Source organism: Puniceibacterium antarcticum (assembly GCF_002760615.1).
Classification (GTDB): Bacteria; Pseudomonadota; Alphaproteobacteria; order Rhodobacterales; family Rhodobacteraceae; genus Puniceibacterium; species Puniceibacterium antarcticum.
Genome location: NZ_AWWI01000050.1, coordinates 1 through 57,671, shown reverse-complemented (window position 1 = coordinate 57,671; position 57,671 = coordinate 1). Strand labels below are relative to the sequence as shown.

Below are 57,671 nucleotides of genomic sequence, written 5' to 3'. Positions count from 1 at the left end.
CGGGCAGAAGCCCCTGTCGCGCACTGACATCCTGAGGAAACGCAAAATGATACAGTTCAAGATCAACGGGCGAGACGTCAGCCTGGACGCAGACCCGCAAACACCGCTGCTGTGGGCCATCCGTGATGAAATCGGCCTGACAGGCACAAAATTCGGCTGTGGCATCGGCATGTGCGGTGCCTGCACCGTGCATGTGGGCGGGCGCGCGACGCGGTCCTGCATCACGCCGATATCCGACGTGGCAGGCACTGAAATCACCACGATCGAGGGGCTCGACACCGACTCGAACCATCCGGTGCAGGAAGCCTGGCGTAATCTGCGCGTGCCACAATGCGGCTACTGCCAGTCAGGCCAGATCATGCAGGCTGTCGCACTGTTGCAGGACATCCCGAACCCCAGCGACCAAGACATCGACGCCGTGATGACAGGCAATCTGTGCCGCTGCATGACCTATCCACGCATCCGTCAGGCCGTCCGCGACGCTGCAACCGCAATGAACGGAGCACAGGACAATGGGTAACAAACTTATTTCACGCATGAACAATACGACCAGAAGTGGCGACATGACACGCCGCGGCTTTCTCGTCTCCATGACCGCAACCGGTGTTGCCTTTGGTTTTCCACGCGCCTCCTCTGCCGCGATGGATCCGGCAGCCTCCAACGGCATACCGATCGAAGCGACGGGTGACCCGTTCGAACCCACCCTGTGGTACTGGATCGACAGCGATGGCCGGGTGAACGTCAACATCATCCGCGCTGAAATGGGTCAGCATGTCGGCACTGCAATCGCCCGCATCCTTGCTGATGAGCTTGAGGTCGCATGGGACAGCGTCCACATCACCCATGTCGACACGGCCGAAAAATGGGGCACCATGGTCACCGGCGGCAGCTGGTCGGTCTGGCAAAGCTGGCCGGTTTACCGCCAGGCGGGTGCCGCAGGCCGCACCGCGCTGATCGAGGCGGCTGCCAGCCAATGGGGTGTGGACCCCGCCACCTGCACCGCGCGCGACGGATCCGTGAGCGATGGCAGCAATACCATCAGCTACGGTGACCTTGTCGCCGCTGGGATCGAACGCTCTTTTACAGAGGACGAACTGCAGGCTCTGCCACTGAAGCCGCATTCCGAATTGCGGCTGGTGGGCAAGGATGTGACCGCGCTCGACATCGCAAACAAGACCAACGGCAAGGCGATCTATGGCCTTGATGCCAAGGTTGACGGCATGGTCTACGGCGTCCCCCTGTTGCCTCCGACGCGCCTCGGATCCAAGGTTTCGGCTGTGGATGACAGCGGCGCAAAGGATGTGAAGGGGTATCTGCAAACCCTCACGCTCGACGATCCGTCCGGCACCGTGCCCGGCTGGGTTGTGGTTCTGGGTGAAACTCTGATGGCCGCAAAATGGGCGTCCGCGAAGATCAAGGTAACTTGGGCGGCTGGCGAAACCGCAGGCGTGTCAGAGGCGGATATCAATGACCGCTCACGCCAGCTGATTGCCGATGGCACCACTGGCGCGATCCTGCCGACCGAAACGCCCGACACAAGCGCCGCTTTTGACGCTGCCGCCAATGTTCTTGAGGCGGAATATGTGACCCAGACCGTGTTGCATTTCCAGCTTGAGCCGGTGAATGCGACCGTCTTTCAGAATGCCGAAGGCATGTGGGAAATCCACACAGGCAACCAGTGGCAATCGCTGATCCTGCCGACACTGTCGACCGCGCTGGATACCCCGGCGGATCAGATCGTGATGCGCACTTATATGCTGGGCGGTGGCTTTGGCCGTCGCCTGAACGGGGATTACACCGTTCCGGCAGCGCTTGCCTCCAAGGCGCTGGGTGGCAAGCCGATCAAGCTGGTGTTCTTCCGCGAAGATGACGCCCAGTTCGACAGCCCCCGCTCGCCCAGCGTGCAGAAGATGCGCATGGCGTTTGACGGCGACAACAAGGTCATCGGGATGGAACACCACGCTGCGGCGGGTTGGCCAACCGGAGTGGTGGTGCCGTCCTTCATGCCCAAGGGGGTGAACGATGAACCCTATGATCCCTTTGCCATCGACGGGGCCGATCACTGGTACACCGTCGGCGCGCACAAGGTCCGGGCGATTACAAACGATCTGGCGAACAAGACGTTCCGCCCCGGCTGGCTGCGTTCGGTCGGACCCGGCTGGACCAACTTTGCGGTCGAAAGCTTTATGGACGAAGCCGCCCACAAGATCGGGACCGATCCGCTGGAGTTCCGCCTGCAACACCTCAAGGCCGAAGGGTATAACGCCGGCTCTGCGCCAAATGCCGTAGGCGGTGCGTCCCGTCAGGCGGCTGTGCTGCGCCGTGTCGCGGAAATGTCCGGCTATGGGGCAACGGACCTGCCCGCCGACACGGCCATCGGCATCGCCACCACCTTCGGTCAGTCGCGCAGCATGCCAACCTGGACGGCAGGCGCCGTGCAGCTGCATGTGGACCGCAAAACCGGCCAGATCGACGTGCAAAAGATGTGGCTCGCGTTCGATTGCGGCACGGTGGTCGACCCGGACGGCGCGCTGGCGCAGTGCGAAGGCGCAGCGCTCTGGGGTCTGTCGATGGCGCTTTACGAAGGCACCTCTTTTGAGAATGGGAATGTCAGCGATCTCAACCTCGGCAGCTATACCCCGTTGCGGATGATCGACACGCCCGAGATGGAGATTGCCTTTGTCGAAAGCACCGAGGTGCCGGTGGGCCTGGGTGAACCCGGAACCACGGTGATCGCCCCGGCCATCGCAAACGCGATCCACGCGGCGGTCGGCGCCCGTCTGCGGCATCTGCCGATCCGGCCCGACGATATCCTTGCCGCGCTCAACGCCTGACATGACAACAGGCGCCCGAAACATCGGGCGCCTGTCTGTTTTCGGAACGGGTGGCACATCTCGGGCAACTCAGACTGAGTCAAACCCCGCCGCGTTCAGTCCCGGACAACCTGTTACGTCCGCTCAGCGACGTCTGACGGAGTTTCCGCCGTCAATGATCCGGTTGATCAGGTCAGCAACGCCTTCGTGCATCTCTGCTTGCCCGTCTTCCCCAGCATCATGAGCATGTGCAGCTGCGGCATCTCGCAGGATTCCGACGATTTCGTTTTCCGGAAGGATGTTGTGATCGTTGAGTGCCAGCAAAAGCGACTCGCAAATAGACAGTGCGGCAGCTCCTGACAAATCAGGTTTGGGAAGATGCCTGCCGGAGGCTGGCTTGGGCGGTTCATAGCTGGACATATTTGAAATTCTTTCATTTATCGGCCCAATGCGGCGCGCCGTAGACAAGGGGCATCGCTATAGTCGCAGATTTCCTATAACCGTTACTGATCCACGGCAGGATTGCCGGGACGGTTACCCGATACTCGGTAATTGTCAGAAGCCACTCCACTCGGGGCAGGCAACCTAAAAGGGTTTTCTATGCATAGCGCTCAAAGCCCTCTCGCCTTGAAGTTGAGCAATTTCGTCGCTCTTACAGCTCCTGAGCTGCATGTCCTCGATGGGTTGCATCGACGAAGACGCAACTTTGTCGCCAGTCGTGATCTTGTGCATCAGGGACAGACGCATGCCGCCGCCTATATCCTCGCTGATGGTTGGGTTTGTTCCTACAAGCTGCTGCGCGACGGAACGCGGCAGATCGTCGATTTCCAGATCCCAGGCGATTTTCTGGGTCTGCGCTCGGTGCTCTTCCGCACAGCTGATCACAATATCGAACCGGTAACCCCGGTCGAGGCCTCTGAAGTGATGAAATCCGATCTCTTGCTGGCCTTTGAGGCAACCCCCCGGCTGGCCACGGCCGTTCTTTGGGCCGCCTCGCGCGACGAGGCGATGGTGGTCGAGCATCTGGTCGGCCTCGGGCGCCGCGACGCTGTCGAGCGAACGGCGCATTTCATGCTCGAACTCACGGCACGACTGATCCTTGTCGGGCGCGGCAGCCGCGCCGGATTCGCCTGTCCGCTGACGCAATACCATCTGGCCGACGCACTGGGGCTCAGTTCTGTGCATGTCAATCGAGTGCTGCGTCAACTGCGCGAGGATGGACTGCTGACCTTCCATAAGGGGCTGGTGACCATCCATAACTTCGACAAGCTGGTCGAACTGGCCGAATTCGACCAGGCTTATCTGGATCACGACGGCCCGCTTCTGCTTTAGCGGCCGGAATCATCCGCCTTTCCTCACCGATCAGGCAGGCAGAGGGCGACAGGTCAGACACACCTGTAGCCAGAGCGAATTCCTTGGCCGAAATGCCCGGCAGGACTCTTAGAAAAGCCACAAGCGCCCAGAGCTGATCATCGGTCTTGAGCGGACCAAAAGCGGCCTTTTCCGTCGCCCTGATGTCATTTTGAACGAAGCTGAATGTCTCATGCACGTCCGGCTCTCGGCCGGCACGGAACAGATCCGGCGGCGCACGGTTCAGATCGCGCGCAAGGGACGTCTGCGCCATACCCGGACGACCATGACAAATCGTGCAGTTTTCCAGAAACAGCTTGCCGCCTTTGGCGATCATTTGTGGCGTACCAAGATCATCCGGTACAGTGTCACAACCCCGACGATGGATTGCTGAATGATCCGCCGTCTGATGTGTGAGCGGTTGAAAGAGCGACGTGTCCGGCGTTATGGCAGAAACGTCGTAGAGTCCCGATTTGTCAAAGGCATATGTCCCGACCGTATTGACGATGGGCGCCGCCACGAGGGCGCTCAGCACAAGCAGTGGCGTTTTCATCGGGTGTCTCGTTTCTGCATCTGGATGCGGGGGTGGTGCTGGGGCGACAGCAGCTTCAAGTTGCGCAGGTCTTGCCGGGTTCGAAACAGACCAGAGCATTCGTCGGCCTGCGGCAGTCCGATACCGCCCGCGCGAAAGGCACCTTCGGATTTGATATCAGCATAGGGCGTGTGGCGGTTCTCCGAATGGGTGTTCTGGAAAGGCTTCAGTCCACCGACACCATACGGTCGGGGCTTAGGGCGACGTGGGCTCGGTCAAGGCTGGTAGCCGGATAGAAACCGTCGCTAATCTGCTTGAACCATGACGGGTAAAAATGTGCCGCGCACTGATCCACATTGGTGGTCTGGCATGAATTATGCGGTTTTGATCTGTCAGTGCCTTTGGCGCGGGCTCCGTTGATCGCTGACCCACAGGTCTGCAAAGATCTTTCCGCGTCCCGGTATCGCTTCTGAGATCGGCAGTTGCGGTCCCGCCCAAGACACGAGAGGCCGCGATAGCCGATACACTGTTCAATCGAAACGCTGTACGCCCAAGACAGCCGCATGGCACCGGCCTCATTCCCGCCACAGGCCCGACCCGAGGACCCCCAATGGACGCCATCGCCATCTCCCTTACATTGCTGCTGATCGTCGTGCTCAGCGGTTTTGTCGGGCGCAGCCTGATCCGGGTGCCGCTTCCGTTGGTGCAGATTGCGTTCGGCGCCATCGCAGGCCTCGCACCGCAGCTGGAAATCGATCTTAATCCAGAGGTGTTCTTTCTGCTGCTCGTGCCGCCGCTGCTGTTCATCGACGGCTGGCGCATCCCGACAGATGAGCTTGTCCGCGACCGATGGAATATCCTGCACATGGCACTTGGGTTGGTTGTTGCCACAGTGGTGCTGGTTGGTGCCTTCATCGCATGGCTTGTCCCCGGTTTCCCACTTGGCGCGGCGCTGGCACTGGCGGCGGCGCTTGCCCCGACAGACCCGATCGCGGTCACCTCCATCGCCCGTCGCGTACCCATCCCGCGCCGCGTGATGAACCTTCTCGAAGCTGAATCCCTGTTGAACGATGCAACTGGCCTCATCTGTCTGCGCTTTGCGGTGGCTTTTCTGCTGACAGGCAGCTTTTCCGCCCTGTCGGCTTCGGCCACCTTTTTCTGGGTGGCGGGCGCGGGTCTGGGCGTCGGATTTGTGATCACCTTCGCGATTGTCAAAGCCAAGACCTGGATCGCGGCTCGCATCGGCGAAGATCCCGGATCGCAGATTGTCGTCAGCCTGCTGATCCCCTTCGTGGCCTACCTCCTGGCCGAGGCGGTTTCGGCCTCCGGCCTTTTTGCCGCCGTCGCCGCCGGGGTCACCATGGCGCGGGCCGAAGCCACAGGTGCAGCCCTTGGTGCCACACGCATCCAGCGCAGCGCGGTCTGGGATTCGGTTCAGTTCGTTGCCAACGGCATTGTCTTTGTGCTGCTGGGCGAGCAGTTACCGCTGATCCTGACAAAGGCACAGTCGACGGTGGCCGATACGGGCCATCACAGCCTGTGGTGGCCGCTGATGCTGATCGTCGCGATCTACGCCGTCATGTTTGCCTTGCGGCTGGTCTGGGTCTGGGTCAGCGTGATCGTGTCGCGCCGTGGCGCGCAGCGCGACACCGCAAGAGAATGGCGCCTGATCGCCGCGACGGCGCTGGCAGGCTCGCGTGGCGCCATCACATTCGCGGGTATCCTGACCCTGCCTGTGGCCCTGTCGGACGGCGCGCCGTTTGTGCAGCGCGATCTTGTCATCCTGATCGCCATGGGGGTGATTGTGCTGTCGCTGATCACCGCAGCAATCGGCCTGCCGCTGCTGCTGAGTTCCGCTGCAGGCTTGCCGCCGCAGGACCGCTCACAAGAGCGTGCCGCAAGAACCGCAGCGGCGACAGCCGCGTTGAGCGAAATCGCCCGGATCAGCGCCCTGCACATCGCACCGGATACCGAAGCTGACGCATACGGAGCAGCGGCGAGCCTGGTCTCAAAACTCTATCTGCAACGTCTCGAAGCCCTTGGTCGCCAGACAGAGGGAGAGGCAACAGCCCGGCCGGACACGCGGGTGCTGCGCGAGGTGCAGCTTGCCGCCGTACGTGCAGAGCGCAAGTCGGTCTTTCTGATGCGCCGACAGAAATCCATCGGCGCCATAACAGCGCGCAGACTGGTGCGCGAACTCGACCTGCTTGAGGCGCATTACGAAATCTGATCGCATCCTGGCGGTCTGTCGCGCTGCGACGTTTCAGACCACCAGAACAGCAGCCCATCAACCGATCGGCTTCCCCCATCTGGCTGACGCTCAGCAGGGCGTGATGCGGTTCAGGACGGCACCACCTCGACATGCTGAAGCGATGGCTTGGTTTCGACGGGGCCGGCAAAGTCGATCACGACCCGTGAGGCAACCTTGCCATGTTCCAGCCGGTCAAAGACGTCGTTGATCGCGCTCAAGGGCTGCAATTCGATATCCGCCCGAACCTTGCCATCGGCGGCAAAGGCCAGCGCCTCGGCCATGTCCTGACGGGTGCCGACGAAAGAGCCGCGGATGGTGATGCAGTTTGCCACCACATCGAACAGCGGCACGGGAAAATCACCCTTGGGCAGGCCGACCAGCGCACAGGTGCCCCGCTTGCGGGTCATGGCAATGCCCTGATGAAAGGCCGACAACGACGGCGCCGTGATCAGCACGCCATGCGCACCGCCATCCGTGCCCTTGCGGACCGCTTCGACTGCGCCTTCGTCCTTGGCATTCACCACCAGATCCGCGCCCAGCTTCGTCGCATGCGCAAGCTTGCCTGCGTCGATGTCGACGGCACAGACCTGCAGGCCCATCGCCTTGGCATACTGGATCGCAAGATGCCCAAGCCCGCCTGCACCCGAAATGACGACCCAGTCACCGGGGCGTGCTTCGGTCACCTTGAGACCCTTGTAGGTGGTGATACCGGCGCAGATCAGCGGTGCGGCCTCCTGCGGGGTCAGACCTGCCGGGATGTGCGCGACATAATTCGGATCGGCGATGATGTATTCTGCAAAACCGCCGTTGCGGGTATAGCCGCCAAATTCGGCCTCAGCGCAGACAGTTTCCCAGGCGGACAGGCAATGTTCGCAATGCCCGCAGGCGGAATAGAGCCAGGGCACACCGACGCGGTCACCCAGTTTGACGATTGTCACGCCTGCCCCCAGGCCGACAACAAGACCGATGCCTTCATGGCCCGGAACGAAGGGCGGTGTCGGCTTGACCGGCCAGTCACCGTTTGCGGCGTGCAGGTCGGTGTGACAGACGCCGCAGGCCTCGGTCTTGACGAGGATCTGGCCCGGACCGGGGGTCGGAATGTTGACCTCGCGCAATTCAAGTGGCTTGCCAAAGGCGGTGACGAAGGCAGCTTGCATCGTTTTGGTCATGTGTTGTTTTCCTTCAGTGAAATATCTGCGCAGTTTACGCCGCAGCTTTGCCAAGGCCGCGCACGGCCTCGATCATCTGGGTCAGCACGGCAGCGGCATCGCCGTAAACCATGTTGCAATTATCCTTGTAAAACAGTTCATTGACGATCCCGGCATAGCCTTTTCCCTCGCCGCGCTTGATGACGTAGACCTGTTTCGCCATGTCCGCGTTCAGGATCGGCATGCCCCAGATCGGAGAGGATTTGTCGCTCCGCGCCGCCGGGTTGACCACGTCATTGGCCCCGATCACCAGCGCGACATCGGCGGTTTCAAACTCGGGATTGATGTCCTCAAGCTGGAAGATCAGATCGTAGGGCACGCCCGCCTCGGCCAGCAGCACATCCATCTGGCCCGGCATACGCCCCGCCACCGGGTGGATCGCGAATTTGACCGTGACTTCTGCCGCTTGCAGCAGTTTGACCAGTTCATAAAGCTTTTGCTGACCCTGCGCTGCGGCGAGACCGTAGCCAGGCACGATGATGACCTCCTTGGCATAGCGCATGAAGATCCCGGCGTCGCCCGCGCCGACCGGCTTCAGCTCGCCCTCGATCTTGCTGTGCTTGTGCTTGGGGGCAACGCCGAAATTGGTGAACAGGATGTTGGACACTGACCGGTTCATCGCGCGTGCCATCAACAGCGTCAGCATAAGGCCTGCCGCGCCGACCACCATGCCCGCGATCATCAACGCCGGGTTCTGCAGGGAATATCCCTCTAGCCCGACGGCAAGCCCGGTGAAGGCGTTGTAGACCGAGATCACAACCGGCATGTCGGCCCCGCCGATGGGCAGCGTCATCAAAACGCCAAACAGCAGCGACAGTGCAAAGAAGATCGCAATCACTGTGGGCATCGCCAACAAAGGCTCGGTGCCACTCAGCACGCAAAAGCCGATATAGCCGCCAGTGATCAACGTCACGAGGAAGGCCGCGCCGTTCACGATCTGCTGCCCCTTGAAGCGCAGCGGCTGCTTGAGCAGACCGTCAAGTTTGCCCCATGCAATCAGCGACCCGGACAGCGAGATCGACCCGATCAGCGCGCCCGCCAATGTCACCACCAGCGCCGCAGGGGCAGAAACGCCGCCCAGCAGGACGATGGCCGCAATCGCTGCCGCAGCCCCGCCGCCCGCGCCATTCAGCAGCGCCACCATCTGCGGCATGGCCGTCAGCGCCGCCTTGCTGCCACTGCGCCAGGCCAGCCCGCCGCCGATGGCAAGGGCTAGCAACGCGAGCCCGATGTTGACCCAAAGGTGCGCCTGCGCCTCGGGTCCGACGGACAGGGCGTATAGAAAGCTAGCCAGCACGGCGACAACCATGCCGATCCCGGCATAAGCAATGCCCGAAGGGGCTGTCACGGGCGACGACATCCGCTTGAGCCCGAAGAGAAACAGAAAGGCTGCGGCAAGGTCGGCCACCACGATGGCCATTGAGGGAAGGAGCGCCAGCATGATCTCAGCCCTTCCGTTTGTGTTTGCGCGCAGGTTTGGCCGGATGCGAGGTCTGGAACATCGCCAGCATCCGCGCCGTCACCACATAGCCGCCTGCCGCATTCGCAGCCCCCAGTGCCACGGCCAGAAAGCCGATCATTTGTTCGCTCAATGTGGATGCGTTCAGCAGGGCAAAGATGCCGCCGACCACGACGATGCCGTGAACAAAGTTAGATCCCGACATCAGCGGTGTGTGCAGGATCGCAGGCACATGGCCGATGATGACCCAGCCGGCAAAGCCCGCCAGAAGAAAGATGTAGAGTGCCGCAAGACCGGCGATGGAGATGTCCATGGGAAGACCTTTCAAGCCGTTGAGAGCCTTTATTACGCGTTTTCGGACGGTGAACCGGCAGCCACTTCGCCTGAAAACGCTGTTGCGGCGGGTTCTGCGGTTTTCGGTGCGGCCAGCGCGGGGGCATTCATCCGCTCGCCGTCATGGGTCAGCACGCAGGCCGACAGAATCTCATCCGTCAGATCCACGGTCAGGATATTGTCGTGCAGCATCAGGCCCAGCAGATTGGCAAGGTTCTTGGCGTAAAGCTTGCTCGCATCCTCTGCCAGCATCGACGGCACGTTGAGCGGCGCAAGGATCGTGACCGGACCCACCCGCGTGGTTTCGCCCGGAACCGTGTCGTCACAATTGCCCCCGCCCCCAGCCGCCAGATCGACAATCACCGCCCCCTGCTTCATCCCCGCAACCTGCGCCGAAGAGATCAGCTTGGGTGAAGGTTTGCCGGGAATCGCTGCGGTGGTGATGATCAGATCTGCCGCCTGAATATGTGTCGTCAGCACCTTGGCGACCTTGGCCTGTTCTTCGGCGCTCAGCGCGCGGGCATAGCCGCCCTTTCCCGTCGCATCGACGCCCGTGTCGACAAAGGTGGCCCCCAGCGACAGCGCCTGTTCGCGGGTTTCGGGGCGCACGTCATAGCCGATCGTCACAGCCCCAAGCCGATGCGCGGTGGCCAGTGCCTCGAGCCCCGCAACGCCCAGTCCCATCACCAGCACATGTGACGGGCCGATGGTTCCGGCGGCGGTGGTGACTTTGGGCAGCACGCGCGCCAGACCCATGGCGCCCAGCATGACGGCAGAATATCCCGCCAGAGCCGCCTGTGACGACAGCGCGTCCATGCTTTGCGCGCGGGTGATGCGGGGCAGTTTTTCGATGGCAAAGCAGGTGATCCTGCGGGCAATCAGCAGCTTGACGAGGGTCGGCTCTGCATCGGCATAGATATAGCTGATCAGCACCGCGCCGGGCTTCATTGCATTCACCACGGCAAGCGCGGGGGGCTGAACACACAGCACAACATCGGCATCCGCCACCAGCTCAGCGCGGTCGGCAATCACAGAAACCTCTGGAAAATCTGCTTCGCTGAGACCAAGGTTTTCGGCGGCTCCGGCTTCAAGATGCAACCGCGCCCCAAGTTTCATCAGGCCGGATATGACCCCCGGCACAAGGGCCAGACGCCTCTCCCCCAGGGTGGTTTCTTTCAGAACGGCAATATTGACGTACATGGGCAGTCTCCGGCTGAGGGGCAAAGGGGCGGCGGAGGATTTTTCGCCGCCCAAGGCTGGAACCTCAGACCGGGGCGTCAGCCTTGACGTAGCGGACCAGCTTCTTGTTCACGAACTGCTGGATGCCCATGTCGCCAAGCTCGCGGCCATAACCCGAGGCCTTGATGCCGCCAAAAGGCAGATCGGCATCCGACCAGCTGATGTTGTTGATGAACATCATGCCGGTATCGACCGCACTGGCGACGCGCTTGCCCGCCTCAAGATCAGCCGTAAAGACCGACCCGCCCAGGCCAAAGTCGCTGTCGTTGGCCAGCGCGATTGCCGCGGCCTCGTCCTTGACCCGAAAGACCATGGCCACCGGGCCAAAGAATTCGTCACGAAAGGCGGGGTTGTCCGGGGCAACATCCGTCAGGATCGTCGGCTGCATGTAGCTGCCCGCACGGTTGAGCCGCTTGCCACCCATGACAACCGTCGCGCCGTGCTTCACAGCCACATCCACCTGTTTCAGCAGATCCACCAGCGCCTGTTCGCTTGAAAGCGGGCCAAGCGTGGTCGCCTCGTCTAGCGGATCGCCAGCTTCCAAAGCGCTCAGAGCAGCCTCAAATTTGGTCAGGAACTGATCCGCAACTTTTTCGGCGATGATGAACCGTTTCGCAGCGCAACAGGTCTGCCCGGTGTTGTACATCCGGCCCCAGACCGCCCATTTCAGCGCATGCTCCATATCGGCATCTTCCAGCACGATAAAGGCATCCGCCCCGCCCAGTTCCATCGACGATGGTTTGAGTGCCGCGCCAGCGCTGGCGGCAAGGCTGCGTCCGGCCGCCACGCTGCCGGTCAGCGCAACGCCTTTGATCCGCGGGTCAGCGACGATCTTGTCGGACTGATCATGCGAAACCATGAGGTTGGTATACAGCCCCTCGGGCGCGCCGGCATCGGTCAGGATCTTCTCAAACGCAATGGCGCATTGCGGCACGCAACCGGCATGTTTGATAACCAGCGTATTGCCCGCCATCAGATGCGGACCGGCGACCCGCGCCAGCTGATAATAGGGAAAATTCCACGGCTCGACGCCAAAGACGACACCGATGGGGCTGCTTTCCATATGCCCGATGCCCTGTTCCGGGTTCAGCGGGGTGTCGGCCAGAAACTTTTCGGCGTTCTTGGCGTAATAGGCCATGATTTTGGCTGAAAACTCGACCTCACCGCGCGCCTCGTCGATGCGCTTGCCCATCTCAAGGGTCATGGTCTTGGCCAGTTCTTCAACACGTTCGTGCAGCAGCTCACCCGCCTTGGCGATGATTGCGGCACGTTCGGCAAACGATGTCTTCTTCCACTGCGCAAAGCAATCTGCGGCCTTGGCGAGTTTGGCTTCAAGCTGCGCGTCCGTAAGCTCTTCGAACTTTTTGAGCAGTTTGCCTGTGGCGGGATTGAAGCTTTGATAGGTCATGGTCTTCTCCTTGACGTCATCGTGCTGCGATGGAACTCGGCTGTGCCGAAGCTGTTTGAAACTGGCTAGGACTGTGGGCGTGCGGCACAATCCGGCCCCGCGTTGAAACGCAAGGAATCGGCTAGCGTCGCTCGGGCACAAGAGCCACCGGGTCAGTCTGGTGACTGGCTGATCAAACTATGGCCCTGTGCACAGAGGCTCATACTGATGCACATCTGTCTTAACGAAAGATTTACCACTACCGCCCGCAGCAGGTGCGCGCAGGCCCGATCTTTTCGAGACAGAAAATAAGGAGATGGAGCGGTGCCGCAAAAGCGCGGCGAGCAGGTGGAAGAGGGTCGCCGCCCCCCGCCCAGTTTCAACTACGTTGCGCGTACCCCGCACAAAGGCGGGATACGCGCGTCAAAGCGATCTGGACCTTAGGCCCTAAAGGCCTAGACCTTGTCCCAGTCCCGATCCCCGTCCGCATCCCTGACGCGTGTGGGCAGACCGATCTTGTCGAGCAGGGAAAACAGCGGCTTGGGGTCAAGTTCTTCGACGTTCATCATGGTTCCGTGGTCATATGTCCCATCGGCAATCAGCATGGCCATCGCGACCGGCGGCACACCGGCGGTGTAAGAGATGCCCTGGCTGCCGACCTCGTTATAGGCGTCCTTGTGATCCGCGATGTTGTAGACAAAGACCTCCACATCCTTGCCGTCCTTCGTGCCTTTGACCAGATCACCGATGCAGGTCTTGCCGGTATAGTTCGGCGCAAGTGTCGACGGATCGGGCAACACGGCCTTGACCAGCTTCAAGGGCACCACTTCCAGACCTTCAGCTGTCGTCACGGGCTGTTCGGACAACAGACCCAGATTTTGCAGCACCGTGAAGACGTTGATGTAATGGTCACCAAATCCCATCCAGAACCGGATATCAGCTTGCGGATAGTTCGCGGCCAGCGAATGCACTTCGTCATGCCCCGACAGATAAGCCTTTTGCATGCCGACCACGGGAAGATCCCATTCGCGGCCCACTTCGAACATCTTGTTGCTTTGCCAATCCCCTTGCTGCCAGCTGTAAACCGTGCCGGTGAATTCGCGAAAGTTGATCTCGGGGTCAAAGTTGGTCGAAAAGTATTTGCCATGTGAGCCGGCGTTGATATCGACGATGTCGATGGATGTGACCTCGTCCATAAAGGTATCGACAGCATAGCGCGCAAAGGCGTTGACCATGCCCGGGTCAAAGCCCGCACCAAGGATCGCGGTAACGCCTGCCTTGGCGCAATCCTCGCGGCGCTTCCATTCGTAATTTCCATACCAGGGCGGTGTTTCGCAAATCTTGCTCGGGTCTTCGTGAATGGCCGTGTCGATATAGGCAACACCGGTTCTGATGCAGGCCTCAAGCACGGTCATGTTCACAAAAGGCGATCCCACGTTGATCACGATCTGCGCGCCGGTCTTTTGCAGCAGCTTGACCACGGCGTCGCTGTCCATGGCATCAACCGTATGCGCCTCGAACACACCGTCCTGTTTCATGGCAGTCTTGTCATGCACGCTTTGGATGATCGCCGCACATTTCGACACTGTACGGCTGGCGATATGCAGATCCCCAAGGACGTCGTTGTTTTGCGCGCATTTATGCGCGACGACCTGCGCGACGCCACCGGCACCGATGATAAGAACGTTTCGTTTCATGTAACCAAGAGACCTCTTGTCGTCGTAAATTTCAGGAAAGGGCGGCGGCGAAATCGTCATAGTCGAAATCGCGCACCATTTTCAGGGTTCCGTCCAGTTCCCGGATCGCAATGCCGGGCATCTTCACACCGTTGAACCAGTTTTTCTTGACCATGGTGTACCCCGCAGCGTCCTGGAACGAAATCCGGTCGCCCGGCTTCAACGCAGCGTCAAAGCGGAATTCGCCAAAGATATCGCCTGCAAGGCAGGATTTTCCGCAGATCATCCAGTCATGATCGCCCGTATCGGGGCTGATTTTTGCAGGTTCGCGGTAGATCAGCAGATCCAGCATATGCGCCTCGATCGAGCTGTCGACGATGGCGAGGTTCTTGCCGTTGAACATCGTGTCCAGCACCGTCACTTCCAGAGTTGCGGCACCGGTGATGGCGGCCTCACCCGGCTCAAGATAGACCTGCACACCGAAGGTTTCGGAAAATGTCTTCAGCCGTGCGGCCAGGCGCTCCAGCGGATACCCCTCGCCTGTAAAGTGGATGCCGCCGCCCAGGCTGACCCATGTCATCTTGTGCAGGGTCGCACCAAAGGTGTCTTCGATCAGCGCCAGCATCTCATCGAACCGCGCAAAGCTGGCATTTTCGCAATTGTTGTGGAACATCAGTCCACTGAGCTGATCCGCGACCGCCGCAACCCGGTCCGGATCGCTTTCGCCCAGACGGCTGAACGGCCGCGCCGGATCAGCAAGGTCAAAGCCAGAGGTCGAAACACCCGGGTTGACCCGCAATCCCCGCACATGCCCTTCGGACTCTGCGGCAAATTTGGTCAGCTGGCCAATCGAGTTGAAGATGATCTTGTCGCAATTTGCCAGAACTTCCGCAATCTCGTGATCCGCATAAGCAACGGAATAGGCATGTGTCTCGCCTGGAAACTTGTCGCGGCCCAGCTTGACTTCGTAGAGAGAGGAGGATGTCGTGCCATCCATATACTGGGCCATGAAGTCGAACACCGACCATGTGGCAAAGCATTTGAGCGCCAGCAGTGACTTTGCCCCCGATGCATCCCGCAGCCAGGCGATCTTTTCCATGTTGGGCAAAAGACGCGACTTATCGATAAGGTAATAAGGTGTTTGCAAGGCAAAGTCCTCTTCGTGGGCCATCCGGATCATGGTCGTCCCGATTAGGTCAAATCGCCGGTCAAGGCAAACGATGAGTGGTCAGTCACAACCTTCTGGCCTTTTCGCACCAAACCTTACCGGTTGGCTCAACCCTCGTTCTGGCCTGTTCGCATGACAGCAGTGTGACCCAGCTCTGCACGTCAGCTTGCGGTACTGACCCAAAATCGGACGCAACGCTTGGCCGCCACAGGTCTGGCGCGACGAGGCTCAGGCGCCACAAGCGGCGTGCCCAGAAACACACCTCAAAGCCCGCCACAGAACGCGCTACAGAACGCGCCCCGGCTGCCCCAGAATTTGACGCGGTCACCGACGTAGTCAAACCCGATCACCTTTTCATCGGTGTGATAGCCTTTGGTGATGATCCTCAGATCCTCCATCGCGAACCCCTCGGTTCCCAATGTCTTGACCGCGTCTTCCGCAGCGGCGTGGTCGGGAAAGATGGCAATGGCGTGGCTGGTATGTTTCACAGGATCGCCCTTTGAACGAAGAAGGGCCGCGACCCCAGGTCGCGGCATTGGACCCACCCCGGCGCATCAGATGGGGTGAACCGTGGGGCGCATCACGAACTGCGGGGCTGAGCAATGGTACCCTGCCTGCACCGAACCCCACCACACCGCGCTTTTCGGGGATCGGCATCCGTCTTGAGCGGCCCTGATCTGCGTCAATACCGGACGGCACGATCCCGGCTAAGCTCCCGCAGTCGGACACAGGCCCGCAACACCGGCAGGAACGCGCTGCAACATGCGCCACATCGGGTCAGGACAGGATCTCACAATGGCGAATTCCACGACACAGCTCACCCGCGATCCGGCATTTGATCGCTTTCTCGGCGCAGCCGTCGGCGAAGACAGGCACGGCACAAACGTCACGGTCCTGTCGATGTTCGCGCGGCTTGGGATAGACCCCTGGGATGAAGCATCGGATCTGGCTGGAATGGCGGACGTCCCGGCGCGCAAAAGGCTGCAGGCCTTGTTGTCCCGGTTCAAGGACGTGCCAGCACTTGTTGCCAACAGCGGCGAGGTTGTTGCGCGCCTGCTGGCTTTCCTGCCCGAAGCATCCGCATCGCCACGGCGGGCCCCGGACGGCACCACGGCAGGATTAGCGCTGCCACGTCTGGGCGCACCGATCCACTGGATCATTGCGACCGTTCTGCTGCTTGTCTGGCTCGCTGTTATGGCGCAGGGCTGATGCAAGCTGTACAGTGCTGACACGGAAAAAGGTCGGCGGACACGCCAGGCCTGAAAGGAACTCACCATGACCACCGAAGCCACCCTCTGGGATCAGGAAGAACACTTTTGGACCCAGGGTGCCCAAAGCGCCCGCAACATGACGGCCAAGAACGCCGTCTTCGTCTTTCCCTACCCGGCTGGAATCCTGCAGGGCGATTCACTCTGGAGAGAGGCAGACGTCGCCCAGCGCTGGCGCTCGGTCGTGATGAGCGACCGCTTTCTGTCGCAACAGGGTAACGTTGCCGCTCTCGCCTATCGTGTGTCCGCAGAACGCGGCGATCTGCCGGTCTATGACGCGCTCTGCACCTCGACCTACGTGAAAGATGACGACACATGGCTGCGCCTGTCGCACCAGCAGACCCCGTCTGAGTGATCGGGGCCACGCGTGAGGGCGACTTTGTCTCGCCTCGCGCGGCCCCTCCCCCGTCGCGCCCCGCGCGGCCCCTCTCCTGTCGCGCCAGAGAATTCCGTGGCCCCCCTGATCTGCATCAGCCTGACGACAGAAAAGCGCGACTAGCATCACCTTAACCAGTCTGCGCCGCTTCATGGCCGGACAGGAAAAGGACAACGCCATGCCCCCAATCCCAGCACCGCCGGAAACCGCAAAGCGGTTCCGGTTCCCTTCGGCCTATACGATCCTCTTTGCACTGATCCTCGTCGTCGCGGCCCTGACCTGGATCATCCCGGCAGGCCAGTATGCGCGCGTCGCGTCAGAGACACTGGGCAAAGAGGTCCCCGTTGCGGGAACCTACGCGACAACCACAGCCAATCCGCAGGGCGTGTTCGACATCATTCTTGCCCCGATCGCCGGGTTCTACGATCCCTCCAGCTATGCGGCCAATGCCATCGACGTCGCATTGTTCGTATTGATGATCGGCGGGTTCATCGGTGTGGTGACGGCCACGGGTGCCATAGACGCGGGTATCAAGCGCGCAATGACGCGGCTGAAGGGGCGCGAAAAATGGATGATCCCGATCCTCATGGGCCTTTTTGCCCTTGGCGGCACGACCGAAGGCATGGCCGAAGAAACGCTCGCCTTCTATGTCCTGCTGACGCCGGTGATGATCGCCGCCGGATATGACGCGCTGACGGCTGTGGCGGTGATCTTGCTCGGCGCGGGTGTTGGCGTGCTCGGATCAACCGTAAATGCATTTTCGACCGTGATCGCGTCAGATGCCGCAGGCGTGCCGTTTACCGACGGGCTGGTCCTGCGGCTGGTCCTGCTCGGCGTGACCTTTGCCGCGACAGTGGCCTACGTCATGCGCTACGCCGAACGGGTCAAGGCGGATCCCTCCCGCTCGCTGGTCTTTGACCTCAAGGCCGCGAACGAGGCGCATTTCGGCACGGACACACAAACCAGCACAGACTTCAGCGGCCTGCACAAGATTGTCCTGCTGCTGTTCGGTGCGACCTTTGCGGTGATGATCTGGGGTGTGTCGCTGGGCGGCTGGTGGATGGCCGAGATGAGCGGGCTGTTCCTGTTTGCCGGCATCGGCATCGGTCTGGTCGGACGTCTGGGTGAAAAGGGTCTGGTGGACGCCTTTGTCGGCGGCGCGCGCGATCTGCTGGGTGTGGCGCTGATCATCGGGCTGGCGCGCGGCATCGTCGTCATAATGGACGCCGGGCACATCACCGATACGATCCTGCACTGGGCCGAAGGCACTGTCACCGGTCTGAACCGCATCCTCTTTATCAACGTCATGTACTGGATCGAGGTGGCGCTGTCCTTCTTCGTGCCCTCCACCTCGGGCCTTGCGGTGCTGTCGATGCCGATCCTCGCCCCTGTCGCTGACTTTGCCGGGGTCGCGCGCAGCCTTGTCGTCACCGCGTTCCAGTCGGCCGAGGGCGTCGTAAACCTTGTCACCCCCACATCTGCCGTCGTCATGGGCGGACTCGCCATTGCCCGTGTGCCCTATGAACGCTGGCTGCGCTTTGTCTGGCCCGTGCTTCTGGGTCTCACCCTCATCATCATGGCCGTCCTCAGTATCGGCGTCCTTCTGCAAGGAACCCCCACATGACCCTCACCTATGGCGTTCATTCCGAGGCGGGCAAACTGCGCCGCGTTCTGGTGCACAAACCCGGCGCGGCCATGGCCCGCCTGACCCCCGCCAACTGCGCCGAACTGCTGTTCGACGATGTGATCTGGGTCAAGCAGGCCCGGGTCGAGCACATGACCTTTGTCGATGCCATGCGCAATCGTGGGGTCGAGGTGGTTTACATGCGCCAGTTGCTGGCTGAGACGATGGCCAACCCCGAGGCGCGGCGCTGGCTGCTGGAGGCGCGGATCAGTGACAACACCGTCGGCGTCGGTCTTGCCGATGATCTGCTTGCACATCTGATGGAGGTGAGCGGCGATCTTCTGTCCACCATCCTCATCGGGGGCATGAGCCGTGCTGAGCTGCCGGTTGCGGCCAGTGGCGTGCTGGCCCCGATGCTGGAGCCTGCGGATTTCATCCTGCCGCCGCTGCCCAACCAAATCTTTACCCGTGACACGACCTGCTGGATCTATGGCGGCGTCACGCTGAACCCGATGCACTGGCCCGCGCGGCGGTTGGAAACCCTGAACCTCGCCGCGATCTACCGCTTTCATCCGGATTTCAAAGATGCGGGTTTTCCGATCTGGTGGGGCGACCCGATGCAGGATCACGGCCCCGCCACGGTCGAGGGCGGTGATGTCATGCCCATCGGCAACGGATGTGTGTTGATCGGCATGGGCGAACGCACCACACCACAGGCTGTCGGCCAGATCGCGCGCGGGTTGTTTGCCGGGGGTGGTGCGACACGGGTCATCGCCTGCCAATTCCCCAAATCGCGCAGCGCCATGCACCTTGATACGGTCTTCACCTTTTGTGACCGCGACCTTGTCACCGTCTTTGCCGAAGTGGCGGATGCCATCCGCTGCACCAGCCTGCGCCCCGGTGACGGTGACAGCATCGCGGTCGAGGTCGAAAGCAAACCGTTCCTTGAGGTCGTCGCTGATGCCCTTGGCCTCAAGGTGCTGCGCACCATTCCGACCGGCGGCGATGCCTATGAATCCGCCCGCGAACAATGGGACGACGCCAACAACCTGCTCTGCCTCGAACCCGGCGTCGTGGTCGGATACGAACGCAACACCTATTCCAACACCCTTCTGCGCAAAGCCGGAGTCGAGGTCATCACCATTCCCGGATCGGAACTGGGCCGCGGACGCGGCGGCTCCCATTGCATGACCTGCCCTCTGATCCGCGACGCGATTTAAAACCTGTCACCCAAGGTCGGCACCCGGTCTTGGGACAGACGGCACACACAAGGAATATCCCATGCCACAGAACCTGCGCGGACGCAGCTTTCTGAAACTGCTCGACTTCACCCCGAACGAACTCCGCCACCTGCTCAGCCTCGCCGCCAGCCTCAAGGCCGCCAAGCAAAGCGGCACCGAAAGGCCCCTTCTGAGCGGCAAGAACATCGCCCTGATCTTCGAAAAGGACAGCACCCGCACCCGCAGCGGGTTCGAGGTGGCCGCCTACGATCAGGGCGCGCATGTCACCTACCTCGGCCCCACGGGCAGCCACATCGGCCACAAGGAATCGATGAAGGACACCGCCCGCGTTCTGGGCCGGTTCTATGACGGCATCGAATACCGCGGCTTTGGCCAGAAGGATGCAGAGGTGCTGGCCGCGTTTTCCGGTGTGCCGGTGTTCAACGGACTGACAGACGATTTCCACCCGACCCAGATCCTTGCTGACCTCATGACAATGCGGGAATTCACGCACAAACATCTCTCGGACATCGCCTTTTGCTTCATGGGCGACGCCGGGAACAACATGGGCTCATCGCTGATGATCGGTGCCGCGCTGATCGGCATGGACCTGCGCCTGTGCGGCCCGCAAAGCTGCTGGCCAGACCCCGACCTTGTCACCCAGTGCCGCAGCATCGCGGAAACAACGGGCGCCCGGATCACCCTGACCGAAAAACATGCCGAAGGCCTCGAAGGCGCCGATTTTGTCTATACCGACGTCTGGGTGTCCATGGGCGAGCCGGACTCTGTCTGGGAAGAACGCATCGCGCTGCTGTCCCCCTATCAGGTGACAACGGCGGTGATGGAAAAGACCGGCAATCCCAATGCCAAATTCCTGCATTGCCTGCCTGCCTTCCACAACCGCGACACCGAAGTGGGCGAAGCCAACTTCCAGAAGTTCGGAATCAACTGCATGGAGGTGACGGAGGAGGTCTTTGAATCCCGCGCCTCGGTGGTGTTTGATCAGGCCGAAAACCGGATGCACACGATCAAGGCGGTTCTTGTCGCCACGATGGGGCCGTAAGATGCGCATCGTTGTGGCCCTTGGCGGCAATGCCCTGCTGCGGCGGGGCGAGCCGATGACCGCCTCTGCCCAGCACACGAATGTGCGCATCGCAGCGACGGCCCTCGCGGATCTGGCGCGCGATCATCAGATCGTCGTGGCCCATGGCAACGGCCCGCAGGTCGGCCTTCTGGCGCTTCAGGGGGCCTCCTATGATCCCGACAAACCCTGGCCGCTGGATGTGCTCGGGGCCGAGACGGAAGGCATGATCGGCTATCTGATCGAACAGGAACTGATGAATGCCCTCCCCGAAGGGGCCAGATGCGCCACCCTGCTCAGCCGGGTGGAGGTGGACGCAGACGACCCCGCCTTTGCCAACCCAAGCAAGCCGATCGGACCGGTCTATTCCACGACCGAAGCTGCGCAGGTGGCCCGCGATCATGGCTGGGACATGGTGCGCGAATCCTCCGGCGGATCGCGCCGTGTTGTCCCCTCCCCGCTGCCGCTCAGGCTTCTGGGGCTGGATGCGATAAAGCTGCTTTTGGACTCGGGGCACTGCGTGATCTGCGCCGGTGGCGGCGGTATTCCCGTCAGGCGCAATGCGTCCGGGGACATGGAGGGGGTCGAGGCCGTGATCGACAAGGATCGCACGGCCGCGCTGCTGGCCCGGGATATCAACGCAGACGCCCTTCTGATGCTGACCGATGTCTCTGCCGTTTTTCGGGACTGGGGCCGCGCCGATCAGCAAGAGATCACCAGCACCACACCATCAGCTCTGGGCACACTGGACCTTGCGCCGGGTTCCATGGGACCAAAAGTCGCCGCAGCCGCAGACTTTGTCAAAGGCGGCGGTGCGCTGGCAGGTATCGGCCAGCTGTCGGATGCCCGTGCAATTCTGGAAGGTCAGGCAGGCACCCGCATCCGGCCGGACCCAACCTGACGCGCATGACGCCCCCAGCCGGACCGGAAATTTCGACTTTTCGCACCGCAGACTGATCCAGATCAGTGCAACCCTGAAAACACGGTGCGATCCTTCGAAGTGTTCGCTGAAATCCGGCGAGCCTCTACTGCGTGGTGAGCAAGTCAGAAACGCACGGGATAGGATGGAACGCCCTCCGAACCGCCCTATCCCGCGTGTTTCTCGCTCACGATCCACAATAGAAACGACACGGCGCCCTGCGTGTGACATGACCGCCGAAAGATCTGGCGACACGCTTGGCAGCCGCGAACGTCCTCCCAATGCCCCCCGACCCCTTCTCAAAAAAGACGCTTCCGGAAAATACTGGAGATCACACCGATGTCGCTCGGCACTATCCTTGTCGTCTTGCTCATCATCTTTCTGCTTGGCGGTTTCAGCGGGCGCTTCGGCGGATATGGATACGGCTATGGCCACACCGGCGTCGGTGTGCTGGGCGCGGTCCTGATCATCCTTGTCGTTCTGATGCTGCTGGGCCGGATTTAAATCTTCGCTCACGCGGCTCCGGAACATGGACCCTGTCCAGGCCCCTTCAGGGCGTGAACAGTGTCTCAGTCCACCGCAAACGCGTCTGAAAGCGCCTCACATGACCCCCTTTCAAAATGACCGGCTGAAAACCTTTCTCCTTGCGCTCGCGGCACTTGGCCTGATCGCCGGGATCGCTCTTTTCTATGCCGGCCAGCCTGAACTGGCGGCTCTGGCATGGTCTGCCGGTGTGCTGCCCGTCCTTGCCGCCCTTGTGGTCGAAATCCTGCGCAGCCTGCTGAAAGGCGAGGCCGGGCTCGACATCGTCGCGGCGCTGTCGATGTCAGCAGCGCTTCTGTTCGGTGAACCTCTTGCCGCTTCGGTTGTCGCGCTGATGTATTCGGGTGGCACCTTTCTGGAAAGCTTTGCCGAAGGCCGCGCCCGGCGCGAAATGAGTGATCTGCTCTCGCGTGTACCGCGCACGGCGACCCGGCATCATGACGGGACGCTGGAGGAGGTGCCGCTGGGCGATATCGCGCCGGGCGATCTTCTTCTGATCCGGCAGGGTGATGTAGCGCCGGTAGATGGCACAATCGACGCCGAAACGGCGATGCTCGACCAGTCCGCCCTGACAGGCGAAGCCATGCCCGTCCGCCTGAGCCGCGGCGACGAGGTGATGAGCGGCGCCACCAATGCCGGTGAAGCCTTTGACCTTAGGGTTGCGCGCCGTGCCGATGACAGCACCTATGCCGGCATTGTCCGTCTGGTCGAAACGGCGCAGGCGTCAAAGGCGCCGATGGCCCGGCTTGCCGATCGCTATTCCGTTCTGTTCCTTGTTGTGACCGTTGTGTTGGCGACAGCCGCGTGGTGGTTCACCGGGGATCCCATCCGCGCCGTTGCGGTTCTGGTCGTCGCAACACCCTGCCCGCTTATTCTGGCGGTGCCGGTCGCGCTGGTGGCAGGCCTGTCCCGCGCCGCGCATTTCGGCGTGTTGATCAAGGGCGCCAAACCCCTGGAATCGCTGGCGCGCATCCAGACGCTGATCCTCGACAAGACCGGCACGCTGACCGATGGCCGCCCACAGATTGTGTCAATCACTGTCACAGGTGATCTCTCCGAAGACGAGGTACTGTATTTTGCCGCCGCTCTGGATCAGGCGTCGAAACATCCCATCGCTCAGGCAATCGTTGCGGCGACCCATCTCCGCGGCGTAACCTTGCCAGTGCCCCAGGACGTGATCGAAACCCCCGGCGAAGGTGTGACCGGGCGGATCGATGGTCACAAGGTGGTTGTCGGCGGCGTGGACTTTGTCGCGGCACAGATCGGGGCTGGCGCAAATGACAGCGCGCTTGCGGGCGCCGGGTCAGTTGTGGTGTCGCTGGGCATCGACGGCGTTTTGATGGGGCACATCGTGATGGCCGATGCCCTGCGTTCCGGCACGGCCGACCTGCTGGCCAGCCTGCGCCGTCTTGGAATAACGCGCATTCTTCTGGCGACGGGCGATCGACGCGCGGTGGCAGATGCCGTGACCAAGGGGCTGGGGCTGGACGCCGTCCGTGCTGACCTGACACCCGATCAGAAGGTGCTTCTGGTGCTCAGCGAACGCAAGGACGGCCCGGTCATGATGGTCGGCGACGGGATCAACGACGCGCCCGCGCTTGCCGCTGCCGACATTGGGGTCGCCATGGGTGCGCGCGGCGCTGCGGCCTCTGCCGAGGCGGCGGATGTTGTCCTGCTGGTCGATCAGCTTGACCGCCTTTTGCCCGGAATCGAAATCGCGCAACGCGCGCGCCGGATCGCGTTCCAAAGTGTCGTGGCCGGGATCGGACTGTCGGTGCTGGGCATGATTGCCGCCGCACTCGGTTACCTGACACCTGTGCAGGGTGCGCTTTTGCAGGAAGTGATTGATGTGGCCGTGATCCTGAACGCCCTGCGCGCTTTGCGGATCGTGCCGCGACACCACAAACAGATAAGCAGCCCGTCTGACAGCGCGACCGCAACCGGAGCTTAAAGCGTTTCGGGTTCAACATCAGACAACGAGCATCGGATTTCGCGTTCCACCAAAGGGAGAGACCACAAATATCCGATCCAAGTTTAACCTGACATGCTTTAAAAACCTGCGCACAAGGACAGAATCCCCCGATCACGCCTGCCGAGGTTTGCGCAGTTCAGGCCCTGACCCGCAAACCTCACCCTTTTATGCAGAGCATCGCGCTGTGGTCATGCCACCACACCAAAGAGCATCCCAACCCCTGCAGTCGCCGCCATCGCCAAAGCCCCCCAGAAGGTCACGCGCAGGGCCCCCTTGAAAACACCCGCCCCACCGGCAGAGGCGCCAAGACCCCCAAGAACAGACAGCGCGACAAGCGTGGTCAGCGCCACAACCAGCGTGATCTGCGCCACCGGTGCCAGCATCGCGATGAGCAGCGGCACAACAGCGCCCAGCGCAAAGGTGACGGCAGACACCAGTGCGGCCTGAACCGGATGGGCGGTCACCGTCTCGGATATGCCAAGCTCGTCACGCGCATGCGCGCCCAGCGCATCTTTTTTCGTCAGCTGGATCGCCACCTGCCGGGCAAGGGTTTCGTCCAGCCCGCGCGCCACATAGATGCCTGTCAGTTCGTCCAGCTCAGCCTCCGGCATCTCCTCCAGCTCTTTTGTCTCGCGCGCGAGGTCGGCCTGTTCCGCATCGGTCTGCGAACTGACCGAAACATATTCACCGGCAGCCATCGACATCGCGCCGGCCACCAGCCCGGCAAGACCCGCGATCAGGATCTCGGGGCGGGCAGATCCCGCTGCCGCCACCCCCACAACAAGGCTCGCGGTCGAGACAAGGCCATCGTTCGCCCCAAGGACGGCGGCGCGCAGCCAGCCGATGCGATGGACCATGTGGGTTTCGGAATGCGTCATGCGGCTCATGTGGGATGTCCTGTCACTTGATTGGGTGCGGCACCGCGTCATACGCAGTTTCCAGAGCCGTCGGATGCTGTCTATCATGCCTGCCGGGCGGCATATGTTGCCCATGTTGGTGCGCCCTGACGCCTGGGCCCATTTGGCCCCTGCGGCTCAGACGGGATCGGGTACAGCGGCATCGCCAAACAACCGCCCGACACCGATACTTCGCACACCCCCGACGCCATCGCGCAGCAGAAACAGCGCGTCAAGCCCCCGTTCCCGCGCCAGTGTCCCACCCGCCTCGACACCCAGCACCATCAGCGCAGTCGCCCAGGCGTCGGCCTCTGCACAGCTGCGCGCCACGACGGTGACCGATGCAGGCGCATCCACCAAAGGTGCCCCCCGCGCCGGGCTCATCGTATGCGACAGGCGTCGCCCCTGCACCTCGACCCAGTGGCGATAATCGCCCGAGGTTGCCACAGCCGCCTCTTCCAGCGCCAGCACGGAATGGGGGGCACGGCGGTCGGCATCCGGCGCCTCAACCGCAATGGCCCAGGGCGTGCCATCCGGCCTCAGCCCCATTCCGCGCATCTCTCCGTCGATGCCGACAAGGGCCGCGCCGATCCCGAAACCGGCCAGCGTTTCGGCCAGCCGATCAGTGCCATAGCCCTTGGCGATCCCGTTGAGGTCAAGCGCAACCGGCGCGCGTTTGCAGACCCGGCCCAGCACGGTGTCCAGATCCAGAACCTCATGCGCAGGCTTGCGCGCCGTGGCCATGGCGGCCCGGATGGCGTCGGGCATGGCGGCCTGCGGCCCGAATCCCCAGGCGGTCACGACATCCCCCATGGTGATGTCAAATGCCCCACCCGACGCCCTGCCGATGTCCAGGCCCAGCCGCAGGACCTCCATCAACAGCGGTGGCACACTAACCCACTCTCCAACCGGTGCCCCATTCAGACGCATCAGATCACTGTTGGCGTTCCAGGTGGACATCTGTGCATCCACCTCATCCACCGCCGCCTGAAGAGCCATTTCTACCGGCGCGGGGTCAAACTGTGGCGCGGCAAAAATCATCGCCGACCACCGCGTTCCCATCGTTGCCCCGTTCAGCGCGTGGCGCACAAGATCAGTAGACATCTTCGACATACCGTCCCTCTGCTTTCAGTGTCATGGGCGAAAGCCCCATGGGGCTCAGAATATCGGCCAGCGCATCAGCGACCCCGGCGGCCATGTCACGGCCACCGCAAACCATCACCCGCGCCCCGCCCCGGATCAGCGCCACAACCTGTGCCCGCTCACCGCGCAGCGCGTCCTGCACGTAATGGGGGCTGGTCCCGCGCGACACCGCCGTCGCCAGCTTGCAAAGCCGCCCGCTGGCCTGCCAGTCGATCATATCCGCGCCATACAGAAAGTCACTTTCGGGGCGGCGCATCCCAAAGAACAGATGGATGGGCCGCCGCTGCCCATTGGCCCGGATAAAGCCCGCCAGCGGGCCGATGCCCGTCCCCGCGCCGATCAGGATCAGTGGCGCACGCCCGCGACCCGCGTGAAAGCTGGGATTGGGACGGCAAAAGGCAGGTACCGTATCCCCAGCTTCCAGCGCCATAAGCTGCCCGGAACACAGACCACCCACGTGTTTTCTGACCACGATCTCAACAAAGCCGTCCCGCCTGGCCGAGGCCAGCGAATAGAACCGTGGCACGGCAGACCCTTCGGGCAGAATGCCCAGCAAATCACCCGCCTGGAACCGCCCGAACCCGCGTCCCGTCAGGCGCTGCCAAAGCGATACCTTCGGAACCGCGAAACGCAGGATGGCAGTGGGGGCCTGCACATCGGCACCATAATCGCGACGCGAGACAAGCGTCAGCGCCCGCGCCTGCGGCAGAACCGGCTGGTGGGATAGCAACAACGTGATCCCCATCGCCTGCCCAAGCGCATGGCCCCAGCGCGCAAAATCCTGCGGCGACTGGCGATCCACGGTGTCATAGGGCACCAGCGGCGCCCACCCCCTCGACACGGCAACATCTGAAACCGCCTGCGCATAGGCGCAATAATCGGGAAAACTGCGGTCCCCGAACCCCAGCACCGAAAGCGACATTGCGCCAACAGCCTCAAGGCGCGAAAGCCGGTCAACAAAACCCTTGGCCGAGGCTGGCGCATCGCCATCGCCATAGGTGGCGGCCAGAACAATGATCCGCTCTGCACTGGAATACCGGTCCGGATCAAAGGCCGACATGGCCGCCACATGGGCGCTCTGTCCCGCGTCGCTCAGTGCCTTGTGCAGCGTCGCGGCAAAACTCCAGGTGCTGCCGCCCTCGCTTCCGACAAGAAGGATGGTGCGCGCGCGCGACGCTGCCTGATTATGGGGGATCCTGGGCCGACCCTGCCTGCGCATCCACCACATCAAAACCCCTGTGACCCCCATCACCGGCACGCCCAGCGCCATCAGCCCCAGCACCAGCCCCAGCGTGGCGGCGCCCTGCCCGGTGTGCAGCATGTAGATGGTTTCCGAAACGCTCTCCCATCCCGTCAGATCGGCCCAGCCCAGCAACGCGCCGGTGCCCTGATCCAGATACCCGGTCCCGCGGTCGATGCTCAGCGTGAACACATCCGATGCATCCCCCGGATAGGGAAAGCTCAGCGCGCGCAGCTCGGCCACCGGGGTCTGAACCAGGGTCTGGCTTGCCGCAAAGACCAGACCGGTTTGCCCGCTCACCTCTGCCGGCATGGCCGCAACAGAGGTCTCGGCAGGCAAAAGATCAAAGGTCGACGCCGTCATCCAAAGCGCCGTAACCGAAGACAGGGCAAGACCCACAACAGCCACGCGGGCAATCTCGACATGCAGCCGTGCGGACAGCGGGCCGCGCAGGGGCGCAAACCAGCGCCGCACACCACCGGCGCGGCGCGCAACAAGCAGTGCGCCCGACAGCGCCAGAACCAGCATCGCCGCCGCACCCACCGCCATGACGATCCGTCCGGTATCGTCCAGAAACAGCGACCGGTGCAGGTTTGTCAGCCAGCGTTCGATCTGGTTCGGATCTGCCGACCCCACGCCCTGTCCCGTCGCGGGATCAATGACCGCAGACCCAGGCGTGCCAGCGTCGAACCAGTAGGCGGTGATTTTTCCCGACGGCGCGCGCTTGATCTGCTCGACCCCCGGATAGGTGTTTTCGATGCGCTTGGCGAGGTCGGCCACACTCAGCCCGGCCTCGGCCTGCGGCGCCGACAGGCGTTCTGCCATCGGAAAGACCGACAGCGCCGCGCCGCTGAGCGCAAGCACGGTCACAATGACCAGAGCCAGAAGACCCGGCCAGCGATGAAGAGCACGGATCATGGCCCTGTCTCCTTACATTTTATAGGTGAAATCAGCGATGTAGCGGCGCCCGGCGACCGGAGTGCCCGCACCGGCGGTGCTCAGCGGTACGGCAACCTCGTTCGGGCTTTCGCGCATATCTTCGACTGCGGCGTCGATATGCAGGGTATAACCTGCATCAAACAGCGCATCGGCCAGATCCAGCGTGATGTTCAGCGTGCGCCCCGCGCCAACACTGGCACCCGTGATGCCGTTGACCTGGGCGGTGTCACCGCCGGTTGCCCGATACCAGTCGGTCATGTGCTTGTAATATTTTGATTTTCCCCCGGCCATCCACAGGCTTCCGGCATAGGCCCCGGTCGGGTCGGTCACGTAAAGCGCAAGGTAAGCGCCATCGCCGCCGTAGTTGGTCAATGTCGTGGTCATCGTGACGGGCCGCGCCATGGCAATGGCGGGCAGGGTCAGCGCAGTGGTCATCGCGAGGGCTGCAAGTATGGATTTCATGTCGGTTTCCTTAAGAGGAGGGCTGGGCTGGAGGATATGCCGCGGCGAAGCAGTCTGCGCCGCAGCAGGTTGGTATTCAGTTCACCTGGACCTTTGGCGGCGCACCATTGCCGAAAAGACCGTTCTGCGGCGGGGCGACCGTTCCTGCCGGGGCAGGATTGCTTGCCCCGTTGCAACCGCCGTCATCCTCTTCGCAATCGTCGTCTTCCTCGTCGTCGTCGTCGTCACCAAAACGGAAAAAGCCGCGCGATTCGTGGTCATCGTCACCACTGGCCAGGACCATCGGCGCCGCGTCCCGGTTCATTTCGAACACGGAGGCAAAGAGGCGGCTGCCCTCATCGCCCACAGCGTCTGTGGCGCTCCACGCGGGCAGGCCCATGCCTGCTGCTAACGCGGTCGAGGCGACAAGACGGGTCAAAGTCTTTCTCATGGCAGGGTCTCCTTTTTTTCTGCTGGGGCTTATCTGCGCCTGCGACCTGATGCCTTCCTGACAGTACGGCGCGCGTCTCTTCAGCCTGCCGTAAGGAAAAAAAGGCCCCGCCGTTTCGGGCGGGGCCAGTGCAGCCGAAGGGACATTTTCGGCCGGGGGGGAAACTCAGGCTCGCGCGAAGGCGACAATTGGACTCTGCGCAACATCAACACAGACGGGCGATGACACTCTGTCTGTGCCCTCTGGCAATCGCTTTTCGGGCAATGTTGCCTGCCCAATTGCAACCGGACGGCCAGCCTGGCCTCTGAACTTTTGCACACAACGATCGCGGCGGCGCCAACCTGCGTCAGTCCTCATATTCGATCTCGATCACCTGAAGCGTTGCGGGTTGCACCGTCACCTCGATCCGGCGCCCTGACGCGTCTCGGCCATCAATCTGATAGCAGCCGTCGTCGATCTTGATCCGGCGCACCGACCAGCCCTGCTCTGCGGCAAGGCGCGCGACGGCCTCCCGTGGTTGCCAGTTCGCCATCGGGACAAAACAGTCTTCTTCCGCCTGCGCCGCCCCCGTCTGAAGGGCCAGGAGAAAGGCGAGCATTGTCAGTGTCTTCTTCATACGCCAAACTCCGGAGTGCGATTATCTTGCACAGACCTTGCACGTCAAAGCTGACAGCAGCCTGAAGCGCGCCCTGCAAAGGCGTCAGCAAGAGGTCAGAAAAAGCGAACAAGAGATGTCCCCGCAACCAAGGGAATAAAGACGCCATGCGCATACTGCTGATCGAGGATGACACGGTACTGGGCGCTGCGGTGCGCGACCAGATCGCCGGGGACGGCCAGTCCGTCGACTGGGTCACGCGGCTGGATGCGGCGGGGGATGCCATGCATGGCACATCCTACGATCTTGTTCTGCTGGATCTCATGCTGCCGGATGGCCGGGGCATCGGGTTTCTGAAAACCCTGCGCGCGCGGGGCGACGTGACGCCGGTGATCATCCTGACCGCACTGGACCAGATCTCGGACCGGATCGAAGGGCTGAATGCCGGCGCCGACGACTATCTCGTGAAACCGTTTGACCTCGCCGAACTGTCTGCGCGGATAGGATCGGTCGCGCGCCGGTATTCCGGCAATCCCAACCCGATCATCAGCCACGGCGCGCTTGACATCGACATCGCCTCGCGCTCGATCCACCGCGACGGCAAACCGGTGCAGCTGACCGCCCGCGAATGGGCCCTGTTTGACGCCTTCCTGTCGCGTCCCGGCCAGCTTCTGTCCAAGGCCCAGCTTGAAGAAAAACTTTACGCCTTCGGCTCCGAGATCGAAAGCAACACGATCGAGGTGCATGTCAGCCGCCTGCGCAAGAAACTGGGGGCCCCGGTGATCGAAACCGAACGCGGCATGGGCTACCGCCTGGGCACACCATGAGGCTGCCGCGCAGCCTTCAGGTCCGGCTTGGCCTGTCCCTGGGCCTGCTGCTGACGCTGCTGTGGATCACCGCCGCCTCTGTCACCGCCGTCATCCTGCGCCATGAAATGGACGAGGTGTTCGATTCCGCCCTGCAGGAAACCGCGCAACGCATCCTGCCACTTGCTGTTGTGGACATTGTCGGACGTGATCAGGATGGTACAAACCAGCGGCTCGGCGCGCTGCGCGATCACAAGGAATTCTTCACCTACATCGTGCGCGACGCGCAGGAACGCATTCTGCTGCAATCGCATTCCGCGGACCCGACGGTATTCCCGGCCTATGACGGGCCCGGTTTTCGACAGACAGCGACCCACAGGCTCTATAATGACGACGCGGTACAAGGCAGCATCCGCATCACGATTGCCGAACCGCTGGAGCATCGGGCAGAGGTCGCCCGCGACATCCAGATCGGGCTTGGCTTGCCGCTTCTCTTCGTGATTCCTGTGACTCTTCTGGCCATCGTGCTTGCGGTGCGTGCCAGCCTTGCCTCTCTGCGGCGCTTTCGCGAAAGGCTAGAGGCGCGCAATGCCCGCGATCTGTCGCCCGTTCCGGCCGAGGATATCCCACTCGAAATTGTTCCTGTCGCCGCGACCCTGAACCGGCTGCTGGGCGGGTTGAACGCCGCGTTCGAGGCCGAGCGTACCTTTGCCGCCAATGCCGCGCACGAATTGCGCACCCCGCTTGCCGGCGCCATCGCACAGGCCCAGCGCCTGCAGTCCGAAACCGCAGACCCCGCCGCCCGCGCCCGTGCGCGTGATATCGAGGCGACGCTCAAACGGCTCACGCGCCTGTCCGAACGCCTGATGCAGCTTGCCCGCGCCGAAGGTGCCCGCCTGCGTCTGGACCGGACTTCAGACCTGCGCCCCGTGATCCGGCTTGTCATCGACGACATGACCCGCACCACGGCGCCAGGACGCATCGCGCTGACGCTGCCGGACCGCCCCGTGATGTCCGACCTTGATCCGGACGCATTTGGCATCCTGTGCCGCAATCTTGTCGACAACGCGCTGCGACACGGCCTGGACGACACCGCGACAGAGGTGGCGCTGGGCGAAGACGGGACATTGCGCGTCTCAAACGACGGCCCGGTGATCCCTCCCGAAACGCTCGCCAACCTGACCGCCCGGTTTGAACGCGCCGGATCGCGCGCAGGGGGCAGCGGGCTTGGCCTTGCCATCGTCGCTGCGATTGCCGAACGCATCGGATCCCCGCTGCTTCTGAAATCCCCACGCTCCAACGCCACCTCGGGCTTTGAAGCGGTCATCTCCCTCCCGACAGAACAACAGGATACACTGCCTGCGCATGCACTCCCGCCGGGGCCCTGACCCCGCAGAACACTCCAGGGGCGCTTGACACCACTCACATATATCCATAATTCTGGATATATGGATAAGATGACCGCCCTCAGCGCCTTTGCCGCCCTCAGCCAGCCGACCCGGCTTGATGTGTTCCGCCTGCTGATCAAGGCCGGCGATGTTGGGATGTCTGCCGGGGACATCAGTCAATCGCTTGATGTGCGTCAGAACACGATGTCTGCCAACCTCTCGATCCTGAATCGCGCCGGTCTGATTCGTAACGCGAGGGAAGGCCGCAGCATCCGCTACTATGCCAATATGGACGGCATGCGCGGCTTGCTCGCCTTCCTGATGGAAGATTGTTGCGGCGGGCGGCCAGAATTGTGCCAGCCCGTCATAAATGAACTCGCCTGTGCCTGTTAGGACGTCATCATGACCGATACCTCACCTCCCGCCGCGGCAGGCCTTGGAACCTTTGAACGCTGGCTTTCCCTCTGGGTCGCGCTTGCCATCGGCGCGGGGCTTTTGCTTGGCAATCTGCTCCCCGGGCTGTTCGCCGCCCTAGCCGCGCTGGAAATCGCTTCGGTCAACCTGCCGGTCGCGGTGCTGATCTGGGCGATGGTCTATCCGATGATGGTGGGTGTGGATTTCGGCGCCCTCCGTCAGGTCGGTGACAAACCCAAGGGGCTCGTCGTGACGGTTGTCGTGAACTGGCTGATCAAGCCTTTCACCATGGCCGCTTTAGGCGTGCTCTTCTTCAACTACGTTTTCGCAGGCCTGATTCCCCGGGACGATGCTCAGGCCTATCTCGCGGGCGTGATCCTGCTCGGCGCGGCGCCCTGCACGGCGATGGTGTTCATCTGGTCCAACCTCACGCGGGGCGATGCGACCTATACGCTGGTTCAGGTCAGCCTGAATGATGTCATCATGATCTTCGCCTTTGCGCCCATCGTGGCCTTTCTGCTGGGCGTGACGGATATCGTCGTGCCCTGGGACACGCTGATGATTTCAGTCGGCCTGTACGTCATGCTGCCCCTGCTGGCCGGATATCTGACACGCCGCACCTTGATCACAAACGGCGGCGAGCGGGCAGTCGACGCCTTCAAATCCCGCGTACAGCCGTTTTCTGTCATCGGGCTGCTGGTGACCGTGGTGCTGCTCTTCGGCTTTCAGGGCGAGGTTATCCTGAACAACCCTTTGATCATTGCGCTGATCGCCGTTCCCTTGCTGATCCAGTCCTACGGCATCTTCTTCCTCGCCTATGGCGCGGCGCGGGCCTGGGGCATCCCGTTCAATATCGCGGCCCCCTGCGCACTGATCGGCACCTCCAACTTCTTTGAACTGGCCGTCGCCGTCGCGATCAGCCTGTTTGGGCTCGGTTCGGGCGCGGCGCTTGCAACCGTTGTCGGAGTTCTGGTCGAAGTACCGGTAATGCTGTCCCTCGTCGCCTTTGCCAACCGAACACAACACTGGTTTCCCGACCACAGAGGTTCCTCATGACCATCGTCATTCACCACAACCCGGGCTGCGGCACCTCGCGCAACGTGCTTGCGATCATCGCCGCGTCCGGCGAGACGCCTGTGGTCATCGACTATCTGCAAACCGGCTGGACGCGCCCGCAGCTGCTGGCCCTGTTCGCCGCCGCCGGACTGACGCCCCGCACAGCGTTGCGGACGACAAAATCCCCAGCCGAAGAACTTGGCCTCCTCGATGCGTCGGTGGATGATGAGACGCTGCTTGCCGCCATGCTCGACCACCCCGTTCTGGTCAACCGCCCCATCGTCTGTTCGCCCAAGGGCGTCAGGCTCTGCCGCCCCAGCGAATTGGTGCTGGATCTTCTCGACAACCTGCCGCCGGGTCCTATGGCCAAAGAGGATGGCACACCCCTGATCGACACAAAAGGAAACCGCATTGGCTGATACCCCGAATCTTGATCAGGCGCATTTCAGGCCGATCGACACGAACCAACTTTTGTCGCCTGTGCGGGCCACACATGCCCCGCGCATCCTGCTGCTTTACGGCTCGTTGCGCGAACGCTCTTTCAGTCGGCTCATGACCGAAGAAGCAGCGCGCATCCTCACGCAGTTTGGCGCGCAAACCCGCACCTTCAGCCCCTCTGGCCTGCCCCTGCCCGATGACGCGGACGCCGATCACCCCAAGGTGCAGGAGCTGCGCGATCTGGTCACATGGTCCGAAGGCATGGTCTGGTGCTCGCCCGAACGCCACGGTGCCATGACCGGCATCATGAAGACCCAGATCGACTGGATTCCCCTGTCCCTCGGCGGCGTGCGCCCGACACAGGGCAAGACGCTGGCGGTGATGCAGGTCAGCGGCGGATCACAAAGCTTCAACGCCGTGAACCAGCTGCGCATCCTGGGGCGCTGGATGCGTCTTCTGACCATCCCGAACCAGTCCTCCACCCCAAAGGCGTTTCTGGAATTCGACGATGCAGGCCGGATGAAACCCTCGCCCTTTTACGATCGGATGGTGGATGTCATGGAGGAACTGATGAAATTCACCCTGCTCACCCGAGACAACAAGGCCTGCCTGCTGGACCGCTACAGCGAACGGAAAGAAAACGCCGCAGAGCTGTCGGAAAGGGTAAATCAGACATCGATATGATCGCGGTCCCGGGTGCAACACCGTTTGGTTTCAGGCGGCCTCAGCGGCCTGCCTGCAACCGCGCTGACATAGTCAAATATTGCGCAGTCCGACGCCAACGCGACGAGACACGCACCAAAGCCTCCCCATCGCCAGCATCAAGGATCGCGGCGGATTCGCAGCACAAACAGGTGTCATCCCCGCCTTTACAGGATGACCAACCGGGGCCCGCAGACACAGCACTCGACAATCCCCGGCATTTTCCGTGTTTTGGCCGCCAGAGCCTTACAATTTGGTAAGAACCCGGGATCTAATGTTCTGGCTCATTTACAGATGGCCCCACCTTACCGTACCAGCCAAGTGATCCCGCATCCCTGAATGGGCCGAGGCCAGGATAATGACACTGCCAGATTTGAATACTCTCCGGCGCATCTTGCCAATCGCCCTTGGTGTCGCCCTGTTCGGGCTAGGTGTTTTCGCACTCGTTCACCTGATGCACAGCCTCGATCCCGCCACGGTCCTCGCTCAGATGAAATCGACCCCACCAAACGCCTTGCTGCTGGCCGTCGCAGCAACCGCTGTCGGTTATGCCGCTCTGGTCGGATATGACGCTCTGGCGCTGCAGTTTATCGCAAAACCGCTTCCGGCGCGCATCGTCGCCCTTGGCGGCTTTCTGGGGTATGCCTTTGGCAACACCATCGGGGTCAGCATCGTTTCCGGCGGCGCGATCCGATACCGGATCTATTCGGCCTTCGGGCTCGATGCCTTTCAGGTGGCCGCCGTTTCGGGCTACATCGCCGCCGCTCTGGGCACGGGACTGACCCTGATCGGCCTTGGCGCGCTCAGCCTGCATCCCTGGGTCGTGTCGCAGCTGGTCCCCTTTTCCCCGGGTCAGGTGCGCTTTGGCGCGCTGGCGCTCCTGTTTGGCGCGCTTGGCCTGATCCTGTTTCTGTCTGTCGGGCGGCACCGCCTGCGCCTGTGGCGCATGGATCTGCATCTGCCGGGACCGCGCAGCCTGGCCGCGCAGCTTGTCATCACCCTGATCGATGTGGCGGCGGCCGCCTTTGCGCTCTGGATCCTGATGCCTGCGGGGACCCCCCCTTTCGCATCCTTTATCGCGATCTATGCCATCGCCACGATGGTTGGCATCCTGTCGCACGTGCCGGGCGGCATCGGTGTCTTTGAAACCGTCGTGATCGGGACCCTGCCGCAAGGCATCGCTGTCAGCGATGCAGCGGCGGCGCTGGTCCTGTTCCGCATCCTCTATTACCTGCTGCCCTTTGCTCTCGGCTTCATCATCGTCTCGGTGAACGAGGCCCGCCTTGCCGGCGGCATGATGAGCCGCATCGCAGGCCGCATTCCGGCCTCTTCTCGCCCCGCGATCGAGGCGGTGCATGGCTTTGCCCCCTCTATTGCGGCGCTGGTGACATTCGGGTTCGGGGCCTATCTGCTTCTTGTGTCTCTGATCCCCTCGGTGCGCGAAAGCGCGATGGTCGAAGGTGAATTCGTCGCCGCCCTGCTGATCGAAGGCGGCACTCTGCTCTCGGCAATGCTTGGTGTCGTGCTTCTGATCCTGTCGCATGGTCTGGCGCGCCGGATCAGGGCGGCATTCCTGCTGACGCTTGCGGCGCTGGCGGGCGGCGCCTGCGCGGCACTTCTGAACAATCTCGATCTTGAAACTGCGACACTGCTTCTGGCGGGTGCACTGCTCTTGCTGCCCTTCGCACGCGGTTTCCCACGGCAGGCCAAGCTGACAGATGCGGTCTTCAGCCCGGGCTGGTTTATCCTCGTGCTGGGTGTTGTTCTGGCCGCTTTGACCTTCTTTCTCATGTATCGCACCACGCCCTATTCCAACGATCTCTGGACGGAAATTGCCCATGGCGCCAACACGCCGCGTGCCCTGCGTGCGGGGCTTCTTGCCTCCGCCCTGCTGCTGATCTTTGCCGTTTTCAACGCCTTGCGTCCGGTGCGGCGCAAACCGGTCTCCGCGCAAGAGGACGGTGTGCTAGAGCAGGTCAGCACAATCCTGAACAAGTCGGGGCATCCTCATGCCTGTGTGGCGCTTTCGGGCGACAAACAGTTCCTGTTCTCCGAATCAGGCGCGTCCTTCCTGATGTATGCGGTAAAGGGCGGGCGCTGGGTCGCACTCTCTGATCCCGTGGGCGACACGGCCGAATTTACGGATCTGTGCTGGTCCTTCATCGACCTCGCGCGCGGGGCAAGCGCGCAGCCCGTGTTTTATGAGGTCAGCGCTGACAATCTGGCGATCTATGTCGAACTGGGACTGGGCCTGCACAAGATCGGTGAAGAGGCCGTTGTCGCACTCGACACCTTCAGCCTGAGCGGATCGAGCTTCAAGTCGATGCGTGCGGCCCATAACAAGCGCCAGCGCGAGGGATTGTCGATGACCATCGCCCTGCCCCCCCATGATGACGCCGTGATGCGTGACCTGCAGGCGGTGTCCCAAAGCTGGCTTGGCGGGAAGTCGGGGTTTGAAAAAGGCTTTTCTGTCGGGCGGTTCGATCCGGCCTATCTGGACCGTTTCCCGATTGCGCTGGTGCGCCGCGACGGGCGCATCCTGGCCTTTGCAAGTATCCTCGCACCGGGCGACGGCAGCCGCGTTGCCATCGACCTCATGCGCTACCTGCCGGACGAAGCGTCGGGCATGATGGAATTCCTGTTCCTGTCCCTGATCGAACATTATCGAGATGCGGGTGCCTTGGAACTCAGCCTTGGCGTGGCGCCGCTGGCGGGCCTCTCGTCACGCTCCGTCGGCCGGATGTGGAGCAGGGTCGGACGCTTCATCTACCGCCACGGCGGCGCCTTTTACAATTTCGAAGGCCTGCGCGCCTTCAAGCAGAAATTCCGCCCAGACTGGCGGCCCAGGTACATCGTTGTCGCCCCCGGCCTGTCGCCCACACGCGCCATGGCCGACGTCGCCCTGCTCATCGCGGGCGGACCGCGCGGATTGATCGGAAAATAGACAAAGCGCGGTCACGAATGCTCAGACCTTTCCCCAACCGCTCAGCACCACTGACGCGGCTGCCCAGAGCATGCCTTGCGCACAGGCCAAAACCAGAGCGCAGCCATACGAAAACCATACGGTTTCCATACGCCTTACATATCGCTAATAAAGCGTGCCGCCATTGATGAATTCGATGTAACGCGACACGCTCCAGCCTCTGCCTTGACCCTGCAATACAGTCATTTTGTTTTCCTTTGACGGCGCCAACGACAGGCCGAAAACACGCACTCCAAAGCCAGACCATCAACCTTTCATCTGGCCTGACCCTACGCAACGGCAAAAGCCGCGCTATCTGTACTGCGAAATGTAACTGGAGTTCGCTATGATCCTCTACGCCCTCACCGCCGTCATTTTCCTTGTCATTGATGCGGTCATGCTGACCCTCGTGATGAAGCCGCTCTTTACCCGCCATCTGGGTGACGCGATGCGTGACAGTCCGATGATGGCCCCGGCAGGTCTGTTTTATCTGGCCTATGTTGCCGGCCTGGTGTTCCTCGTCTCAGCGCCCGCGCTGCGCGACGCGGCGCCGGGACGGGCGGCGCTGCACGGCGCGGTTATCGGGGCAATGGCTTATGGCACCTATGAATTCACCTCGATGTCAATCATGAAGAACTGGTCTTGGGCGATGGTTGTCACCGACACGACCTGGGGCGCGGTGCTGACAGGCTTCGCCGCTTGGGCGGGTGTCATGCTGATGATCCGCTTCCAAGGCTGATGCACCTGTCAGACTGACGGCACTGCTGCAATTCGGGCTTGTCACTCCATCGGGCTTTACAAAAGGCTTGATGAACAAAAAAGCGGCCGCCGGGGAAAAACTGCTTCAGGAGTGGGCCTCGCAGCTCACAAACCCGCCCTGAACGCTGCGAGGTCAGGAATACTGTCCAACTCCTCAAAGAGGCTGTGCAACAATATCTTTCAAATGGCGGAACAAACACACAGCTCAGCGCGTTAGGCAGCATGACTTAAACAGGAGACCGCTATGACCAGCCGCCTGACTCGCATTATTGCCCTTATGATGTTGCTGCCCGTCGTCTCCGGTTGCGCCGCAGCCGCAGTAGGTGCTGCCGGAGCCATCGTTGCCGACGAAGTAGCAGAAGATAACGGCAACGACCTGTTCTGATGCACGCAGCGATACGCATCGTTCTCGCCCTTACCCTGCTGGCAGGCTTGACCGCCTGTGAGGCAGGCAAAGGCTTCGTTCAGGACAGCGAGAACTTGGGCCAAGCAGTTTCAAAAGAACTGAACAACTGAATCTTGGCCGGGATTGAATCCCCACGCTGCCGCGAGGCTGGGTTCTCAATCTGACTACCCGCAATATAAATACTTTCATTGCCGCATGTGATCTGCCCTCCTGATGGCACAACATGTGGCTTTGAACTTCTTTTCACTGGCTAGAAAAACCTGTGCCAATGCACATGAAACGATTGGCTTTCTGCAGCTATCGCGCGTTATTCTTGGCGCGTTCTGCCCCGCGACCCCGCTGGTCCAGACCAAAGTTAATCCCGAAAGCGGCCAGTCTTTCAGTGCTCTAGAGAGGGACGAACGCAGCTGCGCAGGATGGGGCGGACATCCGTTAAAGACTATGTTAACCGATTGCAGCAATACTTGCGCTCAATCCAGGACAACTCTCCATGACACTCCCAAATCGTGTTCTTGACCACGCTCGCATTCCAGAGCTCAGCAATCCCTATTTTGGAAAGGTGCGTGACTGTTACGACCTGCCCGGAAACCGCCGCATTCTCATCGCCTCTGACAGAATATCCGCATTCGATCGCATCCTAGCCTCCATTCCGTTCAAAGGGCAGGTCCTGACCCAGACCGCGCGATTCTGGTTTGAGCGCACCGCTGATATTTGCCAGAACCATGTACTCGACTATCCAGACCCCAACGTCGTGCTCGCCAAGAAGCTTGAGATCCTCCCGGTCGAAATCGTGGTGCGCGGATATCTTGCGGGGTCCACCAGCACCTCTATCCTGACACGCTACAAGGCTGGCGAACGGACACTGTACGGTCACAGCTTTCCGGATGGCTTGCGCGACAACGCAAAGCTGCCAACCCCGATCATCACCCCGACCACAAAGGCCTTTGACGGCGGACATGACGCCCCCCTGACCGCAGAAGAAATCCTCTCTCAGGGGCTTCTGACACAAGGCCAGTGGGACAAAGTATCCGCGATATCCTTGGCTCTGTTTGCCCGTGGCCAAGAGATCGCAGCCCAGCGTGGGCTGATCCTTGCGGACACCAAATACGAATTTGGCACGGATGAAGATGGCACAATTGTTCTGGCGGATGAGATTCACACGCCGGACAGTTCCCGCTTCTGGCTGCAGGATGGCTACGAGAAAGCCTTTCAGGATGGCACCCGCCCGCCGTCCTTTGACAAGGATGTCATACGCACCTGGGTCGATGCCAGATGTGATCCCTATCACGACGAACTGCCCGTCATCCCTGCCGATCTGATCGACACGACGGCGCAGGTCTATGTCAAAGCCTTCCAGACAATCACCGGGCAACCTTTTGAACCCGATATCTCTGGTGACACGCCCCTGTCCCGCATCAGAACCAACCTGAGCCGCTATTTCTCCACCCCAGAAGGCTCTGTTGCAAAACTCGGGTGATGGCTGCGGTTTACCTGTCCCCGATGGACTTGTCCCACAGTGTCAGTGACGGGTAACCGTCCACTTCTGCGCCAAGCATTCATCGGGGCAACCCTGAACATCCGCCAAAGTGGGCTGAGACCAAACTGACAGTTCCGAAGCGATAAGGCTGTCTTTTCTAAATGCCACAGCGCGGGCCGCACGATGATCCGGCCGGATGTTCCCGCCCTGCAAGCGCGTTTCCAACTGTCCATCTTATGCCGCACGCGACCAAAGATACGGTGCCGATGTCTGACCCTCAGTGACGTTGGCGCTCTATCCTCTTGACCCGAGCAGTCGGTCAAGTTCGCTTTGCATGCCGTCCACCAGCAAACGGGACTCCGCAGCGCCCGGTGCGCCATTTTCCGGACCATGCAGCCGTGTATCGGCAAGAGGAGAGACGGGCCGGCCGTCCACATGGATTTCATAGTGCAGATGCGGCGCCGTTGAGGTGCCTGTCGATCCCGCACGGCCAATCTCTGCTCCGGCGACCACGCCTTGGCCAACGTGCAAATCTTCGTTCAGAGCACTCAGATGGGCGTAAAGGGTGCTGAGGCCGCCTTCATGCTCCAGCTCGACCAGAAGGCCATAACCGCTGCGCTCGCCCATGAACGCGATCGTGCCGGATTGTGTCGCACTGACGACCGCCCCCTGTTCGGCTGCGAAATCCACGCCGCTGTGCATCCGAACATAGCCATGAATGGGATGCATCCGCGGTCCAAAGGCCGAGCTGAGGCGCGCGCCCCTTATCGGCTGATCGAAGGTCTGAACAAGCAGGCCGTCCTTGAAAATTCTGGTCTGCCGGGACTCGTCATCCGGCCACAGGATTTCATAGCGCCCGTCGGCCAGATCAAGCTGCGCGAAATCTATGGTCGGCTCACCGACCACACGGTCGCCGAACCGGTGTTCCCGCCACAGCAGACGAATGTGCTCACCCCCGACAAGGGCCGTGCGCAGATCGAATGTCCCGGCAAGGATGAGTTCGAGGTCGGTGGCGAATCTGGTCGGAATGCCAGCACCTTCTAATGCCGCATAAATGGAACTTCCGATTTTCGCTTCACCCGCCCGGCGGACGCTGTCGAGGTCGGGCGCCAGCCGCTGGACTGAGGGGGTGGCGCCGAACCTGGCCAGAATGCGGGTGCCCCCTGCGATCTCAAGCGTGGCGGTGCGCGGCACCCCATCGGGGGATGTGGCCAGGGTCAGTCTGTGACCCGGTTTCAGATGGCGCAGGTCAAATTCAGAGCCGATCGCTGCGGTCAAGTCGCGGCTGACGTCCGTATCAAGGCCGGCCTTGGCCAGAAGCTTTGACAGGCTGTCTCCCGCACCCACGACCTGCGTCCAGATCACGGAATCGTCGCTCGGGGCTTGCAGCTCCGCAGGGGGCGCGATTGCGCCGGTTGCGGTTTCGGCAAAAAGATCATCGTCCCCGGATTCGGTGCCTGTCAAGCTGCTGCCACTCTGCGGCTCCGCCGCCGTGCTGTCAGCCGTGGCGATCTGATCTTTTGGTTGGCTGTCCCAGTGCGACGCGACGCCAAGCGCAATGCCGCCAAGGACCAAGAGGGCTGTCCAGTATCTCAGCCTCATCTTTTTCCAACGTCTCTCATTTTATACATCTTCAGACTTGCCTCAACATGCGCACTCCAGAGCTTTGTGGTGTGCAAAGCCGGAATTTGCAACGCAGCTCGATCAACGTCGGCATTTCCTCGCGCTGTCACTCTAACTGAGCTACTCCTCATTTGTTGGGCAGGATCTGACGTGATTTGAGCTATTTTTTGGATCTGCTGATCGACGGGGCTGTGTTACGCAAACCCTGCAGAGAATTCCTTTTGGGAATCCAGCAGGATAGCTGATGCGCATGAGCAGGCCCACACCCACGACCGACAAGACTTCAAACTGGCCCGCCTATAACGACGCCCTTGAGCCTCGGGGCTAATTGAGGATCTGGTTCGATCCCGAGATGTGCTGGGACGCTGCGCCCACTGGCAAGCGCGATCGCCAGCAGACCTTGAGCGATGCCGCCGTCCAGAAATGCCTGAAGATGAGAGTAATTTTCGGCATGGCATTGCGCCAAACGGCTGCCTTCGTTGATAGGCTGGTACGGAGGGCTTCGTCAACCATACCTTCTAAGAGCATGGATGCACGGTGTGAATCCTTCGCGGCAAGAGTTCTGCGACAACGCCCCTCAGCGCACAGCTTACCAAGCTGACGGCCCCAGAACTAAATGCCTCCATCGCGACGACACAAGATGGCAACGGGCTGAAGAACTCCAGCACCTGCGCTCGCCGCAGCTTCATACGCAAGATCGCTCGACCTGCACCGTCAGCTCTTAGAACCTGAAACAGACTCTTCGCCAGATCGAGACCCACCGTGAGAATCTGCGACATGACAGTCCTCCTTGGTGGATCGATTATGTCGGGGGCGGTCACATCATAAATTCCTGACCAGTCAAATGACAGCACGTGCCAAACGGGCTGCACGTCCTCAGGGCAGCAGTCAATCAGCCAACGCGGCGCAGAAAGGCCTTCGTGCGGTCGTCCTGCGGAAGATCCAACAGCTGCGCGGGCGGTCCCTGCTCAACAATATGCCCATCCGCCATGAAAATGATCCGGTCTGCGATCTCTCGCGCGAATTGCATTTCATGGGTGACAATCAGCATGGTCTGACGCTCTTCGGCCACACGGCGCATGAGATCAAGCACCTCTCCGACCCATTCTGGATCAAGCGCAGAGGTCGGCTCGTCAAACAGCATCAGCTCGGCATCCAAGGCCATCGCACGCCCTATTCCCACCCGCTGTTGCTGCCCTCCGGACAGCGCTGCCGGATAGACGTCGGCCTTATCGGCCAGTCCGGTTTCGCGCAGGATCGCATCTGCGCGGGCATTCGCCTCGGATCTTGAAAGGCTTTTCACGGTGATCAGCGCCTGGCTGATGTTTTCGCGCGCCGTCTTGTTGGCGAAGAGCGCGTAGTTCTGAAACACGAAGGATGTGCGTCGCCGAAGCGCCAGAATGTCGGCGCCGCTCGCAGTTTTTGCATCGATTCTCAGGTCACCCACCCGGATGGTGCCGCTGTCCGGACGGTCGAGGAAATTGAGACAGCGCAACAAGGTCGATTTGCCCGTGCCGGACGGACCGATCACGACGACCCGTTCGCCCGGAGCGATATCGATCGAGATATCCTTGAGAACGGTCGTGGTCCCAAAGACCTTGGTGAGGCCGGAAACGGAAATGCCGGATGAAGAAGTCATCGTGCATGCGCCTTGTTCAGATAGGTTTCGAGATGGCGTTGGGCAAAGGCAAGAACCTCGACCATGATCCAGTAAATCGCGGCGACGACCAGAAACGCCTCGAAATATAAAAAGCTGCCGGCGGCTTCTTTTTGCGTCGCGCCCATCAGTTCTGTAACGCCCAGTGTGAATGCCAGAGATGTTCCCTTGATCATGTCAATGAAGTAGTTGACCAGCGTGGGGGCGGCGACGCGGGCGGCCTGCGGCAGGATGATCTGGGACATCATCTGGACCTGCGTCATGCCAACCGCCTGCGACGCCTCCCACTGGCTGCGGTCCACGCCAAGGATGGCTGCACGGATGCTTTCCGCCATATAGGCGGAAAAATGCAGCGTCAGCCCCATGATCGTGGCGGTCACGCCATTGATGTTGGTCATGACCGACAGGACCTGCGGCAGGCCGTAGTAGAACAGGAACAGTTGCACCAGCAGCGGCGTGCCGCGAAAGAAGCTGATGAACAACCGTACGAAAATGTCGAGGAGCGGCACACGAAACACCCGCTCCACCGCCATGAGCGAGGCAAGGACCAGCGCGCAGACCATGCCAACCAGAGCCATGAACAGCGTCAGCGGAACGTATCCCAGCAAGACGGGCACCAGACCCCACATATATTCCAGATCAAGTGCCCGCATGTTGCTTACTCTACTACTGTGATGTCAGTTCCAAACCACTTTTCGGAAATCTCGCTCAGTGTTCCGTTTTCCTTCAGTGTGGTGATGGCGGTGTCGATCCGGTCGCGCAGGGCTTCGCCTGCATCGTCATTGCGGAAGGGCAGCGCGTTGCGGATTTCGCTGAACGGCTTGCCTGCCAGCGCCAAAGGCAGCGGACTTTCGGCGATCAGCTGCGCCGAGGACACGCGGTCCATGACAAAGGCATCGACACGACCCAGGGCCGTGTCCTGTGCGATGTTGCTTTCGTAGGTGCGGACGTTGATCTGATCGGCATTGGGCAGTTCGTTCAACAGCGTTTCAAAGTTGGACCCAAGGTTCACGGCAACGGTCTTGCCGCTCAGATCCTCTACTCCGGTGATCGTACCTTCATTGCCAGCCTTGACCACGACCTGCGCACCATCAAAGACATAGGGCTGTGAAAAGGCGAATTTCGCCTCACGCTCGGGCGTGATGGTGATCTGGTTTGCAATTGTGTCAATCCGCCCCGCTTCCAAGGCGCCGATCAGCCCGGAAAAGGACATGGTGACGAAATTCACGTCATCCCCAGTTTCGGCCGCAACGGCGTTGATGAAGTCTACTTCAAATCCCTGCAGCTTGTCGAATTTTACAAAGGTGAAGGGGAAGTAGCCGCCAGACATGCCAACGTTCAGTGTGTCCGCTCCTGCCGCGCTGAAGGTGGCTGCGAGGGCAAATGCCGCGATTGCGAGTGTTTTCTTCATGATACTCTCCATACGTTTGCAGGGCACTTAACATCGCTGAACAGAGCTTCAATGGGCAGCGCTGCGTCAGGTCTGCTGTGGTGAAACTCTTGGCGCCATTGGAATATTGTTCTGTCGAAGGGGTATTTCGCGGGACGAGTTCAATCAGGCCTCCTTCCGCCTTTTCTGGAAGGGGCGGAGGCAATCGTAAAATTCGCCGCAGCCCTGCAAGTCTCAATGGGGCTTGATTTCCCTTGACTGAACCAACGCCGGAGTTTGAACGCGATCTGCAAGACACTCTCCGCCTTGATCCGCATCAAGGCATGCTGGTCTCCCTCATGTCAGATTGAGTGAGGTTCATGCGGCAAGCCGCACAGTAACATCATCGACGATCAGAGGGGATTCGAATTGGAAAAATCTTCCGTCGACGGGAAAAACCCGCAAACGCATCCTGCGGCATCTGGCGACGCTTACAGCTTCGTGTCCTCCGCCCCGACCTTGGCCGCTTGGAGCGAACTCTTGACGCTAGGTAACAAGACCATGGCCGACGCTATCCAACAGGTGATGGAGGCACAAAAGGCCTTGTTCGCGTGCAGGACAGCGCAGGACGTGATGGTGCTGCAGTCGCAATTCATGCGGAACGCCATTGAGCAATACATGTCACAGGCCAAAAGATTGACCGAAAAGACGTCCGCCACAACGAAACAAACGCTGGGTGCTCAGGAAATCGGCCATAAGCGGAAATTTGACGACGTCCCTCTGTAAGCAAGCCGCTTACCTTATCCCTTGATGGACGGCTCACCGCCGTCAGAGCGGATTTGCGGACTGACAAGCACGACTGCGGGGCGTTCTGACCCGCCCCGCAGCGCGTCCTTATTCTGCAGGTGCCGTCGCGCGGCCAGGTTCGGGATGGTGATGATGTGCCTTCACCGGACGGAGCAGAAGATTGGCAAAGAATGCCGCCACCAGCAGCGCCGCCATGCAGTACATGGTGGTATTATAGAGGCTGGGCGTAGGGTCGACCGTGCCCTGTGGAGCGATTTCCATCAGACGAGAGATTGTCACGGTCTTGGCCGCCACCAACTGGTCGATCTGGGCAAGTGGTGCGCCGAATTTTTCGGCAAATGCCGCAGGGTCGACCCGCGACGCCAGATCAGAAATTGCCCGCCCCACCGACATCTCGCGCAGCGACGTGATTGCCAGCGGTCCAAGGACACCTGCCGTTGACCAAGCGGTCAGAAGGCGGCCGTGAATGCCCCCCACATGCATCGTGCCGAACATGTCGGCCAGATAGGCCGGGATCGTCGCGAATCCACCGCCATACATCGAGAAGATGATCATCGTCGCGACATAGAAGCCCACGAGGTAGAACATCGACGGGCTAGCTGCGCCTGCCGTGGCGAAATACGGGATCGAGAGATATAGCAGCGTCCCGAGCACAAAAAAGCAATGATAAGTGTTTTTACGCCCGATATAGTCCGACGTAGAGGCCCAGAAGAAACGCCCGACCATGTTGAACACAGAAATCATCAGAACATAGGTCGAAGCAAAGGCCGCAGTGACGATCAGCGGCATGGTTGTGCCGTAGATTTCGGACATCATCGTCCTGGCGACGCCGATCACGCCGATGCCTGCAGTCACGTTGAAGCACAGCATGACCCAGAGCTGCCAGAATTGCGGAGTCTTGAGCGCTTGATCGATGTTCACATTGTTGCGCGTGATCATTCCGTTCGATTCGGCCGCGGGCTTTGGCTGCCAGCCTTCTGGTTTCCAGCCTTCGGCGGGGACACGATAGCTGAAGGCGGCGATGAGCATGACGATGAAATAGACGATGCCCAGCGTCATGAAGGTGGACGCAGCCCCGGTATTGCCGGTGCCGACCACATAGACGCCCGCAGCGCCACCGCCGGGCAGGCTGGTAGCCTGTGCGGCAGAGGCCACCACGACCTCAATCCTGCCGGAAGCGGTTTGGGCAAATAGCCTGCCCGCCTCGGTCATCGTCGCAATAGCATCAGTTGCACCAAGGTATTCCGGAGCCTTGGCATAGATCGACAGCAACCAGACCTTGACCGGCGCCGCGATCATCGCGCCGCCTCCAAAACCCATGATGGCCATGCCCGTCGCCATGCCGCGCCGGTCCGGAAACCAGCGGATCAGTGTGGAAACCGGCGAGACATAGCCAAGCCCCAGACCGCAGCCGCCCAGTACGCCATACCCAAAGTAGATCAGCCAGAGCTCGTGGCCGGCGATCCCAAGCGATCCGATGACAAAGCCACCGCCCCAAAGAATTGCGGCGACGACGCCCACCATGCGGGGGCCAACCTTTTCAAGCCATTTTCCGGCAAATGCGGCGGACAGGCCCAGAAACACGATAGCGACGGAAAATATCCAGACGACCGAACTCAGGCTCCAGTCGTCTGCTGCGGGGGCCACAACACCCAGTTCGCGCGTCAGCGCCGGGTTGAACACCGACCACGCATAGACTGAACCGATACAGAGGTGGATGGCAATGGATGCCGGTGGCACGAGCCAGCGGTTGAAACCGGGTCTGGCGACGATGTTGTCCTTCATCAGGAAACTCAGCGCTCCACCGGAATGGGCGTTACTCATGGTTCACTCCTCCCTTTAACGTATTATCGTCCGGTCCCGGCGATACAGGTCTCCTCCCACGGCGCGACCAGCTTTCTGCACGTTTTGCGTGCTGTCACATCTCTCGTGGGGCACCTTGATTTGTCAATATTTTTATACAATATTATCAAAGTATTAACTGTAAATTCTGTCCACTACGAACTGTGCCTCAGCGGTAATTTGGGACATTCTGTCTGCTAGATGGGAAGGGAACCCCAATATCTGGGACATTCTGTCCATTTTAAATCGTTTTAACCTCGGGCAGGCTGACCGTGAACCGGCTGCCCTTGCCCTGTGTCGAGCGGGCCGTGATGCGCCCCCCCGCCCTGCTGATGAGAGTCTGGCTGATGGATAGTCCAAGGCCAGTGCCCCGCCCATGTTTTGTGGTAAAGAACGCGTCGAAGATGCGGCCCAGCGTTTCGGGCGAGATGCCGTCACCGGTATCTTCTACTTCAATCTCGACACTGTCTTCGCCGGGACGCACCAAAAGGGAAAGGATGCCGCCGTCCGGCATGGCCTGAACGGCATTGAGAATGAGATTAACGAGCACCTGTTGCAGTTCGGTCCGAGAGATCAGAACACAGGGTTCGGGGGCAAGATCGCAGCGCAGCTCGATGTCCTGCGCTTCAATGTGATGGCTGGTCAAGACGAGGCAGTCGCGCACCACTTGGGCCGGAAAGAGGATATTGGCGGCACCAGAATAGTCCTCTGGTCGCGCGAACTGTAGCAGCCGGGACACGATTGAACTGATCCGGTAGACCTGATCGTCGATCAGATCGAATTCGGTCCGCACATCCTCGGTTGCCGGCCCCAGAATCTCGCGCGCGACGTCCAGATTGCCTTGTATTACAGCGATCGGGTTGTTGATCTCATGCGCGACCCCGGCGGTGATCTCGCCCACGGCGGCAAGTTTTTCCGTGCTGATCAAGCGTTCTGTAGCTTGTTCCAGCTTCTGGTTGCTTTCCCGCAGATCGCGGGTACGTTCCTCTACCTTCTGGTTCAGCTGCTCTCCCCACTCGCGCAATTGGCGGTCGCGTTCCTGCACCTTGTCCAGCAGGTCGTCCAGATGCCCGGCGACCTGCGCGATCTCATTGTCATCCGCTTGTGGCGCGTTGCGCGCCTGCAAATCCCCTGCTTCGACCCGCAGCATGGTCTGGCTCATCCGCTCCAGCGGCAGAAAGATACGCCCGGCCCAACGCAGAAAGATAGGGACCGACAGCGCAGCAACCAGCAGGAACAACAGAGTGAGGGTCAGCACGGATCTGATCTTGGCCTGCTGGAACGGTGTTTCCAGAAAGCCGACATACAGCATGCCCACGGCATCGCCGCGACTGTCGGTGATCGGCTCATAGGCCGAAATATACCAGTCGTTGACAACAAAGGCGCGGTCGAGCCAAGTCTTGCCATCGTTCAACACCTGATTGCGCACCTCTGTCGAAACTCGAGTGCCAAGCGCCCGCACGTTCTCGAACAGGCGGACATTGGTTGAAACACGCAGATCCTCCAAAAACAGGGTTGCTGTGCCCTGACTGCCTTCGGGCAGGCTGTTGTCCTGATAGACCAGCGCGTTGATGGTATCGATGAAATCGAGGTTCCGGTTCAGCAGCAGCCCGCCCACAAGCGCGCCCGCGCGCCCGTCGGATAGGGTCACCGGGGCGGCGGAATGGATGATCAAGCCGCGATCCTCGATCTTGCTGCTTGTTGGAATGGCAGCGCGCGTTTCAACCAATGGGATCGCGGCGCGGGCGGCCAAACCGGGGTGAAGCGCGTCGAGCTCCGCGGGTTTCAGAATATCCACTGCACTTTGCCAGCGCCCGTCGATGGCTTTTTGCACCACCGGCCAGCCCGCTACATCAAAACCATCGGGTCCCTCGGTTCCATCCGTCAGGTACAGGAAATCAAGCTTCAGCGACTGCCGACGCTCTTCGATGAACGACTCTGGCGCAGCTGCCAGCGCGTCGCGCAGCGCGACCGATTTGGCCAGTGCATCCAGCCGTTCGCCTGAGTTTTCCAGCAGGCGCGCCAGATATTGATCCGCGATGGTCAGATCCCCGTTGACCTTGGTGATCAGGATCCCGTCGATCTTGCCTGACCAGCGCATCATCGTGCTGCCCAGCATCAGCGGAAGCAAAACCAGCATCGGCAGCAGCGCAATCACCAGAAGCCGCACCCTGACCGAGCGGAAGAAGCGCCGTACCGCCGTCACCCGTCACAATCCCCAAGCGGCGCATTTGCGGTCGATCGTCTTGCGCGAAATGCCCAGGCGCCGCGCCGCTTCGGAACGATTGCCTCGGACCGCCTCCAGCGCTCGCAGGATTTCGCGCCGCTCGACCTGATCAAGCGGTTCGATGCGCCCATTCACAATTTGCGGCGATGACATTGTATCAATGGGAAAGCGACCGAAGATGAGCGAGCGTTCGATGAAGTTGCGCAACTCGCGGATGTTGCCAGGCCAGTCGTGGCGCAGCATGGCCGCGCGCGTGACAGGGTCTATTTCCAACGCTGGCAAGCCCAGACGCCGGGAAATATCGTTCAGGAAAAGGTCCGCCAAAACGATAACATCTGTGTCGCGCTGACCCAGAGGCGGCATAGCAATTTCCAGAACGTTGATGCGAAACAACAGATCTTCGCGGAACCGCCCCTCTGCCACCTCCTGCGTCAGCGAGCTACTGGTCGCCAGCACAAATCGCAGATCAAGCTGGATATCGCGTTCGGTACCAACGGGACGGACCAGCCCATCCTCGATCACCCGCAGCAGCGCCGATTGTGCAGAAGGATCAAGTGCTGCGACCTCATCCAGAAAGACGGTGCCGCCGCGGGCCGACGGCAAAAGGCCCTCGCGCGATGACACCGCCCCCGGAAATGCGCCCACGACATGGCCGAACAATTCGATTTCGATCATTTCGGCCGGTATTGTTGCGCAGTTGATCGCGACAAAGGGCATGTCCGCCCGGCATGAGGACATATGGAGTTGTCTTGCGGCCACCTCCTTGCCCGATCCTGACGCACCGGTGATCAGTACAGGAGTCGCCACGTTTCTGACCCGGTCAAGTGTCTCGCGCACTGCCGAAATCGCGGCCGAACTGCCGATCAGCCTGTCACGCTGTTTGCGACCAATATCGCTTGTGTCGAGTTCGCGCCGCAGCAGCATGTTCTCGCGGCGCAGCTGCGTCATCTGGATACAGCGTCGCACCGCGTTCAGGATTTGGTTTGAGCGAAATGGTTTCAGCACGAAATCCGCCGCCCCCGCGCGCATGGCCTGAATGGCGGTATCAAGGTCGGCATAGGCGGTGATCATGATGGTATCGGTAAACCCGCCCCGGCTGCGCTGATCGGCCAGCCAGTCGATACCTTTCCTGTCGGGCATGATATTGTCGAGGATCATCACATCAAAGTGGCGTTGGGCGAGCAGCGCATTGGCGCTCTCCGCGTCCTTTGCCTCGGCTACCGACTTGCAATAGGGGCTAAGCGTCTTGACCATGAAATTGCGCATGCCCGGTTCGTCATCGACGACCAGAATGTTGGCCTCACTCAACCTTGCGGTCAGGTCGGCTTTGTCGACGTCACTGACTTCGCTCACCGGGTTGCGCCCATTTGCTCCACTCCGGTACAGAGTGACGCAGAATGCGCGCCGATGCCACCATCCGTTTTATTCGGCGGGCATCCGGACATGGGCGCAGGCGTCCAGGGCCAAAGGTGACAGACCCTGCCCGCCGGAAGCGACATGCTCTGAAAGCTGTATGCGCATACGAGGTTCCCAGAAGTCGTTGATATGATCGGCCACGTGTTCCGCTTGATCTGTGCCCGGCTGAGTCTTGAAATATGTGGCGATCTGGTTGGCCATCATGACCATCTTGTCAGGCTGCATTGAAGGCTCCGCTCTGGATACGTTCGGGATGGGAATAGACGTCGAAACCGCCGCCCCGGGCAAAGGCCGCCAGCGTCAGCCTCGCGCCGAGAGCGAGGCGCAGTGCGTGAGCCGTCGGGGCCGACACCGCGATCAATACGGGACATCCGGCGATCACGGTCTTCTGCACCATTTCCACCGACACCCGGCTGGTCAGAACGATGGCACCCTGTGCCGCATCCCGCCCGGACAGCGCCATCGCGCCGATCAACTTGTCCAGCGCATTGTGCCTCCCGACATCCTCGCGCGCCAGAACAATGCCGTGGCCCGGAAGCAGAAACCCCGCCGCGTGAACGGCATGGGTCTGGTCGTGAAGCGGCTGGTGATCGCGCAATGCATCGGTGGCTGTCGCGACCTCGGCCCGCGCAAATATCGCGCCAGTGGTGGTCAGGACCGGAAGCGGACGGATGGCCTGCTCAAGGCTGTCGATCCCACAGAGACCGCAGCCGACGGGGCCAAGCATGTTGCGTCGCCGTGCGTTCATCGCGGCGGCCCGCTCTGCACTGATCCAGAAGCGCGCCTCGATTCCTGCGGGATGCTGCACGATCTCGAACCCCTCTACCTGATCTGGGGCGTCGATGAACCCTTCGGTCAGCGCGAAACCAAAGGCGAAATCCCTCAGGTCATCGGGGGTTGCCATCATCACAGCGGCGGTGGTTCCGTTGAATACGATGGCAACCGGGGTTTCTTCAGGCAGGCTGCGCGTGACCTCGCGCATGCTGTCACGCTGAACGGACAGGCCCGCCATGCTGCGTATGGGCTGCGCCGCCATGTTTATTCCGCCGCCGGAAGGATACGGCGCGCCTGTACGGCCTGCGCATTATATTCCTCCTGCCAGTTGGTTGGGCCGTTCGACGGGCTGACCTGCACGGCTGTCACCTTGTATTCCGGGCAGTTGGTGGCCCAATCGGAAAAGTCGGTAGTGATGACATTCGCTTGCGTGTCGGGATGGTGGAAGGTCGTATAAACCACCCCAGGCGATACGCGATCAGTGATCTTTGCCCGCAGGGCGGTTTCGCCAGCACGAGAGGCCAACCGGATGAAATCGCCATCGTTCACGCCGCGCACCTCAGCGTCGTGCGGGTGGATTTCAAGCACGTCCTGATCGTGCCAAGCCACGTTGGCGGTGCGCCGGGTCTGCGCGCCAACATTGTACTGGGACAGAATGCGCCCAGTGGTCAGCAGCAGCGGGAAACGCGGCCCGGTCTTTTCGTCGGTGGCCACATATTCGGTGACGATGAACCGCCCCTTGCCGCGCATGAAGCCATCGACATGCATGAGCGGCGTGCCGTCCGGATGCTCCTCGTTGCAGGGCCACTGGACCGAGCCTTTTTCCTCAAGCACCTCGTAGGAGACACCGGCAAAGCTGGGCGTCGTCGCGGCGATCTCGTCCATGATCTGGGTCGGATGGGTGTAATGCCAGTTCGCGCCCATGGCGTTGGCCAAAAGCTGCGTCACCTCCCAGTCACCATAGCCGTTGCGCGGAGCCATCACCTTGCGCACCCGGTTTATGCGGCGTTCAGCGTTGGTGAATGTGCCGTCCTTTTCCAGAAATGTCGATCCGGGCAGGAAAACGTGCGCATAGTTCGCTGTCTCGTTAAGGAAGAGGTCATGTACTATTACGCATTCCATCGCTGCCAGCCCTGCCGCGACGTGATGGGTGTCGGGGTCGGATTGCAGGATATCTTCGCCCTGACAATAAAGGCCTTTGAACGTGCCCTCGACCGCCGCGTCCAGCATGTTGGGGATGCGCAGACCGGGTTCCGGGTCGATGGTGACCCCCCAAGCTTTTTCGAAGATCTCGCGGACCTCCGGGCCTTTGACATGTCGGTAGCCGGGCAGTTCGTGCGGGAACGACCCCATGTCGCAGGCCCCCTGCACGTTGTTCTGGCCGCGGAGTGGGTTCACACCCACACCCTTGCGACCGATGTTGCCGGTCAGCATGGCAAGGTTGGCGATGGCGATCACAGTGGTGGATCCTTGGCTGTGTTCCGTCACCCCGAGGCCGTAATAGATTGATCCCTTGCCACCGGTGGCGAACAGACGGGCCGCGGCGCGCAGATCCTGCGAGGGCACGCCCGTCAGCAGTTCGGTCGCTTCGGGGCTGTGACGCGGGTCGCTGATGAAATCGGCATAGTCCTGGAATTCATCCCAGTCGCACCGCTCGCGGATATAGGCCTCGTCCATCAACCCTTCGGTCACGATGACATGCGACAGGGCAGAGACGACGGCGACATTCGTGCCGGGCCGCAGTGGCAGATGATGCGAGGCCGCGATATGGGCAGATTTCACAAGGTCGATGCGGCGCGGGTCGATCACGATCAGCTTGGCGCCCTGACGCAGGCGCTTTTTCAGGCGGCTGGCAAAGACCGGGTGCCCGTCGGTCGGGTTGGCCCCGATCACGATCACCACGTCGGTATGTTCGACGGAATCGAAATCCTGCGTGCCCGCGCTGGTGCCAAAGGTCTGGCCCAGCCCGTAGCCGGTGGGCGAATGGCAGACCCGCGCGCAGGTGTCGGTGTTGTTATTCATGAACACGCCACGGGCGAGCTTTTGCACCAGATAGGTTTCTTCGTTGGTGCAGCGACTTGATGTGATCACCCCGATCGACCGGCGGCCGTATTTTTCCTGAAGTCTACGCATCCGGTCCGCGGCAAAGCGCAGCGCCTCGTCCCAGCTGACTTCTTGCCAAGGCTGATCGACGCTGTCGCGGATCATCGGGTTCAGGATGCGGTCGGAATGGGTGGCATAGCCATAGGCGAACCGGCCCTTGACGCAGGAATGGCCCCGGTTGGCCTTGCCATGTTTGTAGGGCACCATGCGGACCAGATCATCACCGTTGAGCTCTGCCTTGAAAGAGCAGCCCACACCGCAATAGGCGCAGGTGGTGATGACCGAGCGTTCCGGCGTACCAAGTTCGATGATGGATTTTTCCTGTAGCGTCGCTGTCGGGCAGGCCTGCACGCAGGCGCCGCAGCTGACACAATCCGACGCCATGGCATTGTCGGTCTTGGCGCCAAAGGACACGCGGCTGTCGAAACCGCGCCCCTCGATGGTCAGCGCAAAGGTGCCCTGCACCTCTTCGCAGGCCCGCACGCAGCGGGAACAGACAATGCATTTTGCCGGGTCATAGGTGAAGTAGGGGTTGGATTCGTCCTTCGGGATGTAGTTGGGATTTCCTAGATCCCCAACCGACGTACGGCTTCCGGCGCGCGCGCGGGCATCGCCCTGCGCCAGCGTTCCATTGCCCAAGGCATCATAGTGGTTCACCCCGGCCTGATAGCGCACGTCGCGCAGACCGACCATGCCGGCCATGTCCTGCAGTTCGCAGTCCCCATTGGCGGCACAGGTGAGGCAATCCAGCGGGTGATCAGATATGTAAAGCTCCATCACACCTTTGCGGATTTTCTTGACCTTGCTCGATTGGGTACGCACCTCCATGCCCTCGGCCACCGGAGTCGTGCAGGAGGCGGGCGTGCCGCGCCGTCCCTCAATCTCGACCACGCAAAGACGACAGGAACCGAACGCCTCAATGCTGTCGGTGGCGCATAGTTTCGGGATCTGCAGACCCGCCTCGGCCGCGGCGCGCATGACAGAAGTGCCTTCCGGCACCGTCACGGAAAAGCCGTCGATGGTCAGCGTTACAGGCTTGCCCACCTTGGCAGGTGTGCCCATGTCGCGATCATCCGGGATGATGAAATCTTTCATTCGGCGGCCTCCTTTTGGGTGGCGAAATCGTCCGGGAAATGGGTCAGCGCGGACATGACAGGAAACGGTGTGAACCCTCCAAGAGCGCAGAGCGATCCGTCCTTCATCGTCTCGCACAGGTCCGTCAGGATCGGGATTGCGTCGGCATCCCCGCGGCGGATCCGGTCTATCGTCTCGACCCCACGCACTGCACCGATGCGGCAGGGGGTGCATTTGCCGCAGGATTCAACGGCGCAGAACTCCATGGCAAACCGGGCCATCTTGAGCATGTCGGTGCTATCGTCAAAAACCACGATCCCCGCATGGCCGATCAGACCGCCGCGCTTGTCGAATTCCTCGTACCCAAAAGGCGTGTCAAATTTGGACTGCGGCATGTAGGCTCCAAGTGGTCCGCCCACCTGCACCGCCTTGACTGGACGACCCGAGGCAGTGCCACCCGCAACATCGTTCACCAGTTCGCCCAGTGGCATACCGAACGCCGTTTCGAACAGCCCGCCAAACTTTACGTTCCCTGCGATCTGAACCGGCATCGTGCCTCGAGACCGGCCGAGGCCAAAATCGGCATAGTGCTTGGCGCCACGCTCAAAGATCACTGGCACCGTGGCGAGGCTGATGACGTTGTTGACCACTGTCGGCTTGCCAAGAAAACCCTCCAAGGCAGGCAGTGGTGGTTTGGCCCGCACCACACCGCGCTTGCCTTCAAGCGAGTTCAGCAGCGATGTTTCCTCGCCGCAGACATAGGCCCCGGCGCCGACACGTATTTCCATATCAAAGGCCCGGCCCGAGTCGAGCACATCCTGCCCCAGCACCCCCGCTGCGCGCGCAATGTCCACGGCAGTATTCATCACCTTTATGGCATCGGGGTATTCCGAGCGCAGATAGACATAGCCCTTTGTCGCCCCCACGCCGATCCCGGCAATCAACATGCCCTCGATCAGGGTAAATGGGTCGCCTTCCATTATCATACGGTCGGCGAATGTGCCGCTGTCGCCCTCATCCGCGTTGCAGACGATGTATTTCTGGTCCGCCTTCGCGCCCAGAACCGTGTTCCACTTGATCCCCGTTGGGAAACCAGCCCCACCGCGACCGCGCAAGCCGCTCTCGGTCACCTCGCTCACTATCTCTTCAGCACTCATGGACAGCGCGCGGCGCAGACCGCACAGCCCACCATGCGCCTCGTAATCGCTTAGAGAGACAGGGTCGATCACACCGCAGCGGGCAAAGGTCAGCCGGGTCTGGCGAGCAAAGAAGGGGATGTCCTCGACCCTGCCAAGGCCCTCTAACGTACCATCTAGCAGGGCGGGCACATCGGCAACCGTTACCGGGCCAAAGGCCTGCCGCCCCGATCCACCATCAACTTCAACCAGCGGCTCAAGCCAGATCATTCCACGTGTTCCGTTGCGCACCAGCTCTATGGTCAGACCGCGGCGTGTCGCCTCAGCACGGATCTTCGCGGCAACCTCATCGGCACCCAGCGCCTTTGCAGCGCTGTCCATCGGAACATAGATCTTCATGCGCCTGCCTCCTTCATCAGCGCGGTCATGTGTGCGCGGTCGACGCGCCCAACCACCCGGTCATCGACCATTGCGGCGGGACCACAGGCGCAAAGACCAAGGCAATAGACAGGTTCGATCGTCACGGCGCCGTTCGGCGTCGTGCCATGCCACGCGATACCCAATTCGGCGAGAGTCGCGTCAGCGAGCGCATCCGCACCCACTGCCTGGCAGGCCTCGGCTCTGCAGATCCGCACGACGTGCCGACCCGCAGGCACCTCGCGGAAATCGTGGTAGAACGACATGACACCGTGCACTTCGGCCTTGGTGATGTTGAGTGCCTCAGCGAGGAGGGGGATGGCGCGGGCAGGCACATGCCCAAATGCAGATTGAAGCGCATGCAGAATTGGTAAAAGCGGGCCTTCGAGATTAAGGTGCCTTTCGATCAACTTGGCTATTTCAGCATCCGTGGTGGCTGGCGACGGGTTTTGCATGGCTGGCCTTCTGGTTCTATGGGCATAGAACTCATACTGTGCCAGATTATTCCGGATCAATTTCGGTTCCCCGTCAAGTGATTGATAATATCAATCAAGCCATGGGGCACACACTTTCTTTGTTCGCAAAGATGAAGCTGCAGTGCGTTACTGCACGAATGCTTCTTAGGTGTTTGGGGGGCTCTATTGATGGCGTGGATGCCCCTCCTGACGGCATCGCAATGTGCCATTGTGGTGAG

52 protein-coding genes and 3 pseudogenes (1 of these 55 running past the window's edge) are annotated in these 57,671 nt (G+C 61.1%); 26 read left to right on the top strand and 29 right to left on the bottom strand.

Going from position 1 to position 57,671, the window contains the following annotated elements:
* The 3 genes in view from P775_RS06830 to P775_RS06820 are tightly spaced (at most 43 nt apart) and all read left to right on the top strand, a layout consistent with a single transcriptional unit that may run on beyond the window.
* Positions 1–27 carry the 3' end of a cytochrome c gene (locus tag P775_RS06830; protein ID WP_099910279.1) on the top strand. The gene continues 1,275 nt to the left of window position 1, outside the view, so 27 of the gene's 1,302 nt are visible here — the last part of the coding sequence; the start codon falls outside the window, past its left edge; it ends in the stop codon at positions 25–27.
* A 19-nt stretch (positions 28–46) separates the two neighbouring features.
* On the top strand, positions 47–520 hold the full coding sequence (locus P775_RS06825; RefSeq protein WP_099910278.1) for a (2Fe-2S)-binding protein: 474 nt from the start codon (positions 47–49) through the stop codon (positions 518–520).
* 43 nt (positions 521–563) lie between these two features.
* The gene (locus P775_RS06820) at positions 564–2,834 is read left to right on the top strand and encodes a xanthine dehydrogenase family protein molybdopterin-binding subunit (protein ID WP_099910285.1); all 2,271 of its coding nucleotides are present in this window, start codon (positions 564–566) and stop codon (positions 2,832–2,834) included.
* A 123-nt stretch (positions 2,835–2,957) separates the two neighbouring features.
* Here the strand turns inward: P775_RS06820 and P775_RS06815 are convergent, their stop codons facing one another.
* Entirely contained in the window at positions 2,958–3,233 is a 276-nt protein-coding gene (locus P775_RS06815; protein WP_099910277.1) for a hypothetical protein, read from the bottom strand.
* Positions 3,234–3,413: 180 nt separating this feature from the next.
* On the opposite strand from P775_RS06815, the gene P775_RS06810 reads away from it, so the two are divergent.
* On the top strand, positions 3,414–4,145 hold the full coding sequence (locus P775_RS06810) for a Crp/Fnr family transcriptional regulator (RefSeq protein WP_099910276.1): 732 nt from the start codon (positions 3,414–3,416) through the stop codon (positions 4,143–4,145).
* Between the two features lie 118 nt (positions 4,146–4,263).
* On the opposite strand, the pseudogene P775_RS29775 reads toward P775_RS06810, so the two are convergent.
* Positions 4,264–4,500: pseudogene (locus P775_RS29775) on the bottom strand (c-type cytochrome); the annotation flags it as partial.
* An 805-nt stretch (positions 4,501–5,305) separates the two neighbouring features.
* Here P775_RS29775 and P775_RS06800 point away from each other — a divergent pair.
* The gene (locus tag P775_RS06800; protein ID WP_099910274.1) at positions 5,306–6,925 is read left to right on the top strand and encodes a Na+/H+ antiporter; all 1,620 of its coding nucleotides are present in this window, start codon (positions 5,306–5,308) and stop codon (positions 6,923–6,925) included.
* A gap of 110 nt (positions 6,926–7,035) precedes the next feature.
* On the opposite strand, the gene P775_RS06795 is transcribed toward P775_RS06800, so the two are convergent.
* The 8 genes from P775_RS06795 to P775_RS06760 form a co-directional block, all read right to left on the bottom strand.
* Positions 7,036–8,115: a zinc-dependent alcohol dehydrogenase gene (locus tag P775_RS06795; protein ID WP_099910273.1), complete on the bottom strand. Its 1,080-nt coding sequence runs from the start codon at positions 8,113–8,115 to the stop codon at positions 7,036–7,038.
* A 34-nt stretch (positions 8,116–8,149) separates the two neighbouring features.
* Positions 8,150–9,595: an NAD(P)(+) transhydrogenase (Re/Si-specific) subunit beta gene (locus P775_RS06790; protein WP_099910272.1), complete on the bottom strand. Its 1,446-nt coding sequence runs from the start codon at positions 9,593–9,595 to the stop codon at positions 8,150–8,152.
* Positions 9,596–9,599: 4 nt separating this feature from the next.
* Positions 9,600–9,926, bottom strand: coding sequence for a proton-translocating transhydrogenase family protein (locus P775_RS06785; RefSeq protein ID WP_099910271.1), 327 nt, complete (start codon positions 9,924–9,926; stop codon positions 9,600–9,602).
* Between the two features lie 32 nt (positions 9,927–9,958).
* Complete coding sequence (locus tag P775_RS06780; protein ID WP_099910270.1) at positions 9,959–11,146, bottom strand: NAD(P) transhydrogenase subunit alpha; 1,188 nt, start codon at positions 11,144–11,146, stop codon at positions 9,959–9,961.
* A gap of 64 nt (positions 11,147–11,210) precedes the next feature.
* Positions 11,211–12,593 (bottom strand): NAD-dependent succinate-semialdehyde dehydrogenase, encoded by a 1,383-nt coding sequence (locus P775_RS06775; protein ID WP_099910269.1) that lies wholly within the window; start codon positions 12,591–12,593, stop codon positions 11,211–11,213.
* Positions 12,594–13,027: 434 nt separating this feature from the next.
* The gene (locus P775_RS06770; RefSeq protein ID WP_099910268.1) at positions 13,028–14,269 is read right to left on the bottom strand and encodes a saccharopine dehydrogenase family protein; all 1,242 of its coding nucleotides are present in this window, start codon (positions 14,267–14,269) and stop codon (positions 13,028–13,030) included.
* A 31-nt stretch (positions 14,270–14,300) separates the two neighbouring features.
* On the bottom strand, positions 14,301–15,395 hold the full coding sequence (locus tag P775_RS06765) for a carboxynorspermidine decarboxylase (protein ID WP_099910284.1): 1,095 nt from the start codon (positions 15,393–15,395) through the stop codon (positions 14,301–14,303).
* A 284-nt stretch (positions 15,396–15,679) separates the two neighbouring features.
* Positions 15,680–15,904 carry a hypothetical protein gene (locus P775_RS06760; protein WP_099910267.1) on the bottom strand — a complete coding sequence of 75 codons (225 nt, stop codon included), beginning with the start codon at positions 15,902–15,904 and terminating at the stop codon, positions 15,680–15,682.
* 307 nt (positions 15,905–16,211) lie between these two features.
* On the opposite strand from P775_RS06760, the gene P775_RS06755 reads away from it, so the two are divergent.
* The 8 genes from P775_RS06755 (at position 16,212) to P775_RS06720 (ending at position 24,398) form a co-directional block, all read left to right on the top strand.
* Entirely contained in the window at positions 16,212–16,625 is a 414-nt protein-coding gene (locus tag P775_RS06755) for a hypothetical protein (protein WP_099910266.1), read from the top strand.
* Positions 16,626–16,691: 66 nt separating this feature from the next.
* The gene (locus tag P775_RS06750; RefSeq protein ID WP_099910265.1) at positions 16,692–17,039 is read left to right on the top strand and encodes a hypothetical protein; all 348 of its coding nucleotides are present in this window, start codon (positions 16,692–16,694) and stop codon (positions 17,037–17,039) included.
* A gap of 199 nt (positions 17,040–17,238) precedes the next feature.
* A complete protein-coding gene (locus tag P775_RS06745) occupies positions 17,239–18,684 on the top strand; it encodes a YfcC family protein (protein ID WP_099910264.1) in 1,446 nt (481 codons plus the stop codon).
* Positions 18,681–19,904, top strand: coding sequence for an arginine deiminase (gene arcA / locus P775_RS06740; protein WP_099910263.1), 1,224 nt, complete (start codon positions 18,681–18,683; stop codon positions 19,902–19,904). The genes P775_RS06745 and arcA overlap by 4 nt, the downstream gene beginning before the upstream one ends.
* Positions 19,905–19,965: 61 nt before the next feature.
* Positions 19,966–20,967 carry an ornithine carbamoyltransferase gene (gene argF / locus P775_RS06735; protein ID WP_099910262.1) on the top strand — a complete coding sequence of 334 codons (1,002 nt, stop codon included), beginning with the start codon at positions 19,966–19,968 and terminating at the stop codon, positions 20,965–20,967.
* Position 20,968: 1 nt separating this feature from the next.
* Positions 20,969–21,886 (top strand): carbamate kinase, encoded by a 918-nt coding sequence (arcC, locus tag P775_RS06730; RefSeq protein WP_099910261.1) that lies wholly within the window; start codon positions 20,969–20,971, stop codon positions 21,884–21,886.
* 357 nt (positions 21,887–22,243) lie between these two features.
* The gene (locus P775_RS06725) at positions 22,244–22,408 is read left to right on the top strand and encodes a DUF3309 family protein (protein WP_099910260.1); all 165 of its coding nucleotides are present in this window, start codon (positions 22,244–22,246) and stop codon (positions 22,406–22,408) included.
* A gap of 100 nt (positions 22,409–22,508) precedes the next feature.
* The gene (locus P775_RS06720; protein ID WP_099910259.1) at positions 22,509–24,398 is read left to right on the top strand and encodes a heavy metal translocating P-type ATPase; all 1,890 of its coding nucleotides are present in this window, start codon (positions 22,509–22,511) and stop codon (positions 24,396–24,398) included.
* A 209-nt stretch (positions 24,399–24,607) separates the two neighbouring features.
* Here P775_RS06720 and P775_RS06715 read toward each other — a convergent pair whose 3' ends face one another.
* From P775_RS06715 to P775_RS06690, 6 genes are all read right to left on the bottom strand, one after another.
* Positions 24,608–25,306 (bottom strand): VIT1/CCC1 transporter family protein, encoded by a 699-nt coding sequence (locus P775_RS06715; RefSeq protein ID WP_099910258.1) that lies wholly within the window; start codon positions 25,304–25,306, stop codon positions 24,608–24,610.
* Positions 25,307–25,453: 147 nt separating this feature from the next.
* Entirely contained in the window at positions 25,454–26,428 is a 975-nt protein-coding gene (locus P775_RS06710) for an FAD:protein FMN transferase (protein WP_099910257.1), read from the bottom strand.
* Positions 26,409–28,616 carry a PepSY domain-containing protein gene (locus P775_RS06705; RefSeq protein ID WP_099910256.1) on the bottom strand — a complete coding sequence of 736 codons (2,208 nt, stop codon included), beginning with the start codon at positions 28,614–28,616 and terminating at the stop codon, positions 26,409–26,411. The genes P775_RS06710 and P775_RS06705 overlap by 20 nt, the downstream gene beginning before the upstream one ends.
* Positions 28,617–28,628: 12 nt before the next feature.
* A complete protein-coding gene (locus tag P775_RS06700; protein WP_099910255.1) occupies positions 28,629–29,099 on the bottom strand; it encodes a DUF2271 domain-containing protein in 471 nt (156 codons plus the stop codon).
* 76 nt (positions 29,100–29,175) lie between these two features.
* The gene (locus P775_RS06695; protein ID WP_099910254.1) at positions 29,176–29,529 is read right to left on the bottom strand and encodes a hypothetical protein; all 354 of its coding nucleotides are present in this window, start codon (positions 29,527–29,529) and stop codon (positions 29,176–29,178) included.
* A 346-nt stretch (positions 29,530–29,875) separates the two neighbouring features.
* The gene (locus tag P775_RS06690) at positions 29,876–30,145 is read right to left on the bottom strand and encodes a PepSY domain-containing protein (RefSeq protein WP_099910253.1); all 270 of its coding nucleotides are present in this window, start codon (positions 30,143–30,145) and stop codon (positions 29,876–29,878) included.
* A 146-nt stretch (positions 30,146–30,291) separates the two neighbouring features.
* Here P775_RS06690 and P775_RS06685 point away from each other — a divergent pair, with 146 nt between their 5' ends.
* The 10 genes from P775_RS06685 to P775_RS06640 all read left to right on the top strand — a co-directional run bounded on the left by P775_RS06685 (position 30,292) and on the right by P775_RS06640 (position 40,532).
* A complete protein-coding gene (locus tag P775_RS06685) occupies positions 30,292–30,951 on the top strand; it encodes a response regulator transcription factor (RefSeq protein ID WP_099910252.1) in 660 nt (219 codons plus the stop codon).
* Positions 30,948–32,318 (top strand): sensor histidine kinase, encoded by a 1,371-nt coding sequence (locus P775_RS06680; RefSeq protein ID WP_099910251.1) that lies wholly within the window; start codon positions 30,948–30,950, stop codon positions 32,316–32,318. The genes P775_RS06685 and P775_RS06680 overlap by 4 nt, the downstream gene beginning before the upstream one ends.
* 60 nt (positions 32,319–32,378) lie before the next feature.
* The gene (locus tag P775_RS06675) at positions 32,379–32,711 is read left to right on the top strand and encodes an ArsR/SmtB family transcription factor (protein WP_099910250.1); all 333 of its coding nucleotides are present in this window, start codon (positions 32,379–32,381) and stop codon (positions 32,709–32,711) included.
* A gap of 9 nt (positions 32,712–32,720) precedes the next feature.
* The gene (gene arsB / locus P775_RS06670) at positions 32,721–33,788 is read left to right on the top strand and encodes an ACR3 family arsenite efflux transporter (protein WP_099910249.1); all 1,068 of its coding nucleotides are present in this window, start codon (positions 32,721–32,723) and stop codon (positions 33,786–33,788) included.
* Positions 33,785–34,207, top strand: coding sequence for an arsenate reductase family protein (locus P775_RS06665; RefSeq protein ID WP_099910248.1), 423 nt, complete (start codon positions 33,785–33,787; stop codon positions 34,205–34,207). Before arsB ends, P775_RS06665 begins: the two co-directional genes overlap by 4 nt.
* Complete coding sequence (arsH, locus tag P775_RS06660; protein WP_099910247.1) at positions 34,200–34,910, top strand: arsenical resistance protein ArsH; 711 nt, start codon at positions 34,200–34,202, stop codon at positions 34,908–34,910. Before P775_RS06665 ends, arsH begins: the two co-directional genes overlap by 8 nt.
* A 376-nt stretch (positions 34,911–35,286) precedes the next feature.
* Positions 35,287–37,872, top strand: a complete 2,586-nt coding sequence (gene mprF / locus P775_RS06655) for a bifunctional lysylphosphatidylglycerol flippase/synthetase MprF (protein WP_099910246.1) — start codon at positions 35,287–35,289, stop codon at positions 37,870–37,872.
* A 364-nt stretch (positions 37,873–38,236) separates the two neighbouring features.
* Positions 38,237–38,629: a DUF2177 family protein gene (locus P775_RS06650; RefSeq protein WP_099910245.1), complete on the top strand. Its 393-nt coding sequence runs from the start codon at positions 38,237–38,239 to the stop codon at positions 38,627–38,629.
* Positions 38,630–38,893: 264 nt separating this feature from the next.
* Entirely contained in the window at positions 38,894–39,034 is a 141-nt protein-coding gene (locus P775_RS27955) for a hypothetical protein (RefSeq protein ID WP_180287355.1), read from the top strand.
* A gap of 511 nt (positions 39,035–39,545) precedes the next feature.
* Entirely contained in the window at positions 39,546–40,532 is a 987-nt protein-coding gene (locus tag P775_RS06640; RefSeq protein WP_099910244.1) for a phosphoribosylaminoimidazolesuccinocarboxamide synthase, read from the top strand.
* 294 nt (positions 40,533–40,826) lie between these two features.
* Here P775_RS06640 and P775_RS06635 read toward each other — a convergent pair whose 3' ends face one another.
* Complete coding sequence (locus P775_RS06635; protein ID WP_099910243.1) at positions 40,827–42,134, bottom strand: M23 family metallopeptidase; 1,308 nt, start codon at positions 42,132–42,134, stop codon at positions 40,827–40,829.
* Between the two features lie 271 nt (positions 42,135–42,405).
* Between P775_RS06635 and P775_RS06630 the strand changes: the two are divergent.
* A pseudogene (locus tag P775_RS06630) lies at positions 42,406–42,648 on the top strand (transposase); the annotation flags it as partial.
* 77 nt (positions 42,649–42,725) lie between these two features.
* On the opposite strand, the pseudogene P775_RS06625 reads toward P775_RS06630, so the two are convergent.
* The 4 genes and pseudogenes from P775_RS06625 to P775_RS06610 all read right to left on the bottom strand — a co-directional run.
* A pseudogene (locus tag P775_RS06625) lies at positions 42,726–42,934 on the bottom strand (IS110 family transposase); the annotation flags it as partial.
* A 113-nt stretch (positions 42,935–43,047) separates the two neighbouring features.
* Complete coding sequence (locus P775_RS06620; RefSeq protein ID WP_099910242.1) at positions 43,048–43,794, bottom strand: amino acid ABC transporter ATP-binding protein; 747 nt, start codon at positions 43,792–43,794, stop codon at positions 43,048–43,050.
* Entirely contained in the window at positions 43,791–44,465 is a 675-nt protein-coding gene (locus P775_RS06615; protein ID WP_099910241.1) for an amino acid ABC transporter permease, read from the bottom strand. The genes P775_RS06620 and P775_RS06615 overlap by 4 nt, the downstream gene beginning before the upstream one ends.
* Positions 44,466–44,470: 5 nt before the next feature.
* Positions 44,471–45,223 (bottom strand): amino acid ABC transporter substrate-binding protein, encoded by a 753-nt coding sequence (locus P775_RS06610; protein WP_099910240.1) that lies wholly within the window; start codon positions 45,221–45,223, stop codon positions 44,471–44,473.
* A 387-nt stretch (positions 45,224–45,610) separates the two neighbouring features.
* Here P775_RS06610 and P775_RS06605 point away from each other — a divergent pair, with 387 nt between their 5' ends.
* On the top strand, positions 45,611–45,967 hold the full coding sequence (locus P775_RS06605; protein ID WP_099910239.1) for a phasin family protein: 357 nt from the start codon (positions 45,611–45,613) through the stop codon (positions 45,965–45,967).
* Positions 45,968–46,075: 108 nt separating this feature from the next.
* Here the strand turns inward: P775_RS06605 and P775_RS06600 are convergent, their stop codons facing one another.
* The 8 genes from P775_RS06600 to P775_RS06565 form a co-directional block, all read right to left on the bottom strand.
* The gene (locus P775_RS06600; protein ID WP_099910238.1) at positions 46,076–47,812 is read right to left on the bottom strand and encodes an OFA family MFS transporter; all 1,737 of its coding nucleotides are present in this window, start codon (positions 47,810–47,812) and stop codon (positions 46,076–46,078) included.
* 259 nt (positions 47,813–48,071) lie between these two features.
* Positions 48,072–49,970: a sensor histidine kinase gene (locus P775_RS06595; RefSeq protein WP_099910282.1), complete on the bottom strand. Its 1,899-nt coding sequence runs from the start codon at positions 49,968–49,970 to the stop codon at positions 48,072–48,074.
* A gap of 69 nt (positions 49,971–50,039) precedes the next feature.
* Complete coding sequence (locus P775_RS06590) at positions 50,040–51,410, bottom strand: sigma-54-dependent transcriptional regulator (RefSeq protein ID WP_099910237.1); 1,371 nt, start codon at positions 51,408–51,410, stop codon at positions 50,040–50,042.
* Between the two features lie 69 nt (positions 51,411–51,479).
* Positions 51,480–51,698, bottom strand: a complete 219-nt coding sequence (locus tag P775_RS06585; RefSeq protein ID WP_099910236.1) for a formate dehydrogenase subunit delta — start codon at positions 51,696–51,698, stop codon at positions 51,480–51,482.
* Positions 51,688–52,509, bottom strand: coding sequence for a formate dehydrogenase accessory sulfurtransferase FdhD (gene fdhD, locus P775_RS06580; protein ID WP_099910235.1), 822 nt, complete (start codon positions 52,507–52,509; stop codon positions 51,688–51,690). The genes P775_RS06585 and fdhD overlap by 11 nt, the downstream gene beginning before the upstream one ends.
* 2 nt (positions 52,510–52,511) lie before the next feature.
* Positions 52,512–55,445, bottom strand: a complete 2,934-nt coding sequence (gene fdhF, locus P775_RS06575) for a formate dehydrogenase subunit alpha (RefSeq protein WP_099910234.1) — start codon at positions 55,443–55,445, stop codon at positions 52,512–52,514.
* The gene (locus P775_RS06570; RefSeq protein ID WP_099910233.1) at positions 55,442–56,959 is read right to left on the bottom strand and encodes a formate dehydrogenase beta subunit; all 1,518 of its coding nucleotides are present in this window, start codon (positions 56,957–56,959) and stop codon (positions 55,442–55,444) included. The genes fdhF and P775_RS06570 overlap by 4 nt, the downstream gene beginning before the upstream one ends.
* A complete protein-coding gene (locus tag P775_RS06565) occupies positions 56,956–57,432 on the bottom strand; it encodes a formate dehydrogenase subunit gamma (protein WP_099910232.1) in 477 nt (158 codons plus the stop codon). The genes P775_RS06570 and P775_RS06565 overlap by 4 nt, the downstream gene beginning before the upstream one ends.
* Before the next feature lie 38 nt (positions 57,433–57,470).
* On the opposite strand from P775_RS06565, the gene P775_RS28470 reads away from it, so the two are divergent.
* On the top strand, positions 57,471–57,671 hold a 201-nt coding region (locus P775_RS28470), incomplete at its 3' end, for a hypothetical protein (protein WP_218967642.1).

Excerpts from the sequence above, each read along its gene's own strand:
- P775_RS06825 (WP_099910278.1), top strand. The coding sequence starts at position 47 with ATGATACAGTTCAAGATCAACGGGCGAGACGTCAGCCTGGACGCAGAC.
- P775_RS06820 (WP_099910285.1), top strand. The coding sequence starts at position 564 with ATGACACGCCGCGGCTTTCTCGTCTCCATGACCGCAACCGGTGTTGCC.
- P775_RS06815 (WP_099910277.1), bottom strand. The coding sequence starts at position 3,233 with ATGTCCAGCTATGAACCGCCCAAGCCAGCCTCCGGCAGGCATCTTCCC.
- P775_RS06810 (WP_099910276.1), top strand. The coding sequence starts at position 3,414 with ATGCATAGCGCTCAAAGCCCTCTCGCCTTGAAGTTGAGCAATTTCGTC.
- P775_RS06800 (WP_099910274.1), top strand. The coding sequence starts at position 5,306 with ATGGACGCCATCGCCATCTCCCTTACATTGCTGCTGATCGTCGTGCTC.
- P775_RS06795 (WP_099910273.1), bottom strand. The coding sequence starts at position 8,115 with ATGACCAAAACGATGCAAGCTGCCTTCGTCACCGCCTTTGGCAAGCCA.
- P775_RS06790 (WP_099910272.1), bottom strand. The coding sequence starts at position 9,595 with ATGCTGGCGCTCCTTCCCTCAATGGCCATCGTGGTGGCCGACCTTGCC.
- P775_RS06785 (WP_099910271.1), bottom strand. The coding sequence starts at position 9,926 with ATGGACATCTCCATCGCCGGTCTTGCGGCACTCTACATCTTTCTTCTG.
- P775_RS06780 (WP_099910270.1), bottom strand. The coding sequence starts at position 11,146 with ATGTACGTCAATATTGCCGTTCTGAAAGAAACCACCCTGGGGGAGAGG.
- P775_RS06775 (WP_099910269.1), bottom strand. The coding sequence starts at position 12,593 with ATGACCTATCAAAGCTTCAATCCCGCCACAGGCAAACTGCTCAAAAAG.
- P775_RS06770 (WP_099910268.1), bottom strand. The coding sequence starts at position 14,269 with ATGAAACGAAACGTTCTTATCATCGGTGCCGGTGGCGTCGCGCAGGTC.
- P775_RS06755 (WP_099910266.1), top strand. The coding sequence starts at position 16,212 with ATGGCGAATTCCACGACACAGCTCACCCGCGATCCGGCATTTGATCGC.
- P775_RS06750 (WP_099910265.1), top strand. The coding sequence starts at position 16,692 with ATGACCACCGAAGCCACCCTCTGGGATCAGGAAGAACACTTTTGGACC.
- P775_RS06745 (WP_099910264.1), top strand. The coding sequence starts at position 17,239 with ATGCCCCCAATCCCAGCACCGCCGGAAACCGCAAAGCGGTTCCGGTTC.
- arcA (WP_099910263.1), top strand. The coding sequence starts at position 18,681 with ATGACCCTCACCTATGGCGTTCATTCCGAGGCGGGCAAACTGCGCCGC.
- argF (WP_099910262.1), top strand. The coding sequence starts at position 19,966 with ATGCCACAGAACCTGCGCGGACGCAGCTTTCTGAAACTGCTCGACTTC.
- arcC (WP_099910261.1), top strand. The coding sequence starts at position 20,969 with ATGCGCATCGTTGTGGCCCTTGGCGGCAATGCCCTGCTGCGGCGGGGC.
- P775_RS06725 (WP_099910260.1), top strand. The coding sequence starts at position 22,244 with ATGTCGCTCGGCACTATCCTTGTCGTCTTGCTCATCATCTTTCTGCTT.
- P775_RS06720 (WP_099910259.1), top strand. The coding sequence starts at position 22,509 with ATGACCCCCTTTCAAAATGACCGGCTGAAAACCTTTCTCCTTGCGCTC.
- P775_RS06715 (WP_099910258.1), bottom strand. The coding sequence starts at position 25,306 with ATGAGCCGCATGACGCATTCCGAAACCCACATGGTCCATCGCATCGGC.
- P775_RS06710 (WP_099910257.1), bottom strand. The coding sequence starts at position 26,428 with ATGTCGAAGATGTCTACTGATCTTGTGCGCCACGCGCTGAACGGGGCA.
- P775_RS06705 (WP_099910256.1), bottom strand. The coding sequence starts at position 28,616 with ATGATCCGTGCTCTTCATCGCTGGCCGGGTCTTCTGGCTCTGGTCATT.
- P775_RS06700 (WP_099910255.1), bottom strand. The coding sequence starts at position 29,099 with ATGAAATCCATACTTGCAGCCCTCGCGATGACCACTGCGCTGACCCTG.
- P775_RS06695 (WP_099910254.1), bottom strand. The coding sequence starts at position 29,529 with ATGAGAAAGACTTTGACCCGTCTTGTCGCCTCGACCGCGTTAGCAGCA.
- P775_RS06690 (WP_099910253.1), bottom strand. The coding sequence starts at position 30,145 with ATGAAGAAGACACTGACAATGCTCGCCTTTCTCCTGGCCCTTCAGACG.
- P775_RS06685 (WP_099910252.1), top strand. The coding sequence starts at position 30,292 with ATGCGCATACTGCTGATCGAGGATGACACGGTACTGGGCGCTGCGGTG.
- P775_RS06680 (WP_099910251.1), top strand. The coding sequence starts at position 30,948 with ATGAGGCTGCCGCGCAGCCTTCAGGTCCGGCTTGGCCTGTCCCTGGGC.
- P775_RS06675 (WP_099910250.1), top strand. The coding sequence starts at position 32,379 with ATGGATAAGATGACCGCCCTCAGCGCCTTTGCCGCCCTCAGCCAGCCG.
- arsB (WP_099910249.1), top strand. The coding sequence starts at position 32,721 with ATGACCGATACCTCACCTCCCGCCGCGGCAGGCCTTGGAACCTTTGAA.
- P775_RS06665 (WP_099910248.1), top strand. The coding sequence starts at position 33,785 with ATGACCATCGTCATTCACCACAACCCGGGCTGCGGCACCTCGCGCAAC.
- mprF (WP_099910246.1), top strand. The coding sequence starts at position 35,287 with ATGACACTGCCAGATTTGAATACTCTCCGGCGCATCTTGCCAATCGCC.
- P775_RS06650 (WP_099910245.1), top strand. The coding sequence starts at position 38,237 with ATGATCCTCTACGCCCTCACCGCCGTCATTTTCCTTGTCATTGATGCG.
- P775_RS27955 (WP_180287355.1), top strand. The coding sequence starts at position 38,894 with ATGACCAGCCGCCTGACTCGCATTATTGCCCTTATGATGTTGCTGCCC.
- P775_RS06640 (WP_099910244.1), top strand. The coding sequence starts at position 39,546 with ATGACACTCCCAAATCGTGTTCTTGACCACGCTCGCATTCCAGAGCTC.
- P775_RS06635 (WP_099910243.1), bottom strand. The coding sequence starts at position 42,134 with ATGAGGCTGAGATACTGGACAGCCCTCTTGGTCCTTGGCGGCATTGCG.
- P775_RS06620 (WP_099910242.1), bottom strand. The coding sequence starts at position 43,794 with ATGACTTCTTCATCCGGCATTTCCGTTTCCGGCCTCACCAAGGTCTTT.
- P775_RS06615 (WP_099910241.1), bottom strand. The coding sequence starts at position 44,465 with ATGCGGGCACTTGATCTGGAATATATGTGGGGTCTGGTGCCCGTCTTG.
- P775_RS06610 (WP_099910240.1), bottom strand. The coding sequence starts at position 45,223 with ATGAAGAAAACACTCGCAATCGCGGCATTTGCCCTCGCAGCCACCTTC.
- P775_RS06600 (WP_099910238.1), bottom strand. The coding sequence starts at position 47,812 with ATGAGTAACGCCCATTCCGGTGGAGCGCTGAGTTTCCTGATGAAGGAC.
- P775_RS06595 (WP_099910282.1), bottom strand. The coding sequence starts at position 49,970 with ATGCTGGTTTTGCTTCCGCTGATGCTGGGCAGCACGATGATGCGCTGG.
- P775_RS06585 (WP_099910236.1), bottom strand. The coding sequence starts at position 51,698 with ATGCAGCCTGACAAGATGGTCATGATGGCCAACCAGATCGCCACATAT.
- fdhD (WP_099910235.1), bottom strand. The coding sequence starts at position 52,509 with ATGGCGGCGCAGCCCATACGCAGCATGGCGGGCCTGTCCGTTCAGCGT.
- fdhF (WP_099910234.1), bottom strand. The coding sequence starts at position 55,445 with ATGAAAGATTTCATCATCCCGGATGATCGCGACATGGGCACACCTGCC.
- P775_RS06570 (WP_099910233.1), bottom strand. The coding sequence starts at position 56,959 with ATGAAGATCTATGTTCCGATGGACAGCGCTGCAAAGGCGCTGGGTGCC.
- P775_RS06565 (WP_099910232.1), bottom strand. The coding sequence starts at position 57,432 with ATGCAAAACCCGTCGCCAGCCACCACGGATGCTGAAATAGCCAAGTTG.